41 protein-coding genes, 2 tRNA genes, 3 rRNA genes and 1 pseudogene (2 of these 47 only partly in view) are annotated in these 57671 nt (G+C 60.2%); 25 read left to right on the top strand and 22 right to left on the bottom strand.

The genetic code is table 11. The annotated features are described in order from the left end of the window. Positions 1-821: the 5' portion of a Zn-dependent hydrolase gene (locus BLU01_RS22765; RefSeq protein ID WP_092279707.1), read on the bottom strand. The gene continues 409 nt to the left of window position 1, outside the view; only the first 821 of its 1230 coding nucleotides appear in the window; its start codon is at positions 819-821; the stop codon falls past the left edge of the window. A gap of 22 nt (positions 822-843) precedes the next feature. Beyond that, a complete protein-coding gene (locus BLU01_RS22760; RefSeq protein WP_092279705.1) occupies positions 844-2154 on the bottom strand; it encodes an MFS transporter in 1311 nt (436 codons plus the stop codon). 163 nt (positions 2155-2317) lie between these two features. On the opposite strand from BLU01_RS22760, the gene BLU01_RS22755 reads away from it, so the two are divergent. Further along, positions 2318-3253, top strand: coding sequence for a LysR family transcriptional regulator (locus BLU01_RS22755; protein WP_092279703.1), 936 nt, complete (start codon positions 2318-2320; stop codon positions 3251-3253). A 45-nt stretch (positions 3254-3298) separates the two neighbouring features. Here the strand turns inward: BLU01_RS22755 and mrdA are convergent, their stop codons facing one another. The 6 genes from mrdA to BLU01_RS22725 form a co-directional block, all read right to left on the bottom strand. Next, entirely contained in the window at positions 3299-5191 is a 1893-nt protein-coding gene (gene mrdA / locus BLU01_RS22750) for a penicillin-binding protein 2 (RefSeq protein ID WP_092279701.1), read from the bottom strand. A 220-nt stretch (positions 5192-5411) separates the two neighbouring features. Then, positions 5412-5527, bottom strand: a 5S ribosomal RNA gene (rrf, locus tag BLU01_RS22745). A 169-nt stretch (positions 5528-5696) separates the two neighbouring features. Then, positions 5697-8588, bottom strand: a 23S ribosomal RNA gene (locus BLU01_RS22740). A gap of 245 nt (positions 8589-8833) precedes the next feature. Beyond that, positions 8834-8909 (bottom strand) — tRNA-Ala (locus tag BLU01_RS22735). 34 nt (positions 8910-8943) lie between these two features. Beyond that, a tRNA-Ile gene (locus tag BLU01_RS22730) sits at positions 8944-9020 on the bottom strand. Positions 9021-9102: 82 nt separating this feature from the next. Then, positions 9103-10639: ribosomal RNA gene (locus BLU01_RS22725) — 16S ribosomal RNA — on the bottom strand. The 16S, 23S and 5S rRNA genes sit together here with 2 tRNA genes alongside, the layout of an rRNA operon. 611 nt (positions 10640-11250) lie before the next feature. On the opposite strand from BLU01_RS22725, the gene rhtA reads away from it, so the two are divergent. The 4 genes from rhtA to BLU01_RS22700 all read left to right on the top strand — a co-directional run bounded on the left by rhtA (position 11251) and on the right by BLU01_RS22700 (position 14055). Then, positions 11251-12138 carry a threonine/homoserine exporter RhtA gene (gene rhtA / locus BLU01_RS22715; protein ID WP_092279699.1) on the top strand — a complete coding sequence of 296 codons (888 nt, stop codon included), beginning with the start codon at positions 11251-11253 and terminating at the stop codon, positions 12136-12138. Between the two features lie 173 nt (positions 12139-12311). Further along, the gene (locus BLU01_RS22710; protein ID WP_092279697.1) at positions 12312-12593 is read left to right on the top strand and encodes a hypothetical protein; all 282 of its coding nucleotides are present in this window, start codon (positions 12312-12314) and stop codon (positions 12591-12593) included. A 72-nt stretch (positions 12594-12665) separates the two neighbouring features. Next, positions 12666-13394, top strand: coding sequence for an SDR family oxidoreductase (locus BLU01_RS22705; protein WP_092279695.1), 729 nt, complete (start codon positions 12666-12668; stop codon positions 13392-13394). A gap of 70 nt (positions 13395-13464) precedes the next feature. After that, on the top strand, positions 13465-14055 hold the full coding sequence (locus BLU01_RS22700; RefSeq protein ID WP_092279693.1) for a 2-hydroxychromene-2-carboxylate isomerase: 591 nt from the start codon (positions 13465-13467) through the stop codon (positions 14053-14055). 52 nt (positions 14056-14107) lie between these two features. Here BLU01_RS22700 and BLU01_RS22695 read toward each other — a convergent pair whose 3' ends face one another. The 4 genes from BLU01_RS22695 to BLU01_RS22680 all read right to left on the bottom strand — a co-directional run bounded on the left by BLU01_RS22695 (position 14108) and on the right by BLU01_RS22680 (position 18289). Beyond that, complete coding sequence (locus BLU01_RS22695) at positions 14108-15916, bottom strand: aminopeptidase P family protein (RefSeq protein ID WP_092279691.1); 1809 nt, start codon at positions 15914-15916, stop codon at positions 14108-14110. Positions 15917-15981: 65 nt separating this feature from the next. Then, complete coding sequence (locus BLU01_RS22690; RefSeq protein WP_092279689.1) at positions 15982-17139, bottom strand: cysteine desulfurase family protein; 1158 nt, start codon at positions 17137-17139, stop codon at positions 15982-15984. Between the two features lie 163 nt (positions 17140-17302). Beyond that, positions 17303-17917, bottom strand: coding sequence for a LysE family translocator (locus tag BLU01_RS22685; protein ID WP_092279687.1), 615 nt, complete (start codon positions 17915-17917; stop codon positions 17303-17305). A 102-nt stretch (positions 17918-18019) separates the two neighbouring features. Further along, positions 18020-18289: a hypothetical protein gene (locus tag BLU01_RS22680; protein ID WP_092279685.1), complete on the bottom strand. Its 270-nt coding sequence runs from the start codon at positions 18287-18289 to the stop codon at positions 18020-18022. Between the two features lie 389 nt (positions 18290-18678). Between BLU01_RS22680 and msuE the strand changes: the two genes are divergently transcribed. From msuE to BLU01_RS22660, 4 genes are all read left to right on the top strand, one after another. Then, entirely contained in the window at positions 18679-19242 is a 564-nt protein-coding gene (gene msuE, locus BLU01_RS22675) for an FMN reductase (RefSeq protein WP_092279683.1), read from the top strand. A 10-nt stretch (positions 19243-19252) separates the two neighbouring features. Then, on the top strand, positions 19253-20398 hold the full coding sequence (gene ssuD / locus BLU01_RS22670; RefSeq protein ID WP_092279681.1) for an FMNH2-dependent alkanesulfonate monooxygenase: 1146 nt from the start codon (positions 19253-19255) through the stop codon (positions 20396-20398). 140 nt (positions 20399-20538) lie between these two features. Continuing rightward, positions 20539-21726 carry an acyl-CoA dehydrogenase family protein gene (locus BLU01_RS22665; protein WP_092279679.1) on the top strand — a complete coding sequence of 396 codons (1188 nt, stop codon included), beginning with the start codon at positions 20539-20541 and terminating at the stop codon, positions 21724-21726. A 22-nt stretch (positions 21727-21748) separates the two neighbouring features. Continuing rightward, a complete protein-coding gene (locus BLU01_RS22660; RefSeq protein ID WP_092279677.1) occupies positions 21749-22852 on the top strand; it encodes a sigma-54 interaction domain-containing protein in 1104 nt (367 codons plus the stop codon). A gap of 25 nt (positions 22853-22877) precedes the next feature. Here BLU01_RS22660 and BLU01_RS22655 read toward each other — a convergent pair whose 3' ends face one another. Beyond that, on the bottom strand, positions 22878-23237 hold the full coding sequence (locus tag BLU01_RS22655; protein WP_092279675.1) for an antibiotic biosynthesis monooxygenase: 360 nt from the start codon (positions 23235-23237) through the stop codon (positions 22878-22880). 147 nt (positions 23238-23384) lie between these two features. Here BLU01_RS22655 and soxR point away from each other — a divergent pair, with 147 nt between their 5' ends. The 10 genes and pseudogenes from soxR (at position 23385) to BLU01_RS22605 (ending at position 30771) form a co-directional block, all read left to right on the top strand. After that, entirely contained in the window at positions 23385-23843 is a 459-nt protein-coding gene (soxR, locus tag BLU01_RS22650; RefSeq protein ID WP_092281712.1) for a redox-sensitive transcriptional activator SoxR, read from the top strand. A 41-nt stretch (positions 23844-23884) separates the two neighbouring features. Then, a pseudogene (locus BLU01_RS22645) lies at positions 23885-24148 on the top strand (VOC family protein); the annotation flags it as partial. Between the two features lie 383 nt (positions 24149-24531). Beyond that, the gene (locus BLU01_RS22640; protein ID WP_092279673.1) at positions 24532-25728 is read left to right on the top strand and encodes a PepSY-associated TM helix domain-containing protein; all 1197 of its coding nucleotides are present in this window, start codon (positions 24532-24534) and stop codon (positions 25726-25728) included. A 41-nt stretch (positions 25729-25769) separates the two neighbouring features. Next, positions 25770-26267 (top strand): thiamine pyrophosphate-binding protein, encoded by a 498-nt coding sequence (locus tag BLU01_RS22635; RefSeq protein ID WP_092281710.1) that lies wholly within the window; start codon positions 25770-25772, stop codon positions 26265-26267. Beyond that, positions 26264-26605: a hypothetical protein gene (locus BLU01_RS22630; RefSeq protein ID WP_092279671.1), complete on the top strand. Its 342-nt coding sequence runs from the start codon at positions 26264-26266 to the stop codon at positions 26603-26605. The genes BLU01_RS22635 and BLU01_RS22630 overlap by 4 nt, the downstream gene beginning before the upstream one ends. A gap of 2 nt (positions 26606-26607) precedes the next feature. After that, on the top strand, positions 26608-27213 hold the full coding sequence (locus tag BLU01_RS22625) for a DUF6162 family protein (RefSeq protein WP_092279669.1): 606 nt from the start codon (positions 26608-26610) through the stop codon (positions 27211-27213). 35 nt (positions 27214-27248) lie between these two features. Next, entirely contained in the window at positions 27249-28175 is a 927-nt protein-coding gene (locus BLU01_RS22620) for a metal ABC transporter substrate-binding protein (RefSeq protein ID WP_092279667.1), read from the top strand. After that, entirely contained in the window at positions 28172-28969 is a 798-nt protein-coding gene (locus tag BLU01_RS22615; RefSeq protein ID WP_231987101.1) for a metal ABC transporter ATP-binding protein, read from the top strand. Before BLU01_RS22620 ends, BLU01_RS22615 begins: the two co-directional genes overlap by 4 nt. Further along, positions 28969-29868 carry a metal ABC transporter permease gene (locus BLU01_RS22610; RefSeq protein WP_092279663.1) on the top strand — a complete coding sequence of 300 codons (900 nt, stop codon included), beginning with the start codon at positions 28969-28971 and terminating at the stop codon, positions 29866-29868. Before BLU01_RS22615 ends, BLU01_RS22610 begins: the two co-directional genes overlap by 1 nt. After that, positions 29869-30771 (top strand): metal ABC transporter substrate-binding protein, encoded by a 903-nt coding sequence (locus BLU01_RS22605; RefSeq protein ID WP_092279661.1) that lies wholly within the window; start codon positions 29869-29871, stop codon positions 30769-30771. 199 nt (positions 30772-30970) lie between these two features. On the opposite strand, the gene BLU01_RS22600 is transcribed toward BLU01_RS22605, so the two are convergent. The 5 genes from BLU01_RS22600 to BLU01_RS22580 all read right to left on the bottom strand — a co-directional run bounded on the left by BLU01_RS22600 (position 30971) and on the right by BLU01_RS22580 (position 35450). Next, positions 30971-31198: an MbtH family protein gene (locus BLU01_RS22600; RefSeq protein ID WP_092279659.1), complete on the bottom strand. Its 228-nt coding sequence runs from the start codon at positions 31196-31198 to the stop codon at positions 30971-30973. A gap of 82 nt (positions 31199-31280) precedes the next feature. Beyond that, positions 31281-32693, bottom strand: coding sequence for an aspartate aminotransferase family protein (locus BLU01_RS22595; protein WP_092279657.1), 1413 nt, complete (start codon positions 32691-32693; stop codon positions 31281-31283). 143 nt (positions 32694-32836) lie between these two features. Continuing rightward, positions 32837-33322 carry a GNAT family N-acetyltransferase gene (locus BLU01_RS22590; RefSeq protein WP_092279655.1) on the bottom strand — a complete coding sequence of 162 codons (486 nt, stop codon included), beginning with the start codon at positions 33320-33322 and terminating at the stop codon, positions 32837-32839. A gap of 125 nt (positions 33323-33447) precedes the next feature. Continuing rightward, positions 33448-34773: an ATP-binding protein gene (locus tag BLU01_RS22585; RefSeq protein WP_092279654.1), complete on the bottom strand. Its 1326-nt coding sequence runs from the start codon at positions 34771-34773 to the stop codon at positions 33448-33450. After that, positions 34770-35450 (bottom strand): response regulator, encoded by a 681-nt coding sequence (locus BLU01_RS22580; protein WP_092279652.1) that lies wholly within the window; start codon positions 35448-35450, stop codon positions 34770-34772. The genes BLU01_RS22585 and BLU01_RS22580 overlap by 4 nt, the downstream gene beginning before the upstream one ends. 298 nt (positions 35451-35748) lie before the next feature. Between BLU01_RS22580 and BLU01_RS22575 the strand changes: the two genes are divergently transcribed. The 5 genes from BLU01_RS22575 to dsbG all read left to right on the top strand — a co-directional run bounded on the left by BLU01_RS22575 (position 35749) and on the right by dsbG (position 40996). Beyond that, a complete protein-coding gene (locus BLU01_RS22575; protein ID WP_092279650.1) occupies positions 35749-36450 on the top strand; it encodes a hypothetical protein in 702 nt (233 codons plus the stop codon). A gap of 99 nt (positions 36451-36549) precedes the next feature. Further along, positions 36550-37491 (top strand): SEL1-like repeat protein, encoded by a 942-nt coding sequence (locus BLU01_RS22570; RefSeq protein WP_092279648.1) that lies wholly within the window; start codon positions 36550-36552, stop codon positions 37489-37491. 138 nt (positions 37492-37629) lie between these two features. Continuing rightward, a complete protein-coding gene (dsbD, locus tag BLU01_RS22565; RefSeq protein WP_092279646.1) occupies positions 37630-39366 on the top strand; it encodes a protein-disulfide reductase DsbD in 1737 nt (578 codons plus the stop codon). Next, on the top strand, positions 39366-40250 hold the full coding sequence (locus BLU01_RS22560; protein WP_092279644.1) for a TlpA disulfide reductase family protein: 885 nt from the start codon (positions 39366-39368) through the stop codon (positions 40248-40250). The genes dsbD and BLU01_RS22560 overlap by 1 nt, the downstream gene beginning before the upstream one ends. Further along, entirely contained in the window at positions 40226-40996 is a 771-nt protein-coding gene (gene dsbG, locus BLU01_RS22555) for a thiol:disulfide interchange protein DsbG (RefSeq protein WP_092279642.1), read from the top strand. Before BLU01_RS22560 ends, dsbG begins: the two co-directional genes overlap by 25 nt. A 99-nt stretch (positions 40997-41095) precedes the next feature. On the opposite strand, the gene BLU01_RS22550 is transcribed toward dsbG, so the two are convergent. Together BLU01_RS22550 and BLU01_RS22545 are read right to left on the bottom strand one after the other, a co-directional pair. Continuing rightward, positions 41096-41908, bottom strand: coding sequence for an alpha/beta fold hydrolase (locus BLU01_RS22550; RefSeq protein WP_092279640.1), 813 nt, complete (start codon positions 41906-41908; stop codon positions 41096-41098). Between the two features lie 193 nt (positions 41909-42101). After that, positions 42102-55097 (bottom strand): non-ribosomal peptide synthetase, encoded by a 12996-nt coding sequence (locus BLU01_RS22545; RefSeq protein ID WP_092279638.1) that lies wholly within the window; start codon positions 55095-55097, stop codon positions 42102-42104. A gap of 370 nt (positions 55098-55467) precedes the next feature. Between BLU01_RS22545 and BLU01_RS22540 the strand changes: the two genes are divergently transcribed. Beyond that, on the top strand, positions 55468-56016 hold the full coding sequence (locus BLU01_RS22540) for an RNA polymerase factor sigma-70 (RefSeq protein WP_056856344.1): 549 nt from the start codon (positions 55468-55470) through the stop codon (positions 56014-56016). 133 nt (positions 56017-56149) lie between these two features. On the opposite strand, the gene BLU01_RS22535 is transcribed toward BLU01_RS22540, so the two are convergent. Beyond that, positions 56150-57163: a GNAT family N-acetyltransferase gene (locus tag BLU01_RS22535; protein WP_092279636.1), complete on the bottom strand. Its 1014-nt coding sequence runs from the start codon at positions 57161-57163 to the stop codon at positions 56150-56152. A 99-nt stretch (positions 57164-57262) separates the two neighbouring features. Next, positions 57263-57671, bottom strand: the 3' portion of a protein-coding gene (locus BLU01_RS22530) for a substrate-binding periplasmic protein (RefSeq protein WP_178076524.1). 386 nt of this gene lie beyond the right edge of the window; 409 of the gene's 795 nt are visible here — the last part of the coding sequence; its start codon lies off the right edge, out of view; it ends in the stop codon at positions 57263-57265.

Raw genomic sequence — 57671 nt, 5'->3', positions numbered from 1 at the left:
ATGGTGTTGCGCGAGGATTTGTTGATGCTCAATTCGCCGACCGTGGTCAGGCCTTGCGGGGCGAAATCGCTGGCCAATGCTTCGATCGCCTGAATCATCGGCGCGACGCCGTACAGTGCGTCTTTGCGCAACGGCATCGGCGTGGTGCCGGCGTGCGCAGCCATGCCTTCGACTCGTACGTCGAGCCAGCGAATTGCCTGGCCGCCGCTGACCACGCCGATGCTTTTCGCGTTGTCTTCGAGGATCGGGCCTTGCTCAATGTGCGCTTCAAAGTAGGCATCCACCGCGCCGCCCAACGCCCGCCCGGCGGCATATCCGGTGTGCTGCAAGGCTTCGGCGACGCTGATGCCGTCGACGTCACGCACCGCCAGTGCTGCGTCCAAAGACATGACGCCGGTGAACACCGCCGAACCGAACATTGCCGGGGTGAAGCGCGCGCCCTCTTCATTGGTCCACACCGCCACTTCCAACGGTTTACGGGTGCGGATCCCGAGGTCATTGAGGCAACGCAGCACTTCCAGTCCGGCGAGCACACCGTAGACGCCGTCGAAGCGACCGCCTTCAGGTTGGGTGTCGAGATGGCTGCCCATCATCACCGGCGCGGCGTCCGGATCGGTGCCGGCGCGTCGGGCAAACAGATTGCCGATGGCGTCGACGCTGAGGGTCAACCCGGCTTCGCGGCACCAGTGGCAGAAGAGTTCGCGACCGGCCTTGTCTTCCTCACTCAGGGCCAATCGGCAACTGCCGCCGCGCGCCGTCGCGCCGATTTCGGCCATGGCCATCAGGCTCGCCCACAGGCGATCAGCATTAATCTTCAACATCAGTAACTCCTCGAAAACTGGATCAGGCGTTGGCCAATTCGATGCGCTCAGCGCTGGCATGTCGACGCGCCAGGGACAACACGCAGATCAGCGAAGTGGCGGCGATCAGGCTGTAGAACACCGCCAGCGGCCACCACTGGCCGGCGAACTTGTGCGCGAGCATCGTGCCGACCAGCGGCGTCAGGCCACCGGCAACTGCGCCGCAAATCTGATAGGCCAGGGAAATCGCGGTGTAGCGCACGCGGGTCTCGAACATGCCGCTGACGTAACCTGCGATCACCGCGTAGAACGAGGCCATGCACACGACCGCCAACGCGATGCCGAGAATGATCAGCGCTGGCTGCGCCGAGCTGACCAGAACGAACATGGGGTACGGCGAGGCCATCGCCAGCACCGACATCAGGCACAGGAAGCGCGTCGCGCCGATCTTCTCGGCGACCCACGCGGCCAGCGGCTGAATGCAGAACTGAATGATCGCCACCACAAACAGGCACTCGAGAATCAGCGAGCGCGGCAACTCGAGTTGTTGGGTGGTGTAAGCGATCATGAAGGTGTTGGTGAAATACACCCCGGCGATGCCCAGCGTGTTGGCGCCGATGCACAACAGCAGCGGACGCCACGCGGTGCGTAGCACATCCATCACCGGTGCCTGCTCCTTGCGCGTACTTTTGCTGGCGAGCTCGCGACTGGCGAGGAACTCCGGGGACTCATTCACGCCCAGACGAATCGCCAGCCCGACCAGCAGCAACAGCGCGCTGGCGAGGAACGGCAGACGCCAGCCCCAACTCATCAAGTCTTCTTCAGGCAAACGCGTGACGGCGCTGAACGCGAGCAACGACAGGATCAAACCGGCCGGGCTGCCCAATTGCGCAAACGAGGCGAAAAAGTTGCGACGGCCCTTCGGCGCATGTTCGCCCGCCATCAACACCGCCCCGCCCCACTCGCCACCGACAGCGATGCCTTGGACGATGCGCAGGAGGATCAACAGCACCGGCGCGGCGACGCCGATTTGCCCGTAGGTTGGCAACAAACCGATGCACACCGTGACCACGCCCATCATCAGCAAGGTGATGATCAACGATTTCTTGCGGCCGATGCGGTCGCCGATATGGCCGAAGATAATCCCGCCCAGCGGTCGCGCGAAGAAGCCCACGGCGAAGGTGCCGAACGCGGCCATGGTGCTGAACAGTTTGTCGTCGGAGGGGAAAAACAACGCGCCGAATACCAACGCGGCGGCGGTGGCGTAGATGTAAAAGTCGTACCACTCGATCATGGTGCCGATGAAGGCTGCGGCGGCCGCACGGCGCGGTTGTGACGAAGCAAGAGGCTGCATGGGTCTGGGCTCCTTTGGTTATTTTTTTGGCAGGAGTGAAACAGCAATATCGAGGCGCTCTGGCGGCGCCTGTCTTGAGGTGATTTATCGTCTCGGGGCTATGATTAGTCAATTTTCTATTTATTATGCGGACTATTACGCCTGCTTATAATCGAGAGTCACCATGGCCGACCGCGACGTGCAACGCTTGCTCAATGACCGTCTGGACTGGAACCTGCTGCGCACCTTTCGGGTGATCGGCCAGGAACTCAGCATCAGCCGTGCCGCCGCCCGCCTGCACTTGACGCAACCGGCGGTGAGCCAAGCGTTGAAGCGCCTGGAAGAACAACTCGGCCGCCAATTGATCGCCCGCCGTGGGCCGCGTTTTGCCCTGACCGAAATCGGCGAGCAAATCTTCGAACTGGCCGGGGAAATCTATGGGCAGATGTCGCAAGTCAGCAGCGTGCTGGAGCAACCGGCCGACGAAGTGATCGGCAAAGTGCGCCTGCTGATCATCAGCCGGATATTCTCTGAGCGTTTCGATGACTTCCTCGCCGACTTTCATCGCCAGCACCCGCGGGTGGACCTGGAAGTGGATGTGATGCGCAGTTCCGACATTGTCAGCGCCCTGCAGGAGAAGACTGCGACGCTGGGCCTGAGCCTCAACCGGCGGCCGCAACCACGCTTGGAACAGCGATTGTTCCTGCGTCAGCGCTATGCATTTTTTTGCGGCAAGCATCATGGGTTGTTCGGCCGACAGGACGTCGCCGAGGGGGATTTGCAGCGAGAGAATTTCGTCAGTTTCACCAGCGACCAGATCGGCGGGATGCTCTCGCCGCTGACGATTTTTCGCGATCAGCAGGGCTTCAGCGGACGCATCGTTGCCTCGTCACCGAGCCTGGAAGAAGTCCGGCGCCTGGTGATTGCCGGGTTTGGCATTGGCTGTCTGCCCGAGCACGTGGTGGCGGCCGACGTTGACGCCGGATTGCTCTGGCGCCTGCCGCCCCACGAGGGGATTGCCGATGTCGACATTCATTTGCTGTGGAACCGCGAGCAGCGCATGAGTCGGGCGGAGACGCTGTTTATCGACAGCTTGCAGGCGTGTTTGACGGGCGGCTAGTCACTAACTGATTAGCCGCCCCGTCATTCAAGTTGCGGTGATCGCTCAGACGTGCGGATCACCCGGCGGTTTGGCCGGCGTGGCGTATTGCGGCTTGAGATGGCCGTCCTGATCGAGCAGCCAGGCGTCCATGATCTGCCGCACCACAGGGCCGGCAACGCGGCCACCGGCCTCACCGTTTTCGATCATCACCGATATCACGATCTTCGGGTGTTCGGCCGGGGCGAAACCAACGAACAAGGCATTGTCGCGGTTACGCTCCAGCGTTTTGGCGCGGTTGTACCGCTCGCCCTGCTTGATCGCCACAACTTGCGCCGTACCACTCTTGCCCGCGATGCGATATTGCGCGCCGGCCGCCGCAGCCCGGGCAATCCCGCGCGGGTCGTGCATGACCATTTGCATGCCGTGGTTGACCTGCTCCCAGTCGCGCGGGTCCTTGAGCAGAATGTTCGGCATCGGATGCTCGTCTACCGGCGCGATGCCGTCGACGGTCTTGGCCAGGTGCGGACGGTTCCACACACCTTTGTTGGCGATCAGCGCGGTGGCTTGTGCCAATTGCAGCGGCGTCACCTGCATGTAGCCCTGGCCGATGCCAAGAATCACTGTTTCACCGGGGAACCAAGGCTGGCGGCGGGTGGCGCGTTTCCACGATTGCGACGGCATCAGGCCGGCAGACTCTTCGAACATATCGAGCGAGACTTTTTCGCCGAGGCCAAACATGGCCATGTAATCGTGCAACCGATCAATGCCGAGTTTGTGCGCGAGGTCGTAGAAGTAGGTGTCGTTGGATCGCATGATCGCCGCGTCCATGTCCACCCAGCCGTCACCGCTGTGGTTCCAGTTGCGGTACTTGTGATCGAAGTCCGGCAGTTGGTAATAACCGGGATCGAAGACGCGAGTTTGCGACGTCACTACGCCAGCGTCGAGGCCGGCAATGGCGACTTCCGGTTTGATCGTCGAGCCCGGCGCATAGAGGCCGCGCAGCACGCGGTTGAACAGCGGCCGGTCGATGGAATCGTGCAGCGCCGCGTATTCTTTGAAACTGATGCCGGTGACGAAACTGTTCGGATCAAAACTCGGTTTGCTGACCATCGCCAGCACTTCGCCGGTCGCCGGATCGAGCGCAACCACCGAGCCACGGCGATCACCCAGGGCGTCCTCAGCGGCTTCCTGAAGTTTGACGTCGAGGCTCAGCACGATGTTTTTGCCAGGTATCGGGTCGGTGTGTTTGAGCACCCGAAGTACGCGGCCCTGCGCGTTGGTTTCGACTTCTTCGTAGCCGACGTGACCGTGCAACTGCGACTCGTAGAATTTCTCGATGCCGGTCTTGCCGATGGATTGGGTGCCGCGATATTCCACGCCGTCGAGCACCTTGGATTCTTTCTCGTTGATGCGCCCGACGTAGCCGATCGAATGCGCGAAGTGCGCGCCCATCGGGTAATGCCGCACGAATTGCGGCTCAACATCGATTCCCGGCAAGCGAAACTCGTTGACCGCTAGAACAGCGATCTGCTCTTCGCTGAGCTCGTAGAACAGGGTCACCGGCACAAACGGATGTCGCCCCTGCTTCATGGCTTTGTCGAACGATGCGCGATCTTCAGCCGGCAGGTGCAGGAGGCTGATCACTTCGTCCAACTCTTCATTCACATCGACAGCGCGTTCGCGGGTGATGGTGAGGTTGAAGCTTGGGCGGTTGTCGGCCAGAACGACGCCATTGCGGTCGTAGATCAGCCCACGTGTCGGGGTGATCGGCAACACGTGGACACGATTGTTTTCGGAGATGGTCGAGTGGTAATCGAATTCGACGACTTGCAGCACGTAGAGGCGCACTACCAGTGCGCAGGTGATGGCGACCACAAACAAGGCGCAGGCCATCAGTCGTTCGTTGACCAGGCGCGTCTCTTTTTCGTGATCCTTGATGGGTATTGGTTCGGGCATTTCTGCAGCAGCTCTTTGACGATGAAAGGTGAGCCGATCCGTAGGCTTGAAATCAGTCCGTTAAAAACGAGCTGCACCATACCAAAAACTGCGCGGTCGCTTTAGCGCGATTTCCTCGAACGGTTGTACTTTTTGGCTCGAGCACAGAGCCCGATTTGGTTTTCCTGCAGGCAAGACAAAACCCCTACCTGCATACGCAGATAGGGGTTTCGGAATTTAATCTTGACGATGACCTACTCTCACATGGGGAAACCCCACACTACCATCGGCGATGCATCGTTTCACTACTGAGTTCGGGATGGGATCAGGTGGTTCCAAGGCTCTATGGTCGTCAAGAAATTCGGGTACCAAATCGTGGCCAGAGGGCCGCGCTTCAGCAAATTGGGTATGTGACAGCTGTCGGTATTTGCGTGTGGCTTTGTGCACAGTCGAACTTTCGGTTCATTGCGTCTTCACACACCGCAATCTGATGCTCTTTCGAGTAGTCAAATTGCTTGGGTGTTATATGGTCAAGCCTCACGGGCAATTAGTATTGGTTAGCTCAACGCCTCACAGCGCTTACACACCCAACCTATCAACGTCGTAGTCTTCGACGGCCCTTCAGGGGACTCAAGGTCCCAGTGAGATCTCATCTTGAGGCTAGTTTCCCGCTTAGATGCTTTCAGCGGTTATCTATTCCGAACATAGCTACCCGGCAATGCCACTGGCGTGACAACCGGAACACCAGAGGTTCGTCCACTCCGGTCCTCTCGTACTAGGAGCAGCCCCTCTCAAATCTCAAACGTCCACGGCAGATAGGGACCGAACTGTCTCACGACGTTCTAAACCCAGCTCGCGTACCACTTTAAATGGCGAACAGCCATACCCTTGGGACCGGCTTCAGCCCCAGGATGTGATGAGCCGACATCGAGGTGCCAAACACCGCCGTCGATATGAACTCTTGGGCGGTATCAGCCTGTTATCCCCGGAGTACCTTTTATCCGTTGAGCGATGGCCCTTCCATACAGAACCACCGGATCACTAAGACCTACTTTCGTACCTGCTCGACGTGTCTGTCTCGCAGTCAAGCGCGCTTTTGCCTTTATACTCTACGACCGATTTCCGACCGGTCTGAGCGCACCTTCGTACTCCTCCGTTACTCTTTAGGAGGAGACCGCCCCAGTCAAACTACCCACCATACACTGTCCTCGATCCGGATAACGGACCTGAGTTAGAACCTCAAAGTTGCCAGGGTGGTATTTCAAGGTTGGCTCCACGCGAACTGGCGTCCACGCTTCAAAGCCTCCCACCTATCCTACACAAGCAAATTCAAAGTCCAGTGCAAAGCTATAGTAAAGGTTCACGGGGTCTTTCCGTCTAGCCGCGGATACACTGCATCTTCACAGCGATTTCAATTTCACTGAGTCTCGGGTGGAGACAGCGCCGCCATCGTTACGCCATTCGTGCAGGTCGGAACTTACCCGACAAGGAATTTCGCTACCTTAGGACCGTTATAGTTACGGCCGCCGTTTACCGGGGCTTCGATCAAGAGCTTCGCGTTAGCTAACCCCATCAATTAACCTTCCGGCACCGGGCAGGCGTCACACCCTATACGTCCACTTTCGTGTTTGCAGAGTGCTGTGTTTTTAATAAACAGTCGCAGCGGCCTGGTATCTTCGACCGGCATGAGCTTACGGAGCAAGTCCTTCACCCTCACCGGCGCACCTTCTCCCGAAGTTACGGTGCCATTTTGCCTAGTTCCTTCACCCGAGTTCTCTCAAGCGCCTTGGTATTCTCTACCCAACCACCTGTGTCGGTTTGGGGTACGGTTCCTGGTTACCTGAAGCTTAGAAGCTTTTCTTGGAAGCATGGCATCAACCACTTCGTGTTCTAAAAGAACACTCGTCATCAGCTCTCGGCCTTAGAATCCCGGATTTACCTAAGATTCCAGCCTACCACCTTAAACTTGGACAACCAACGCCAAGCTGGCCTAGCCTTCTCCGTCCCTCCATCGCAATAACCAGAAGTACAGGAATATTAACCTGTTTTCCATCGACTACGCTTTTCAGCCTCGCCTTAGGGACCGACTAACCCTGCGTCGATTAACGTTGCGCAGGAAACCTTGGTCTTTCGGCGTGGGTGTTTTTCACACCCATTGTCGTTACTCATGTCAGCATTCGCACTTCTGATACCTCCAGCAAGCTTCTCAACTCACCTTCACAGGCTTACAGAACGCTCCTCTACCGCATCACCTAAGTGATACCCGTAGCTTCGGTGTATGGTTTGAGCCCCGTTACATCTTCCGCGCAGGCCGACTCGACTAGTGAGCTATTACGCTTTCTTTAAAGGGTGGCTGCTTCTAAGCCAACCTCCTAGCTGTCTAAGCCTTCCCACATCGTTTCCCACTTAACCATAACTTTGGGACCTTAGCTGACGGTCTGGGTTGTTTCCCTTTTCACGACGGACGTTAGCACCCGCCGTGTGTCTCCCATGCTCGGCACTTGTAGGTATTCGGAGTTTGCATCGGTTTGGTAAGTCGGGATGACCCCCTAGCCGAAACAGTGCTCTACCCCCTACAGTGATACATGAGGCGCTACCTAAATAGCTTTCGAGGAGAACCAGCTATCTCCGAGCTTGATTAGCCTTTCACTCCGATCCACAGGTCATCCGCTAACTTTTCAACGGTAGTCGGTTCGGTCCTCCAGTTAGTGTTACCCAACCTTCAACCTGCCCATGGATAGATCGCCCGGTTTCGGGTCTATTCCCAGCGACTAGACGCCCTATTAAGACTCGCTTTCGCTACGCCTCCCCTATTCGGTTAAGCTCGCCACTGAAAATAAGTCGCTGACCCATTATACAAAAGGTACGCAGTCACCCAACAAAGTGGGCTCCCACTGCTTGTACGCATACGGTTTCAGGATCTATTTCACTCCCCTCTCCGGGGTTCTTTTCGCCTTTCCCTCACGGTACTAGTTCACTATCGGTCAGTCAGTAGTATTTAGCCTTGGAGGATGGTCCCCCCATATTCAGACAAAGTTTCTCGTGCTCCGTCCTACTCGATTTCATGACTAAGAGATTTTCGCGTACAGGGCTATCACCCACTATGGCCGCACTTTCCAGAGCGTTCCGCTAATCTCAAAGCCACTTAAGGGCTAGTCCCCGTTCGCTCGCCACTACTAAGGGAATCTCGGTTGATTTCTTTTCCTCAGGGTACTTAGATGTTTCAGTTCCCCTGGTTCGCTTCTTAAGCCTATGTATTCAGCTTAAGATACCTAACTTATGTTAGGTGGGTTCCCCCATTCAGACATCTCCGGATCAAAGTCTGTTTGCCGACTCCCCGAAGCTTTTCGCAGGCTACCACGTCTTTCATCGCCTCTGACTGCCAAGGCATCCACCGTATGCGCTTCTTCACTTGACCATATAACCCCAAGCAATCTGGTTATACTGTGAAGACGACATTCGCCGAAAATTCGTAGTACTCAAAGAGCCACTCACAAATTTTACCTTAGCCTGATCCGTTACCAGTGAAAGTAACGTTCAGTCTATCTTTCTATCACATACCCAAATTTTTAAAGAACGAACTAGTCAAAGACTAGAAATCAACATTCACCATCACAACGATGGAATGCTCATTTCTAAGCTTTATACAATCAGAAGCAGTAGTGGTGGAGCCAAACGGGATCGAACCGTTGACCTCCTGCGTGCAAGGCAGGCGCTCTCCCAGCTGAGCTATGGCCCCGTATTTCTACAGGCGTTTCCCACACAAGCAAAATTGGTGGGTCTGGGCAGATTCGAACTGCCGACCTCACCCTTATCAGGGGTGCGCTCTAACCAACTGAGCTACAGACCCAATTTCGGGCTGCTTCTTATCGTCTTCTTCAATGAATCAAGCAATTCGTGTGGGAACTTATGGAGCAGCTGATGTCGTCGATTAAGGAGGTGATCCAGCCGCAGGTTCCCCTACGGCTACCTTGTTACGACTTCACCCCAGTCATGAATCACACCGTGGTAACCGTCCTCCCGAAGGTTAGACTAGCTACTTCTGGTGCAACCCACTCCCATGGTGTGACGGGCGGTGTGTACAAGGCCCGGGAACGTATTCACCGCGACATTCTGATTCGCGATTACTAGCGATTCCGACTTCACGCAGTCGAGTTGCAGACTGCGATCCGGACTACGATCGGTTTTCTGGGATTAGCTCCACCTCGCGGCTTGGCAACCCTCTGTACCGACCATTGTAGCACGTGTGTAGCCCAGGCCGTAAGGGCCATGATGACTTGACGTCATCCCCACCTTCCTCCGGTTTGTCACCGGCAGTCTCCTTAGAGTGCCCACCATTACGTGCTGGTAACTAAGGACAAGGGTTGCGCTCGTTACGGGACTTAACCCAACATCTCACGACACGAGCTGACGACAGCCATGCAGCACCTGTCTCAATGCTCCCGAAGGCACCAATCCATCTCTGGAAAGTTCATTGGATGTCAAGGCCTGGTAAGGTTCTTCGCGTTGCTTCGAATTAAACCACATGCTCCACCGCTTGTGCGGGCCCCCGTCAATTCATTTGAGTTTTAACCTTGCGGCCGTACTCCCCAGGCGGTCAACTTAATGCGTTAGCTGCGCCACTAAGAGCTCAAGGCTCCCAACGGCTAGTTGACATCGTTTACGGCGTGGACTACCAGGGTATCTAATCCTGTTTGCTCCCCACGCTTTCGCACCTCAGTGTCAGTATCAGTCCAGGTGGTCGCCTTCGCCACTGGTGTTCCTTCCTATATCTACGCATTTCACCGCTACACAGGAAATTCCACCACCCTCTACCATACTCTAGCTTGTCAGTTTTGAATGCAGTTCCCAGGTTGAGCCCGGGGATTTCACATCCAACTTAACAAACCACCTACGCGCGCTTTACGCCCAGTAATTCCGATTAACGCTTGCACCCTCTGTATTACCGCGGCTGCTGGCACAGAGTTAGCCGGTGCTTATTCTGTCGGTAACGTCAAAACAGATACGTATTAGGTAACTGCCCTTCCTCCCAACTTAAAGTGCTTTACAATCCGAAGACCTTCTTCACACACGCGGCATGGCTGGATCAGGCTTTCGCCCATTGTCCAATATTCCCCACTGCTGCCTCCCGTAGGAGTCTGGACCGTGTCTCAGTTCCAGTGTGACTGATCATCCTCTCAGACCAGTTACGGATCGTCGCCTTGGTGAGCCATTACCTCACCAACTAGCTAATCCGACCTAGGCTCATCTGATAGCGCAAGGCCCGAAGGTCCCCTGCTTTCTCCCGTAGGACGTATGCGGTATTAGCGTCCGTTTCCGAGCGTTATCCCCCACTACCAGGCAGATTCCTAGGCATTACTCACCCGTCCGCCGCTCTCAAGAGAAGCAAGCTTCTCTCTACCGCTCGACTTGCATGTGTTAGGCCTGCCGCCAGCGTTCAATCTGAGCCATGATCAAACTCTTCAGTTCAAACATCTTTGGGTTTTTAAGAAACCCTAAACTTGGCTCAGCAATCGTTGGTTACATCTTTGATTTCTCGCGGAGTAACTTGTGATGCTGATAATCTTGTTGACTATCAGTCTGACTCCACAAGCACCCACACGAATTGCTTGATTCAGTTGTTAAAGAGCGGTTGGTTAAGATCTTTCGTCTCAACCGAGGCGCGCATTCTACAGCAGCGCCAGTTACTGTCAAGTGGTTATTTTCAGAAGTTTTCGAAGATTTCTTCAACAACTTCAACCACTTGCGCTTTCGATCTCTCGTTAGCGGGAGGCGAATTCTACAGCGTTACTCGCTGCTGTCAACCCCTCTTTTTCAACCCCCTTTCGCGCTTCGATGAACTGAAGCAACTCACTGCCGAAACCTGCGTAACTCATTGTTTACCAAGGAGTTTTCCGTTTCGACTGCGCCAGAAGTGGGGCGAATTATAGACTTCCAGATTCTCCCGTCAAGCGCTGATTTGCTGTTTCAATCAAATCGGCTAAAAACCTCCTTTATATAGACGCCGGCTCGTCGAGTGCGCAGTATATTGCCCACACGTAACATCATAATTCGCCTACTGCCTCGGACGACGCCTCGCAATGAACGACCAACCCCGCACGCTTGCCTCCACTCTGTTCTCGGTTGGCCTTCTATTAATAGCCATGGCATCGATCCAGTCCGGGGCATCCCTGGCCAAAAGCATGTTCCCCATCGTCGGCGCGCAAGGGACCACAACCCTGCGGCTGATCTTCGCCAGCGTGATCATGCTGCTGATCCTGCGCCCATGGCGAGCAACGCTGACCGCCAAGTCCCTACGCACTGTGATCATCTACGGCATGGCATTGGGCGGAATGAACTTTCTCTTCTATATGTCGCTGCGCACCGTTCCGCTGGGTATCGCCGTAGCGCTGGAATTCACCGGTCCATTGGCCGTCGCGATCTACGCCTCGCGTCGCGCCATCGACTTTCTGTGGATCGCGCTCGCCGCCGTCGGTTTGCTGCTATTGATACCCACCGGCGCGACATCCGCCGGAATTGACCTGGTGGGCGCCGGTTACGCACTCGGCGCCGGGGCGTGCTGGGCGCTATACATCCTGTTCGGGCAGAAGGCCGGCGCCGACAACGGCGTCACAACCGCTGCGCTGGGCGTCATGATCGCCGCACTGTTCGTCGCACCGATCGGCATCGTCCACGCCGGCGCCGCTTTGCTCACTCCTTCGCTGATCCCGGTTGCAATTGGGGTCGCCGTGCTGTCCACCGCCCTGCCCTACACCTTGGAGATGGTCGCCCTGACGCGAATGCCCGCGCGAACCTTCGGCACATTGATGAGCATCGAACCCGCGTTCGGTGCACTCTCGGGTTTGCTGTTCCTCCACGAATACCTGTCGTTCTCCCAGTGGATGGCCATTCTCTGCATCATTCTCGCTTCCGTTGGAGCGACATTGACTATGGGCAGCAACGCCAAACCCGCCATCGCAGCAGATTGATACCGGATTTGACGAAGCTCTGGTATTTACCGTTTATTTAGGCCATGTTTAGCCGCGCAACCCGATGCCGCACATGGAGTTTTTCAGACAGGGACAACAACGCGCGTCAGGTGAAAGTCACAGCGAACGCAGCCAGACCCGGGCGCCAGATCCGGGCCGCTATAAGGACAGTAATGAAACGAATTTTGATTTTGATCGCCGTACTCGCAATTGCAGGCTGCGCGGCGACTTCAAAGACCCAGGTCAAGCACGGCAAGAAAGGGCTGCATATCAACTGTTCCGGCCTCTCGTCCTCTTGGGACAAGTGCTACACCAGCGCCGCCAATTCGTGTGCGCCCAAAAACTACAAGGTCATCGCCAAGTCAGGGGATTCGGTGGAAGAGCCTGGTGACTATCCTTTCGGGCTCAACCCTGCCGGTTATACCAGTCGCAGCATGATCGTCATCTGCAAGTAAACGGTCGACTAGCGGCTGATCCTGGCCTAACGTTCGTTCTGCCAACGAGCGCTTACCAAAAGGGATCAGCCCATGAATAACAAGAAGGTCGTACTGGTTGTCGGCGCAGGTGATGCCACTGGCGGCGCGATTGCCAAGCGTTTTGCGCAGGAAGGTTTCGTCGCCTGTGTCACCCGGCGCAGCGCCGATAAACTCCAGCCACTGGTGGATGCGATCAACGCCAGCGGCGGCGAGGCGCATGGTTTCGCCAGCGATGCGCGCAAGGAAGAAGATGTGATCGCGCTGGTCGAGCAGATCGAAAGCGAGATCGGCCCTATCGAAGCATTCGTCTTCAACATCGGCGCCAACGTGCCGTGCAGCATTCTCGAAGAAACCGCCCGCAAATATTTCAAGATCTGGGAAATGGCCTGTTTCTCAGGATTTCTCAATGCGCGCGAAGTGGCCAAACGCATGGCCACACGCCAACGCGGCACCCTGCTGTTTACCGGCGCCACTGCTGGATTGCGCGGCGCGGCCGGGTTTGCCGCGTTCGCCGGGGCCAAGCACGGCATCCGCGCTTTGGCGCAAAGCATGGCGCGTGAACTGGGCCCGATGAACATCCACGTCGCGCATGTCGTGGTCGATGGTGCCATCGACACTGACTTCATTCGCAACAGTTTCCCGGAAAAATACGCAACCAAAGAAGACGACGGCATCCTCAACCCCGAGCACATCGCCGAAAACTATTGGTACCTGCACAGCCAGCCACGCGACGCCTGGACCTTCGAGCTCGACCTGCGCCCCTGGAATGAACGCTGGTAACCCCACGCCTCACGACGACAACTGACAACAACTGACAACAACCAAAACAGCCCAGCAGAGTGCATTGACGATGAGCAAAACCGTGGAGTTTTTCTTCGACCTCGGCAGCCCCGCCACCTACCTCGCCTACACCCAACTGCCGAAGATCTGCGCGCAGACCGACAGCCAACTGGTGTACAAACCGATGCTGCTCGGCGGCGTGTTCAAAGCCACCGGCAATGCTTCACCGGCGATGATCCCGGCAAAGGGTCGCTACATGTTCAAGGATCTGGATCGCTACGCTCAGCGATATGACGTGCCGCTGAAATTCAATCCGCACTTTCCGATCAATACGCTGATGCTGATGCGCGCGGTTACGGGTATGCAAGTGCGCCATCCCGAACGCTTTCAGGCCTTCATCGATTGCCTGTTCAGCGCGCTGTGGGTCGAGGGTCGCAACCTTGATGATCCGACTACGGTCGCAGCCGTGTTGACTGAAAACGGTTTTGAGCCGAATGCAGTGCTGGCCCTGACTGCCGATGAGCACATCAAAACTGTACTGAAAGAAAACACCGAACAGGCAGTGCAACGCGGCGTGTTCGGTGCGCCAAGCATGTTTATCGGTGATGAGCTGTTCTTCGGTCAGGACCGCTTGGACTTTGTCCGCGAAGCCCTGAGCTGAGGTCTTTCGGAAAAAAAACAGGCGCTGAAAGCAGCGCCTGAATTCCAATCCATCAGATTGCCGCAGTCCGCGTGTTCAACCATTCCAGCGCAGCGCCGTCGAGCAGCGGGCTCAGGCGTTCACGCACTTCAGCGTGATAGCCGTTGAACCACTGCTTCTCCTCCAGCGTCAGCAGCGACGGCTCCAGGCAACGGGTGTCGATCGGGCACAGGGTCAAGGTTTCGAATTTGAGGAATTCACCAAACTCGCTTTTCCCTGCCTCGCGGTTCAACACCAGATTCTCGATCCGCACGCCCCAGCGGCCCGGACGATAAGTCCCAGGCTCGATGGACGTAATCATCCCCGGCTGCATCGCGGTTTGCGGTGCTGCCGCCGCTTGATAGGCGATCACTTGCGGGCCTTCGTGAACATTGAGGAAATAACCCACGCCGTGCCCGGTGCCGTGCCCGTAATCAACGCTTTCGGCCCAGATCGGCGCGCGCGCGATCGAGTCGAGCAGCGGCGACAGGATGCCGCGAGGGAAATGCGCGCGGGACAAGGCAATCACGCCTTTGAGCACGCGGGTGCAATCGCGCTTCTGCTCCTCGGTCGGGGTGCCGACCGGGACCATGCGAGTAATGTCGGTGGTGCCGCCCAGGTATTGGCCGCCCGAGTCGATCAGCAACAAGCCGTCGCCATCGATCACCGCGTGCTCTTCTTCCGTCGCGTGGTAATGCGGCATCGCGCCATTGGCGTTGAACGCGGCAATGGTGTTGAAACTCAACGACACATAATCCGGGCGACGCATGCGCGCGGCGGTCAGGTGTTCGTCGATGGTCAGTTCGGTGATGCGCTCACGCCCCCACGCCGACTCCAGCCACGCGAAGAATTCGCACAGCGCCGCGCCGTCCTGTTCCATTGCCTGACGAATGTGTTCGGCATCGGCCAGGCTTTTCTGCGATTTGGCCAGTGTGGTCGGGTTCAAGCCTTCGAGCAGTTTGACGCCGCTGTCGAGGTTATCCAGCAAACCGGCGGTGACGCGCGCCGGGTCGACCTGCAGGCTCGAACCGCTCGGCACGGCGCGCAAGGCCTCGGCGACTTCGCTGTAATCGCGCAGGGTCACGCCGTCCTGTTCAAGGATCGCGCGCAGTTCGGCGCTGACTTTGCTCAGCGCGACGAACAACGTCGCCTGGTCCTGACTGATCAACGCGAAGGAAACGAACACCGGGTTAAACGAGACATCGCCGCCACGCAGGTTGAACAGCCAGGCGATGTCATCGAGCGTGGCGATGAAATGCCAATCGGCGCCGCGTTCTTTTAATACGTTGCGCAATTGCGCGAGTTTTTCGCCACGGCTGACGGTCGCTTGCGGCGGCAAGTGTTGATAGATCGGCTCATTGGGCAGGCTTGGACGGTCGCTCCAGACTTCGCTCAACAGGTCGATGTCCGTGCGCAGGCGTGCGCCGCGTTCTTCGAGTTTGCTGCCCAGCGTGCGTGCCGAAGCCACGGCCATTACTGCGCCATCGACGGCAACCACGCCACCTTCGGGCGTTTGCTCGGCCAGCCAGTCCAGCGGGCTTGGTTGACCCGGTTGCAGTTTGACCAACTCGATGCCGCTGCCCTTGAGCTCCTTGCTCGCTTGTTCCCAATAACGGCTGTCAGCCCAGACGCCGGCGAAATCCGCCGTAACAATCAAGGTGCCGACCGAACCGTGGAAGCCCGACAACCATTGCCGGCCCTGCCAGTAACCCGGCAAGTATTCGGACAGGTGCGGGTCGGCCGACGGCACCAGCAAGGCATGAATGCCTTCCCGGCTCATCAGCTCGCGGGTTTGCGCCAGGCGCTGGGGCACCAATCCGTTGGTCAAAGGCTGCGTACTCATCATTTCTCCTGCTAACCACTTGGTCATTATTGTTGAGTGCCGATCTGAGTCGGCGCTTTAACGGCTTATTGCCAGAACGCCGGGGCGCTGGCGCAGGCCGTTTTAATCAGTTGGACGGCTTGGTCGATATCCTGCTCGGTGGTGAAACGTCCGAGGCTCAAACGAATGGTGCGCCCGGCAGATCGCGCGTCATGCCCCAACGCCAGCAACACGTGGGACGGCGCGTTGCTCGCGGAATTGCACGCCGAGGTCGCGGAAAACGCAATCGAATGGCCCAGCGCCGTCACGTTGAATTCACCTTCGCTGAAGGTCAGGCTCAACGTATGCGGAATGCGCTGGGTGGTGCTGCCATTGAGGCGCACGCCGGGGAGACTGAACAGTTGTTCGAGCAAGCGCTCGCGCAAGTGGGCGATGGTGGCTTTCTCGTCGTCGAACAGACTGGCGGCCAATGCAAACGCTTCGCCCATGGCGACGATCTGGTGCGTGGCCAACGTCCCGGAACGCAGCCCGCCTTCATGCCCGCCGCCGTGGATCTGCGCCTGCAAGCGCTGTTGCGCGCGTGGGCCGACGTAAAGTGCGCCGATGCCTTTGGGGCCGTAGATCTTGTGCGCGGAAAACGACATCAGGTCGACCGGCCACTCGGCCAGATCAATCGCGACTTTGCCTGCGCCTTGCGCGGCGTCAACGTGAAACAGCGCGTCACGATCACGCACAACCTGGCCAATCGCCGGGATGTCGTTGACGGTGCCGAGTTCGTTATTGACCAGCATCAGCGACACCAGGAAGGTGTCGTCGCGCAGAGCCTCGCTGACCGCTTGCGGGGTAATCAGGCCTTCGGCGTTCGGGACCAGATAAGTCACCGCCACGCCGGCGTCCTGCAATTGTTTCGCGGTATCGAGGATCGCCTTGTGTTCAATCTGGCTGGTGATGATGTGCCCGCCCGACACCCCTCGCGCCTGGGCGACGCCCTTGAGCGCGAGGTTGTTCGATTCGGTGGCGCCGGAGGTCCAGACGATCTGATCAGCCTGGGCGCCGACCAATTCGGCCACTTGCCGGCGCGCCTGCTCGACCGATTGCCGCGCCTGTTGGCCGAAGGCATGGGAGCTGGAAGCCGGGTTGCCGAAGTTGCCGTTGAAACCCAGGCACTCGACCATGACTTTGATGACTCGCTCGTCCACCGGCGTAGTGGCGGCGTAGTCGAAATACAACGGACGTTTATTCATAAAAAGGCTCGCAGAGCGTGTTCCGGAATCAGGTAAGCGGTGTGCAGACGCCAGCAATACCTGAGCGGATGCTGTTAAAGAAATACGACTTCTCTTCAAAGTGCGTAGGAACGCTCCCGAAGTCGAGCTTAACAGGCATCGGCCAACCGGTTGAAGCAATGCATCAGCTAAAGCCTTCGAGCAGCAACGGATACAGCGAAACCACCAGCAACGCCGCCATGCCCCAATTGAACAGGCGCAACCAGCGAGGATCGCGCAAGACGTTGCGCAACAGCCTGCCGCAGGCGACCCAGACACTGACGCTCGGCAAGTTGATCAAGGCAAAAACCGCGGCAATCACCAGCACATTGGTGAAATAACCCTGCATCGGCGTGTAGGTGCTGATGGCACCGATGGCCATGATCCACGCCTTGGGATTGACCCACTGGAACGCTGCCGCGCCGAGATAACTGATCGGCTTGCCCTCGCCGCGCTCGCCTTCCGCGACTGGCCCGGAATGGGCAATTTTCCACGCCAGGTACAGCAAGTACGCGGCGCCGACGTAGCGCAATACCGCGTAGAGCAATGGATAGTTCTGAAACACCGTGCCCAGGCCGAAACCCACTGCAACCACCATGACAAACAGGCCGCAGGTAATCCCGAGCATGTGCGGAATGGTCCGGTTGAAGCCGAAATTCACGCCCGATGCCAGCAACAACGTGTTGTTCGGGCCAGGAGTGATCGAGGTTACGAGGGCGTACAGGGCGAAGCCCAGCAGCAAGTCGAGCGAGAGGGTCATCGGCGGCATTTCCGTCAGGGTCAGTCAGGCATTGACCCTAGCGCACGGCTTGCGCGAAACCCACGGACAGTTAGGTGAAAGTTCGAGCAGTACAGTTGCGGCTTAGCTTGGACGACCGTGCAGGTGTACGGCTCGTTCGGCGCTCATTTCACCTTGGCTATCAAAACCGAAAGTCTTCTGCGGCTGACCGAGCAATTCGGCTTTTTTCGCGTGGTACTCATCGAATGACAAACCGCGACGGTTCAGCGCTTCCATTGCCAATTCCCTGGTTTCTTCTGCGGTGTAGGGGCGCAGCTCGGGGGAAACATGGCTGGCGCATCCAGCGAGAACGGTAATGGCGAGCAACAGGGAAACGGTGAGTAAGCGGTTCATGGCGAGCGTCCTGGCAATCTGATGTTTGGCGATGGGTGAAGGCTACGCCCGGCCCGCGATTGGCAGAAATCAACGCTCTCGATAGTGGGTATCAGCCAGCGGAAACAAAAGATCACATATTCGCTAAAGATCTATAAATATCCGTTAATGATCTTTTGAGGAATAACAGCAAGCCTTTATAACAACCCCACCGCCGCACGCACTGTTGCCCAGGCAACTGTTTGCCAGGCAACAGTCATTCAACAAACAGCCCTGCCAATCACACAGTTTGCCTCGAGCATGGCGCTCGAAGCCCTGCAAATACGGGCTGCGAAGGATTGGTACAGGTCTTGCTCCAGCCCAGTGACTAGTCACTGCTCGCTGAGCAACTGTTTAAAAAGGAACTGATCATGTCGCGTCCACTGAAAGTCGTTGCCCTCTCCGGCGGAACCTGGCGCCCATCGCGCACCTTGGTGCTGACCCAGGCGCTGTTGGCCGAACTGGCCGAGCAGTTGCCAATCGAGAGCAAGTTGATCGAGCTGGGCGACATTGCCCGCCCGCTCGGCGCCGCCCTGTCGCGCCAGGAACTCAGCGCAGAGGTAGAAGCCGAGCTGCAAGCCATCGAAAGCGCCGACCTGCTGATCGTCGCCGCGCCGGTTTATCGCGGCTCTTATCCGGGCCTGCTCAAGCATCTGTTCGATCTGATCGACCTGAATGCGCTGATCAATACGCCAGTGCTGCTGGCCGCAACCGGTGGCAGCGAACGGCATGCATTGGTGCTCGATCATCAGTTACGGCCGCTGTTCAGTTTCTTCCAGGCGCTGACCTTGCCGGTTGGCGTGTACGCCACCGAGGCCGATTTCGCCAATTACCAGATCACCAGTGAGCCTTTGAAGGCGCGCATTCGTCTGGCTGCCGAACGCGCCGCACCGCTGTTCGGCGTGCACCCTAAAAATCTGCTGAAAATCGCTTAAGGATCTCTTCATGGATGTTTTCTGGTTTCTGCCGACCCACGGCGACGGCCATTACCTGGGCACTACCCAAGGCGCGCGCCCGGTGACGCTCAACTATCTGAAACAAGTGGCGCAGGCCGCCGACAGCCTCGGTTACCACGGCGTGCTGATTCCCACCGGGCGCTCCTGCGAAGACTCGTGGGTGATCGCTTCGGCGCTGGTGCCGCTGACTGAGCGCTTGCGCTATCTGGTGGCGATTCGGCCGGGGATCATTTCGCCGACGGTTTCGGCGCGCATGGCCGCGACCCTGGATCGCCTGTCGAATGGCCGCTTGCTGATCAACGTGGTCACCGGCGGCGATCCCGATGAAAACCGAGGCGACGGGATCTTCCTCGATCACAGCGAACGCTACGAAGTCACCGACGAATTTCTGAAGATCTGGCGCCGCGTTCTGCAAGGCGAATCGGTAGATTTCGAAGGCAAACACTTGCAGGTACAAAACGCCAAGGCGTTGTATCCGCCAGTGCAAAAACCGTATCCGCCGTTGTACTTCGGCGGTTCTTCGGAAGCTGCCCACGAACTCGCCGCCGAACAAGTTGACGTTTACCTGACCTGGGGCGAACCACCGGCCGCCGTTGCCGAAAAACTCGCCGATGTGCGTGAGCGTGCGGCGCGCAATGGGCGCACGGTGAAGTTCGGGATTCGCTTGCATGTGATTGTTCGCGAAACCGCGGAAGAAGCCTGGAAAGCTGCGGACAAACTGATCGAGCACATCAGCGACGAAACCATTGCGGCGGCGCAGAAGTCGTTTTCGCGGTTTGACTCCGAAGGCCAGCGGCGCATGGCGGCGTTGCATGACGGGCGCCGCGATAATCTGGAAATCTCGCCGAACCTGTGGGCCGGCGTCGGCCTGGTGCGTGGCGGTGCCGGAACCGCATTGGTCGGCGATCCGCAGCAAGTCGCGGCGCGGATCAAGGAGTACGCGGATTTGGGGATCGAGAGTTTTATCTTCTCCGGGTATCCGCACCTTGAAGAAGCCTATCGCTTTGCCGAACTGGTGTTCCCGTTGCTGCCGGAACCCTACGCAAGCCTGGCCGGACGCGGCGTGACCAACCTCACCGGGCCGTTCGGCGAAATGATCGCCAATGACGTACTGCCGAGCAAAGCCACGGCCTGACACTGCCTGACACTGCTCCTGTAGGAGCGAGGCTTGCCCGCGAAGAACGATCACGCGGTGCATCAGAACCACCGCGGCGCCTGCTTCGCGGGCAAGCCTCGCTCCTACAGAAAGCGTCGTCCATATAAGGAATTCCACGCGTGACGGCCAAACCACAAAGCGCCCTGTTATCTCCCCTGCACACCGCTCGCCAATTGGCCGCGGAGTTTGCCCTGACGGCCGTCGAGCGCGACGAACGCGGTGGCACGCCCAAGGCTGAACGTGATGCGTTGCGCCACAGCGGCCTGCTCGCGCTGAGCATTCCCACCCAGTACGACGGCCTCGGCGCCAGTTGGAGTGAAACCCTGAGCGTGGTGCGCGAATTCGCCAAGGTCGACAGTTCAATCGCCCACGTCTTCGGTTTTCATCACCTGATGCTCGCCACCGTGCGCCTGTTCGCCAAACCCGAACAGTGGCAGCCGTGGTTCGAACAGACCGCGCGCAAGAACTGGTTCTGGGGCAACGCCCTGAACCCGTTGGATACGCGCACCGTGGTGAAAAACCTTGGCGGCTGGCGCGAGTTTTCCGGGAAGAAAAGCTTCTGCTCCGGCGCCAGCGATTCGCAGATGCTGATCGCCTCGGCGGTCGATGAAAGCGCTGGCGGCAAGCTGTTGATCGCCGCGATCCCCAGCGGTCGCAGCGGCATCACGCTGCACAACGACTGGAACAACATGGGCCAGCGCCAGACCGACAGCGGCAGCGCCACCTTCGAACGTGTGCGAGTCGAAGAGTCGGAATTGCTCCTCGATCCCGGGCCGTTGAGCACACCGTTCGCCTGCCTGCGGCCGTTGATTGCGCAACTGACCTTCACCCACATGTTCCTCGGCATTGCCGAAGGCGCCTTCGAAGAAGCGCGCCAATACACCCTCACCGAAACCCGGCCCTGGCATAAATCCAGCGCTCGCGATGTGCGCGAGGATCCGTATGTGCTCGGCCATTACGGCGAGTTCTGGGTCGCCCTCGAAGGCGTGCGGTTGCTGGTCGAACGCGCCGCCGACTTGCTCGACAAGGCGTGGGCCAGGGGGGCGAATTTGAGCGCCGAAGAACGCGGGCATCTGGCCACGGCGATTGCCACGGCCAAGGTCGCCGCTACGCGCAACGGTCTGGAATTGTGCAGCCGTTTGTTCGAAGTCACCGGCGCGCGCTCGACCCACGCCTCGCTGCGGCTGGACCGGCACTGGCGCAACCTGCGCACGCAAACCCTGCACGACCCGGTGGATTACAAACTCCATGAACTGGGTGATTGGGCGCTGAACCAGTCCCTGCCGATTCCGACTTTCTATTCCTGACCTTCTCTTCATGGAGCCTGCCATGCAACTGCTGACCCTACCGCCCTCGCCCGCCCTTGCCACGTCGATCCGCGCCACCGCGCAAGTGTTCGAAGACCCGAAATCCCAGGCCTTGCTCGCGCATTTGCAACAAGTTGCGCCGAGTGAAGCCAGCGTGTTGATCATCGGTGAAACCGGCACCGGCAAAGAACTCGTCGCGCGGCATATCCACAACCTCAGCGCCCGGCGCAACCGGCCGTTTGTTGCGGTGAACTGCGGCGCGTTCTCCGAATCGCTGGTCGAAGCGGAATTGTTCGGCCACGAAAAAGGCGCGTTCACCGGCGCCCTGAGTGCCAAGGCCGGTTGGTTCGAAGAGGCGGATGGCGGCACCTTGTTCCTTGATGAAATAGGTGATTTGCCGATGGCGATCCAGGTCAAATTGCTGCGCGTCTTACAGGAGCGCGAAGTGGTGCGGCTGGGCTCGCGCAAGAGCATTCCGATCGACGTGCGCGTCTTGGCCGCGACCAACGTGCAACTGGAAAAAGCCATTAATGCCGGGCATTTTCGCGAAGACCTGTATTACCGCCTCGACGTCGTCAGCCTCGAACTCAGCCCCTTGCGCGATCGCCCCGGCGACATCCTGCCGCTGACCCGGCATTTCATCGAAGCCTACAGCCAGCGCCTGGGCTACGGCAGCATCACCATCAGCAAAGAGGCCGAGCTGAAACTGCGCAGTTACAGTTGGCCGGGCAATATCCGCGAACTGGAAAACGTCATCCACCACACCTTGCTGATTTGCCGCAACGGCGTGATCGAACGCGACGATTTGCGCTTGTCGAACATGCGCATCGAGCGTCAGGACGATCACCACGGCAATGTCGATGATTCGCCGGAAGCGCTGCTCGACCGCGCCTTCCAGAAACTCTTCGAGGAACAGGCCGGCGCGCTCCACGAAAAAGTCGAAGACGCCTTGCTGCGCGCCGCCTACCGCTTCAGCCATTACAACCAGGTGCACACCGCCGCGCTGCTCGGTTTGAGCCGCAACGTCACACGCACGCGTTTGATCAAGATCGGCGAACTGGCGGTGAACAAGCGCCGGCCCACCGAGAATGTGCAGGGCGAGCGCTTGATGCAGTTGTCGATCTGACGGCTGTTTTACAGCACCTGCTTTTTCACAGCACCAGATTGCAGTGCAGCGCGTTGTCGTGGCTGCGCTCCAGGCTGTGCAATACCTGGAATGAACCGAACGTTACGGTTTTTGCCTGGTGCGCGCGAATCAGTTGCCAGAAATCCTGCTCGCCGCTTTCGAAGCGCTGAAACGCCGCTTCCCCGGCCTCCCGCGATTGCCATTGCAGGTAATTGAGCACCCGCCGGCCATCGTCGCTGGCCTGAATGCTCGCACTCAAGAAGCCGCTGAAATCCTGCGCCAGACGCTCGGTCTGCGCCGACAGCGCCGAGACCAGCGCAGGTTGTTGATGAGGCTCGATCTCGAATTCGATCAATTGGGTGAAACTGCGATTTTTCTCTGACATGTGCCTGACTGACGCCTGCATAACTGACGTGCGCATAAAAAGTCCCCACTCACCGGTAAACCGGACCTTGCGATCCGAAGGCCTGCAGGGTAAAACCTCAAGTTAACTAGAGGTCAAGAGGCTTTTTCGCAAATGAGCACTTCGCCAATCAACACTTCGCAGAATCTGCAAAAAGAACTCACCGTTGGCCAGGTTGCCGCGCGCAGCGGCGTGGCCGTGACCGCGCTGCATTTTTATGAAACCAAGGGTTTGATCAAGAGCTATCGCAATCAGGGCAACCAGCGCCGTTATCCGCGCGAAGTGCTGCGCCGGGTTGCGTTGATTAAAGTTGCCCAGCGTTTGGGCATTCCGCTGGCGGAGATTGGCGAGGCGCTGAAAGCGTTGCCGGACAACCGCGCACCGACGGCGGCTGACTGGAAAGTGTTGTCGGCGCAATGGAGTCGCGAACTGGATGAGCGAATTGCGCAATTGACCTTGTTGCGCGACCGGCTGAACGGCTGCATCGGCTGCGGCTGTCTGTCGATGGAAGCGTGCCCGTTGCGCAACTTCGCCGATGTGCTCGGGGAGCAAGGCCCAGGGGCGCATTTGATCTCTGGCGCTCACTAATCCCCTGTAGGAGCGAGGCTTGCCCGCGAAGGCGCCCGAAGTGCGATCAAGGCCCGTTGAGCAATCCGGACAACTCGCCGTCCGTGGGCCTGCATTTATATGTCAACGATGTCGACAAATCCTTTCAACAGGCGATTGCCGCCGGTGGCACCGTGGTGTCCGAGGTCAAGGATCAGTTTTACGGCGACCGCTCGGGCACGTTGAAAGACCCGTATGGGCAACTGTGGATTCTCGCCACGCATAAGGAGGATTTGACTCAGGAACAGATTGAGCAGCGGGCCAGGGAGATGTTTCAGCAGGGTTGAGATGTTCGAGATGTTCGAGATGTTTAGTGCCTGATCGGGCCTCTTCGCGGGCAAGCCTCGCTCCTACGGGAACGGTTGCGCACACAAAATGTGTGTTCAACACCAACCCCTGTGGCAGCGAGCTTGCTCGCGATAGCGTCCTCACCTTCACCGCAAACGCCCCCACCTATCGCCTCCGCAAGCCAGCCCCCCCCAACAAAACCCTCCGAAAACGGAAACGCGAAACATTTGCTTTCATATCCGCATCAGGATTTCCGTTGCTCATGCGTCTTATATAGATGCAGTCTGCCCGCGTAGGCAAAAGCCACGGCCGGACTTTTCCGGGTTCACCACGCTGCGAAGCCCGCAGTAGAGACCCCTTCATCGAACCAAGACCTCCAAAAATGTCGAAGAAATCCCGCTCCAAAATCTGGTTTCTGGTGCACAGCTGGCTGGCACTGCCGATCTGGTTTTTTGTGTTGATCGTTTGTGTGACCGGCACTCTCGCCGTCGTCAGCCAGGAAATCGTCTGGCTGGCCAGCCCGCAAATGCGCGCCAGCCAACCTTCGGACGATGCGCCGCTGCTCAGTTATGACCAAGTCCTTGCCGCCATCAAGCAAGCCGAACCGCAGCTTCTGGTCGAATCGATCAACCGTCCCGATGAATCGCACTTCGCCCTCGATGTCGACGTCGCCTATCCCGACGGGCGCACGGTGACGGTTTACGTCAACCCGTACACCGGGGTCATCCAGGGCGCCGCGCCGGAATTCAATTTCAGGGCGTTCACCCGCGCCTTGCATGGTTGGTGGCTGGTGCCATTTACCAACGGTTTCAGTTGGGGCTGGTACCTGGTGTCGTTCCTCGGCTTGCCGCTGCTGGTTTCGCTGATTACCGGGCTGGTGGTCTACAAGAAATTCTGGAAGGGTTTTTTCAGGCCGACCCTGCGCTTTCGTCACGGCGCGCGGATTTTCTGGGGCGACTTTCACCGCCTCAGCGGGATCTGGTCGATCTGGTTTATCGCGGTCATGTCGATCACCGGCACCTGGTTCCTGATTCAAGCGTTGCTGTTCGATAACCAGATTTCCATTTCCAGCGCCCCGGTGATTCCGGCGATGTCCCGCGAAGCCGTGCCGATCTCGGCAGATGGCACGCCGCCACCGCGCATCGACCTGGACCGCGCCATTGCCATCGCCCAGGAAAAAATCCCCGGACTGGAAGCCAGCTCGGTCAGCCTGCCAAGCAATGGCTACAGCCACCTCGACATCTCCGGACGTGGCTGGTATCCGCTGATGTTCCAGAGCGCGACGATCAACCCGTTCAACGGTGAAATCGCTGCTTCGCGACTGTTGTCGGACCGCAACGCGCTGGAGTTCGTCACCGAATCCATGCGGCCACTGCACACCGGCGATTTCGGTGGTTTGTGGGTCAAGCTGATCTGGTTCTTCTTCGGCCTGTTGCTGAGCATGATGGTCCTCAGTGGCTTGCTGATCTGGACCAAACGCACCGCTTTGGCCACCGCCAACGCGCTCAAGCGCAGCCATAAAAAAACCCGCATTGCCACTGCGCAAGTCAATCGTGAAACCTCGGAGGCCAGCCTGTGAGCAAAGTCATCGCCGCCCCGCAACGCTCGCGCCTGAGCGTGATGTGGCACAAATGGCGTTTCCACCTGAACATTCTGTTGCTGCTGATCCCGCTGGGTTTCATGCCGAAATATTTCGCCGATGCGGCGCTGTTTCGCGGCGACGCCGGCCTCGGCGAGCACGAAATCGGCGAGATCAAAGTCGGTCCGTGGAGCATGCGCCTCGCCGAATTGCGCGATGAGGCGCCGCGCCCGGATGGTCCGGCCGGCTACTTGAAAAGCTTTAATGCGGCGCTGTGCAGCAGTTGTGTCGAACAGGTCAAGGCAACTTACCTGCGTATCGGCAAGCCACGCAGCCTGCGCGCCGCCGGGGTGATTTTCTTCGGCACGCCGTACCGCATGGGCGCTTCGTTGCCGGTGCCGGTCAAAACCAAAGCTGATGCCGAGCTGTGGATCACCATGGAGGGCTGGGACGGTTCGATGCACCAGGCCTCGATCCCACTGAGCCAGGCATCCCCGGCCACCATCGCCTGGCTGAACAAACAAGGAGGCAAACCATGATCAACGTAATCCGCCCACTGCGCACCGCGCTGCTGGTGCTGTGTGCCGGCTTGAGCGCCGGGTTCAGCGCCAGCGCCCTGGCCCACAACCCGATGTGTGAATGCAAGGCGATTGATGCCGAGCAGATCAAATGCACCGGCGGTTTCTCCGACGGCAGCGGCGCACCGGGGGTAACGCTGGACGTGATCGGCTACGACGAAACCATTCTGGTACCGGGCAAGCTCGGCACCGATTCGACGCTGACCTTCAAGAAACCCGGCGCCGAATTCTACGTGTTGTTCGATGCCGGCCCGGGTCACGTGGTCGAGATTGACCAAGCCGACATCGAGGCCCCGTAAGCATGAGCAGCCCCATCCCCCCAAGCAACGCCACCAGCGTTACTCCGACCACTCAAGTCGTGCGCCCCGCCGGCGCCGGGCATGAAACGCTGTATGTGCTGCTGTTGTGCCTGATGATCCTGGCGGTCGCCGGTTCGGTGGTCGCATGGCGCCATGAGTCGCAGGAAGTCAGCAACGTCAGCAGCCATCAACTCGACGCGCGCCGCGATTTAAGCGCGTCCGAGCAAGGCATTTACGCCGATCTGCGGGTGACCCTCGACGAGATTCACCTGTTGCGTCAGGAACAAGCCGCGCTGCCGACCCCCGAAGTGCTGGCCGAGGAAGGTTTCGCGCCGTTTGCCCAGGACGCCAGTTCGGTCAGTCGCGGCAGCCATGCCTGGCAGTTGCTGGAGGCCAAAGCCTATTTCGGCCAGAGCCAGTCGCCCGATGTCGCCGGCTCATTCCTGATGCGCTTGACCGCTGACGATGATGCGCCGGACGTGTGGCTGCATCGCGGCAAATCCCTCGCTGCCCCGAGCGACCTGACTGACGCCGCGCTGGAAAGCGCTGGCTGGCAGCAGATCGTCGCGCAATTCGATGCCGGCGTAACCCGCCAGCACCGGCACTGAACCCTCGCCTTCACCCGAGAGAAGACCGCTTTCCCATGCCTATTTCATCTCTACGTTCATTTTTGCGCCTGACCCTGGTTGGTTTGCTCGCCTGTCTGTTGGCACCGCTGGCCAGCGCCGACGAAGCAAAACGCCTGCGCATCGGCATCACGCTGCACCCTTATTACAGCTACGTGGCGAACATCGTCGGCGACAAGGCTGAAGTGGTGCCGCTGATTCCGGCCGGTTTCAACCCACACGCGTATGAGCCGCGTGCCGAAGACATCAAGCGCATCAGCGGGCTCGACGTGGTGGTGCTCAACGGCGTCGGTCACGATGACTTTGCCGACCGCATGATCGCCGCCAGCGAAACGCCGAACGTCGCAGTGATCGAAGCCAACGAAAACGTACCGCTGCTGGCCGCCACTGGCGTCGCCGCGCGCGGTGCCGGCAAAGTCGTCAACCCGCACACGTTCCTGTCGATCAGCGCCTCGATTGCCCAGGTCAACAACATCGCCCGCGAACTCGGCAAGCTCGACCCGGACAACGCCAAGACCTACACGCAAAACGCCCGCGCCTACGGCAAACGCCTGCGCCAGATGCGCGCCGATGCCCTGGCCAAATTGACTGAAGCGCCGAACGCCGAACTGCGGGTTGCCACGGTCCACGCCGCTTATGACTACCTGCTGCGCGAATTTGGCCTGGAAGTGACCGCCGTGGTCGAACCGGCCCACGGCATCGAGCCGAGCCCGAGCCAGTTGAAAAAAACCATCGACCAACTGCGTGATCTGGACGTCAAAGTGATCTTCTCGGAGATGGATTTCCCCTCCTCGTACGTCGACACCATTCAGCGCGAATCCGGAGTCAAGCTGTACCCGCTGTCGCACATCTCTTACGGCGAATACACCGCCGACAAATACGAAAAAGAGATGACCGGCAACCTCAACACCGTAGTCCGGGCGATTCAGGAGTCGGGCGCATGACGGCAAAAGAAAACATCAGTTCACAACCCCCGACCCTGACTGACACCAAGCCCCCTGCGGCAGCGAGCTTGCTGCCACAGGTGTTGGGACCGACTCTGGATTTCAGCGAAGTCAGCCTGACGCTGGGTCGCACGACGATCCTCGACAACGTGACCTTTCAGGTGCAGCCCGGCAGCGTGCACGCCCTGGTCGGGCCGAATGGCGGCGGCAAAAGTTCGCTGATCAAGACCTTGCTCGGGCAGATGCCGCATCAGGGGCGCTTGAGCCTGCAATGGCCCGGCGCGCCCGGCATCATCGGCTACGTGCCGCAAGCGCTGGAGTTCGATCGCGGCTTGCCGATGACCGTCGACGATTTCATGGCGGCGATGTGTCAGCGCCGCCCGGCGTTCCTCGGTTTGAGCAAACATTACGCAGCGGCCATCGGCGAAGCGCTGGAACGGGTCGGCATGCAGGACAAACGCAAACGGCGCATGGGCGCGCTGTCCGGCGGTGAACGTCAGCGTGTATTGCTCGCGCAAGGGTTGATCCCCGCCCCGCAATTGCTGGTGCTCGACGAACCGATGTCGGCCCTCGACGAAGCCGGCATTCGCGTGTTCGAACGGCTCTTGGGCGACTGGCGCCAGAGCGGCATCACCGTGCTGTGGATCGAGCATGACCTGGAAGCGGTCAAGCGTCTGGCGGACCGGGTAACCGGGCTCAATCGCCACGTGTTGTTCGACGCCACGCCGGAGCAGGCACTGACGCCGGATCGTTTGCTCACCCTGTTTTCAACCCATCCACGGAGCGCTGTCTGATGAGTTATGAAGCCTTTCGTTTGATGGTTCAGGGTTGGGCGTCGTCCGGTTATCTGCCGGAAGCCCTGGCCTACGGCTTTGTCGTCAACGCGCTGCTCGCCGGTCTGCTGATCGGTCCGGTGCTTGGTGGCCTGGGCACGCTGGTGGTGGTCAAGCGCTTCGCGTTTTTCTCCGAAGCGGTCGGTCACGCGGCGCTGACCGGTGTGGCCGTGGGCATTTTGCTCGGCGAACCGTACACCGGGCCTTACGGCAGCCTGTTCGGCTACTGCTTGCTGTTCGGCATCCTGCTCAATTACCTGCGCAACCGCACGGGGCTGGCGCCGGACACCTTGATCGGCGTGTTCCTCTCGGTGTCGCTGGCACTCGGCGCCAGCCTGCTGCTGATTCTCGCGGGCAAGATCAACGTGCACATTCTGGAAAACGTGCTGTTCGGTTCGGTGCTGACGGTGAATGGCAATGACCTGCTGGTGCTGGCCATCGTCGGTTCGCTGGTGATGGCGCTGGCCTTGCCGCTGTACAACCGCATCATGCTCGCCAGTTTCAATCCGCAACTGGCGGCGGTGCGCGGCGTCGCGGTGAAGACCCTGGATTACCTGTTTGTGATTCTGGTGACACTGATCACCGTCGCGGCGGTGAAAGTCATCGGCGCGATTCTGGTCGGTGCCTTGCTGGTGATTCCGGCCGCCGCTGCGCGATTGCTCAGCCAGTCACTGAAGGGGTTTTTCTGGTGTTCGGTGGCGATTGCCACGGTCAGTACCCTGTGCGGCATTCTTGCGCCAATCGTCTTCGACCTGCCGATCCCGTCCGGTGCCGCGATCATTCTGGTTGCCGGTATCGCTTTCGCCCTGTCCGCCATTGCGCGCGGCGTCGTTCCTAGCCTGAAAGGGAATCTCGGATAAATGTCTTTCAATTTGCGTCAACTGACCCTCGCCGTCGCTCTGTGCGGGCTGGTCAACACCTCCTTTGCAGCGGACGCCGCCAAGCCATTGCGCGTGCTGGCGTCGTTGCCGATCACTTACGGCTTGGGCGAAGTGTTGCTCAAGGGCACCGATGTCAGCCTCGAACGTGCGGCGCCGGGCAACTTGCCGGGCAGCCGCCAGACCGCTTACTTCACCGGACGTGGCGCGCCGGCGCTGGCAAAACTGGCGACCGACGCCGATGCGGTGATCGGCCTGCGCTCCTTGTGGTCGGATGATCCGCTGTACCCGATTGCCCGCCGCAGCAATATCCGCATCGTCGAAGTCGACGCCGCGCGCCCGGTCGACGGCGCCCTGCCCGGCATCGCCGTGCAACCGGGCAACAAGGTCGATGGCCTGAACAGTCAACCGTGGTTTTCCAGCAACAACATGGGGCGCATGGCGGACGTGATGGCCGCCGACCTGGTGCGTTTGGCGCCCACCGCCAAGCCGAAAATCGAAGCGAATCTGGCGGCGTTGAAACAGCGCCTGCTCAAGCTCAGCGCCGACAGCGAAGCGCGCCTGGCGAGTGCCGACAACCTGACGGTGATGAGCCTCAGCGACCATTTCGGTTACCTGATCGGCGGCCTCAATCTGGAACTGGTCGGCGTCGATGCGCGGCCGGATGCCGAGTGGACGCCGGAAGATCTGCGGCAACTCGGTGCAACGCTCAAGGACAACGACGTCGCGGTGGTGCTGCATCATCGTCAGCCGTCGGACGCGGTGAAAGCGGTCATTACCGAATCGGGTAGCCGATTGGTGGTGCTGAGCACCGATGCGGCGGACCCGGTAGCCGAGTTGGAAGGGAATGTGGATTCGGTGATTAAAGGGTTGAGTGGGGCGTAACGTCAGATAGTCCGCGTTATCGTTCTTCGCGGGCAAGCCTCGCTCCCACAGGGGAACCGCAATCTCCCACAGGGCTACCGCAATCTCCTGCAGGAGCGAGGCTTGCCCGCGAAGACTGCCTGACAGACGACACAAATCCCAGACTCGAAAAAGCCCGCTGACCTTACCGGTTCAACGGGCTTTTTTTTACGCGGTGACTTTAGTGAGTCAAAGCCGCTTGCTCGTCCATCTTCTGGCGCAAGCTCAGCGGGCGCATGTCGGTCCAGGTTTCTTCGATGTAAGCCAGGCACTCCTTTTTCAGACCACTCTTGCCCACGGTGCGCCAGCCTTGTGGCACGGCTTTGTAGTCGGGCCAGATCGAGTACTGCTCTTCATGGTTGACCACGACCTGAAAAAGGATGTCCTCGCGGTCGAATACTGACGTCATGGTGTGTCTCCATCGCTGTAGGGGTGGGCTGCGCGGCATGCGCAGCCGGTATGTAGAAAGAACGTTCAGGCCATCGGAAAATTTACAGGCCGGCGGTCGCTGCGACCAAGGCACGGCCGAATATCTCGGCGACGCGGTCGATTTCAGCAGCGGTAATCACCAGCGGCGGCAGGAACCGCACCACCGCGCCATGCCGGCCGCCGAGTTCGAGGATCAAGCCACGCTTCAGGCATTCACGCTGCACCAGCGGCGCCAGACGGCCGAACGCTGGCGGATGACCCTGCACATCGGGCGCGCCGGTCGGGTCGACCAACTCGACGCCGAGCATCAAACCGCGACCACGAATGTCGCCCAATTGCGGGAAGTCGCGCTGCAGGATGCGCAGGTGTTCGCTCAAGCGTTCACCCATGGCGGCGGCGTGTTCGCAGACGTTGTTGTCCTTGAGGTAACGCATCACCGCCGAACCGGCAGCCATGGCCATCTGATTGCCACGGAACGTGCCGGCGTGTGCGCCCGGCAGCCAAGTGTCGAGCCAGTCGCGATAAACCACCACCGCCAGCGGCAAACTGCCGCCGATGGCTTTGGACAGCACCACGACATCAGGAATGATCCCGGCGTGCTCGAAGGCAAACATCTTGCCGGTGCGGGCGAAGCCGCTCTGGATTTCATCGACGATCAGCGCTACGCCAGCCTGCTCGGTGATACGGCGCAAGCCGCGCAACCAGTCGAGGTCCGCCGGAATCACGCCGCCCTCGCCCTGCACCACTTCGACGATCACCGCCGCCGGCAATTGCACGCCGGCCTCGGGATCGTTGAGCAGGTTTTCCAGGTAATTGAGGTTGACCTGCACCCCTTGCGCGCCACCGAGGCCGAACGGGCAACGGTAATCGTAGGGATAGGGCATGAACTGCACGCCGCTGCTGAGCAACGCGCCCAACGGCTTTTTCGGCCCCAGGCTGCCCATCAGGCTCAATGCGCCCTGGCTCATGCCGTGATAACCGCCCTGGAACGACAACACCGTGCTGCGTCCGGTGGCGGTGCGCACCAGTTTCAACGCGGCTTCGACGGCGTCGGTGCCGGTCGGTCCGCAGAACTGGATTTTCGCCTCGGCGGCCAAGGCTGGCGGCAGCAGGCCGAACAGGTCCTGAACGAATTGATCCTTGACCGGGGTGGTCAGGTCGAGGGTGTGCAGCGGCAGTTCATCGCTGAGCACTTGCTGGATCGCCTCGATCACCACCGCATGGTTGTGCCCCAACGCCAGCGTGCCGGCGCCCGCCAGGCAATCGATGAAACGGCGGCCCTCGACGTCTTCGACATAAATGCCCTTGGCGCGTTTGAGTGCCAGCGGAATCCGTCGAGGGTAGCTGCGAGCGTTCGATTCCTGCTGGTTTTGCCGAGCCAGCAATGGCGATTCGTTGAACTGGTAAAGCGTCTCGGCAGGCGTCGGGGCAACCCGGGCCGGCTGATCTTCGATAAGGCTGGTAGCGACTGACATCTCTCGACCCCTCAATACGCTGTGAATAGTGACCAAAACTGCACACCGGGCAGGCGCGCGTTCCGGTGACGGGGCGCACTTGCAGGTTTTCCTGTTCTGGAAACGCATCAGAGGCTTGAGGATTTAGACCCGCGATCAGCTTTCTAAGACGGCGGCGCCAATGTCTTGAGCATTGGGATGGCGTGCAGCCCCGCCACATTGAAGGTTTGCGCGCTGACGCAATAACCCAGGCGCCGAAAAAACGCTTCACTGGTGGCGGTGCTGTTGAGGCGTGCCGCAGGCAAGCCCTGAAGGCGCAGCCAGGCTTCGAGGTCGTGCATCAGCGCCTGTCCGGCCCCGCGACGAAAGCTTTCCGGCTGCACATAACAAAAGGCAATCTTGCCACTGCTGGCCGCCATGCCAACGCCGATTGGTTTGTCTTGAAGTACCGCGACGCTCAGGCGCAACCGTTGGTCGGCCAGCCAGTTCTGGATGTGTTCGGCGCTTTTGTTGTGGGTCCAGTTGGCGACGATTTGCGCATCGTTGCGGTGATCGGGCGCGCAACCCACGCGAATCGAACGCTCGACGATGCGGCTGATGATGCCGACGTCGGCCGGTGTTGCCTTGCAGATGTGCAGAGATGCATCCATGGCGCTGTTCCCTCAATCCATTGAGTCGAAGCTGCCGGAAAGATAGCCCCGACAGCGCGTGGATGGCCAATGGAGAGAAGTTACATTTGATGTGCAACCCGGATTCGCGGGGTGTGCGGTGTTTGTCAGATCGCTTGCAACGGCATGGTCAGTTCGACGCGCAAGCCATCCGGGCGACTGTCGAAGTGCAACGTGCAGGCACAGCGCTGAACAATCGCCTGCACAATCGCCAGGCCCAAGCCGCAACCGGTGCTCTGGCCGTCGCGCCAGAAACGTTGGGTCAGGTGCTGCAGATTTTCTTCAGCAATCCCTGCCCCATGGTCGCGGACCACAAACCGCACATGGCTGCCGGTGGTTTCCAGGCTCAGCTCCACGGCGCCGTCGCCCGGCGTATGGCGCAAAGCGTTGTCGAGCAGATTGCGCAGCGCGGCAATCGACAGCACCGCCGGCATTTGCACCGGCGCGGCGGAAAGCGTGCTCGGCAACTGAAACTTGATACGGTGGCGATCGCCGCTGCCGGCATCCTGAATCGCCAGTTTCGCCACTTGCTCGGCGCTGCATTGCACGCCGTCATCAAACGACAAACTGCCCTCGACCCGCGCCAGCAACAGCAATTGCTCCAGCGTGCGGTGCAAACGGTCGGCGCCCTCTTCGGCCCGCGCCAACGATTGATCGCGCGCCGCGCCGTCAGTCATGCGCGCCACTTGCAGGTGAGTTTTGATCGCGGTCAGCGGGCTGCGCAGTTCATGGGCGGCGTCACCGGTCAGGCGTCGCTCGCGCTCGATGGTCTTGCCGATGCGCTGGAACAACTGATTCTGCGTGTCGAGCAACGGTTGCAATTCGCTGGGCAATGGCTGGATCTGCAACGGTTCAAGAGAATCGGCGCTGCGGCGCATCAGGGCGTCGCGCATGCGATTGAGCGGCGCCAAGCCTTGGCCGATGCCCAGCCACAACAGGCACAGGCAACCGAGCAATGCGACGCCGACCGGCACCGACGCGGCCAGCAGGATTGACATGTTCAGGGCTTCTCGCTCGATTTGCCGATCCGCCGTGGTGATGCGCAAATCGCCGCGCGCCAGAGTGAAACTGCGCCACGGCGCGCCGTCGATGATCTGATCGTGGAAACCCATCTTCTCGGCTTCGAGGGTTTGTTGCGGATCGGTGTGGCTGCGCGCGAGGATTTCCCCACGCAGGGAACTGACCTGACAGGCCATGCCACCTGGGACGTTCAATTGTTCAGCGCTGAAATGCGTGCCTTCGCCCTTGGTCGGCAACTTCGGCAATTGCTCCATCAGCCCGGCGACCATGCGTGCCGAGGCGACCAGGCGCTGGTCTAGGGAAAACATCATCTGGTTACGCAGGTCGCTGAGCATCCAGGCTGCTGCCAGCGCCCAGATCAGCGCAAAAGCGGCGCCGAGGGTCAGGCTCAGACGCAAACGCAGGCTCATCACTTCGGTTGATCTCCGCCATCCGCAGGCCCGAGGCGATAACCCAGACCGCGCACCGTTTCGACGATGCCGTTGCCGAGCTTGCGTCGCAGGTGATGGATATGCACGTTGAGCGCGTTGCTTTCCAGTTCGTCATTGAAGCCGTAGACGCTGTCCTTCAACTGCTCGGTCGAGAGCACCCGGCCACGGTTGTGCAACAGCGCTTGCAGCAGCGCCTGCTCGCGGCGCGACAGGTCAATCGACTTGCCGCCGAGCAGGGTTTCTCGGCTGCTCGGGTCGTAAGTCAGGGCGCCATGTTCGATCAGGTTGACGCTGCGCCCGGCCACGCGCCGCAGCAACGTGTGCAGACGCGCGGCGAGTTCGCGCAGGTCGAACGGTTTGAGCAGGTAGTCATCGGCGCCGGCCTGCAAACCGTCAACGCGGTCGGTGACCGAGTCGCGCGCAGTGAGGATCAGCACCGGCAACTCGAGGCCATTGTGGCGCAGTTGCTGCAGCAGTTTGAGGCCGTCTTCGTCCGGCAGGCCCAGGTCGAGCACCATCACATCGAACTCCGCGACCTTGAGCATCGCCCGCGCCGACGACGCGGTAGCGACGTGCTCGACGGTCAAGCCTTGCGCGGTGAGACCGGCAACGATGCCGCTGGCGATCAGCTCATCGTCTTCGCAAACCAGTACGTGCATGGGAGCTCCCTGAGCCGAAAAAAAGGCGAGTCAAACAGAGAAGGATTAAGCCGCAATTATGTCAGGGCCACAACTGATCGGTGTCCGGCGGCTGCGATCCATCGGACTTGAACTGCAAAAACGCGCAACGCAAACAAATTTACTTCACCAGCACTTGTCAACCAACAGCAGCGAACCCAGAAACAAAGTTCAATACATCGCAACTATAAATTCGTAAAACAACCCAATAGTCTCGCCATTCAACCGCACATCAAATTAATAAAACTGTACACGCCCTGTAACTTTCCAAGGATCAAACATGCAAACTTTAAATAACGTCGTCGCCGTTGACTGGCGCTCGGGAGCAGATCGCTGCTATTTCTTTTTCAAAGACACCAACACCTACTCGCGTTTTAATCTTGCCGATAACGAAGTACCTGAAGGTTATCCAACTGCTATCCGCTCGAGCAACTGGAACACCGTCCATTCAAAACTGAAAGATTTGCGATTCGGATTTACCACCACCGGCATCAACCCCGCTCACCCATTGGATTTTGATTCGGATATTTTGTGGCTTTTCTATTATGACGGCGGCATTCCGATGGTCTGCAGGTATGACCAGGACGATGACGTCGCCACCAACTCCTATCCTGTCAGTCAATCCATCTGGCATACGCTGCTGCCCTACTTCGACCGCATCGTTGCTGGCACTTGGTGGGAAAAGTCGCCTAATCCGCGCTTTTTCCGTTTCCTGATGAACGACGGCCACAGTTTATCGCTCAACCTTGTGACCGATAAGTTGACGCATGAACCTATCAACGATAGTACCTGGCCAGGACTGGCACCTTATAAAGACCGGATTATGACCGCCGTACAAAATGATCGAACATTTGCTTACAGCCATTACTATATTTTCCTGACCAACAATGAATACCTGCGCTACAACATTCCGACCAACAGACTGTTAGCCGGGCCGATTATTGTCGACGAGGTATCCTGGCCCGGTTTATTGCGCAACTGAGCAATCCGCTGGCAATGCGATAAATATGTACCGCACCTGACGTTTCATCAGCCCATACCCTGAATGGGAGCTTACTCAACTCACACGAAGGGATTGATCATGCAACCGCACACAGATGACTTGACCGCTTTTTTCAATATGCTCAAAAGCCTGACCGCGCTAATCGCCGAATTGAACGTGCTACAGGAAAATGCCCGCAACAAAGGCCTCGAACTCTACAACCTCGGCAGCTTCCGGGCGTCGGAGCCTTACTTGAACATTGCCGCCGCAGGCGGCGACCGGGCGGCGCAATATGCTTTGGCTGAAGTGCTGCGGCGCCAGCAGGGTTCCATCACCGAAGACGCGAAAAAATGGTATCGGCTGGCCGCCGCGCAAGAGGATGTCTACGCCCTGCTGCGTCTGGGCGACAGTGCGTCGCTGGACAAAGCCCGGCAACTGCTGCCGCCGCGCATCGCACAGGGTGACGGCGAGGCCATGCTGCAGATGTACGAGCTGACCAAGGACATCACCTGGCTGAAGAAATCGGCAGGCAAGAAATTCCCGGAAGCCTTGTACATTCTGGCGCTGGAGTACGACCGGGATAACAGCCTGGTCCCGACCGGCCAGACACCATCAGAGGCGATAGACCGGCTGCTGCAAATGGGCGCTGCGGCCAACTTCCCGCTCGCCATGAACTGGTACACCAACCGCCCGCAAGTGACGCAATTCCCGTCGCTGCGACGCGAATGGCTGGAAAAGACCGCTGCGCTGAATGACCTCTACGGTGTCCTCAAATACGGCTATGCCCTCGGCCACGATAGCGACGGGCGTGACCCCGAATACGGCTACGCGAAGAGTTATCCGTTCAGCTATGGCCTTATCTGGCTGGTGGTCAACTCGGCGACCGAATACCAACTCCACAACAGCGCCTCAGTTTTTCTCGCCGACCTCGGCAAGGAAATGAGTCAAAAAGAAATCGACCTGGCGCTGGGTTTTGCGCAGACCTGGAAGGACACACACCCGCCGCTGTCGGAGAACCGCCTGACCTATCACGGCATCTGAACCGGCGATGACTCATCGCTGACTTGCGCGTTATGCGTGTTTGCCGGGCTGTTCATTCAGTCCGGCAACTTTCTATTAATCACCGGTTAATCGTCGGCCAGCATCGTGCCTCTCACTTGTAACGGCACCGGATGGCTCATGCGTCGATTTTTGCTGCTCTTTATGCTCCTGCTCTCGGGTTTCGCCCACGCAGGCTCAAATCCGTTCGAGAGCAAACCCGAGTTCCTGCCGGTCGAAAAGGCCTTTGTTTTTACTTCCGAGCGCCTCGATTCGGGGGAAATGCAGCTGTATTGGCAGATCGCCGACGGTTATTACCTGTATCAGAAACGTCTGAAATTCGATGGCCTGGCACCCGAGCACCTGCCGGTGTTGCCGCAAGGCGAGTCGCACAGTGATGAATTTTTCGGCGAACAGCCGGTTTATCGCCAAGGCCTGGAATTGAAAATTCCTGCCGGGGCGACGGGTCAGATCAAAGTGGGTTTCCAGGGCTGCGCCGATGCCGGCCTGTGTTATCCGCCGCAAACCCAGGTCATTGATCTCGGTGGCGCGGCGGCGACGATTGCCGCCACGCAGGCACCGGATCAAGCGCTGGCCAGCAACCTGCAACAACGCGCGTTGAGCTGGAGTTTGCTGGTGTTCTTCGGCCTCGGTCTGTTGCTGGCGTTCACGCCGTGCACGTTGCCGATGTTGCCGATTCTCGCTGGACTGATCGTCGGCAGCGGCGCCTCGCCCAAACGCGGTTTCGCGTTGGCCAGCAGTTACGTGATTTGCATGGCGTTGGTGTACGCGGCGCTGGGCGTGTTGGCGGCATTGTTGGGTGGCAATCTTCAGGCGCTCCTGCAAAACCCTTGGTTGCTCGGCAGTTTCGCAGCGGTATTCGTGCTGCTGGCGTTGCCGATGTTTGGCTTCTTCGAATTGCAATTACCCGTGGCGTTGCGCGATCGGCTGGAACACGCCTCGCGCCAGCAAAGCGGTGGCAGCCTGATCGGCGCCGGCGTGCTCGGCGCGTTGTCGGGGCTGCTGGTCGGGCCGTGCATGACCGCGCCACTTGCCGGCGCGCTGCTGTATATCGCGCAGAGCGGCAATGCCGTGCACGGCGGGCTGATCCTGTTTGCCATGGGCATTGGCATGGGCATTCCGCTGCTGTTGCTGGTGACTGTCGGCAACCGTTTCCTGCCCAAACCCGGCGCGTGGATGAATCTGCTCAAAGGCGTGTTCGGTTTTCTGTTCCTCGCCACCGCGCTGTTCATGTTGCGCCCGGTGCTGGATCAATCGCTGTGGCTCGGTCTGTGTGGCGCATTGTTGTTGATCGCCGCATACAGCGCCTGGAAACAGTCGGAGGGTTTCGGCCGGGTCGCTCAACTGTTCGGCGCCAGCGCGCTGTTGCTCGGTCTGTGGGGCAGTTTGGCGGTGATCGGTGCGGCGGGCGGCAGCGATGACCTGTTCAAACCGTTGCAGGTGTATACCGCGTCCGCTTCCGGCAACGCCGCCAACCCGGTCGGCCACGACGCCTTCACCACGGTCAACAACCCTGCCGCCCTGCAAAACGAGCTCGATGCGGCGCAGGCTCAGGGTCAATGGGTGCTGCTGGATTACTACGCCGATTGGTGCGTAGCGTGCAAGGTCATGGAAAAACAGGTGTTCGGCAAACCGCAGGTATTGGACGCGTTGAAAGATGTGCGCTTGCTACGGCTGGACGTCACCGCCGACAATGCCGCCAGCCGCGAACTGCTCGGCCGCTATAAAGTGCCGGGGCCACCGAGCCTGCTGTGGATCGGCGCCGATGGTGTCGAACGCCGCAGCCAGCGCATCACCGGCGAAGTCGATGCGCAGACTTTCCTGCAACGCTGGACCACCACCCGAGATGCTCATTAATGCTGACTTTTACCCTCGGCACCTTTGCCATTGCGCTTAACCACCTGCTGCTGATCAGTGCCCTGGCGCTGGCGACTTTCGTCGGTTGGCGGGTGGCCAAGCGCGGCGGCGAGAACCCCGAGTCGGCGCTGTTCAGCCTGTTCCTGCTGGGCATGTTGGCGGCGCGGGTGAGTTTCGTGATCGCCTATTGGGCGCATTACCGCAACGATCCTTGGCAGATCATCGATCTGCGCGATGGCGGTTTCCTCGCCTGGCCGGGGGTGATCGTGCTGTTGCTGGCGGCGCTGTATCGCGGCTGGCGACGGCCAGGTTTGCGTCGGCCACTGGGTTTTGGCGCTGGCAGCGGCCTGCTGTTCTGGTTGCTGGCAACCTTCTCCCTGACCATTTACGAGCAAGGCACGCGCCTGCCGGACGTCACGTTGGTCAATGCTGCTGGCGAGAACGTCAAACTCAGCGACTATCAAGGAGGCCCGTTGGTGATCAATCTCTGGGCGACTTGGTGTCCGCCGTGTCGCCGGGAAATGCCGGTGCTGGAAAACGCCCAGCATCAGCGCCCGGACCTGACCTTCCTGTTCGTCAACCAGGCCGAAAGCATGCAAAGCGTCAGCACTTACCTGGAAACCCAGGGCTTGAGCCTGTCCAACGTGTTGTTTGATCGCGGCGGACGCTTGGGTCAGGCCGTCGGTTCGATGGCATTGCCGACTACGCTGTTCTATAGCAATGACGGCCGTCTGCTGACCAGCCATCTGGGCGAGTTGTCGGAAGCCAGCCTGGCCCGCGCGCTGGAAAATTTCGACACGCCCACCGCCGCCACTCCTGCCACCTCGGCCACATCGACCACCTCTGCAAGGAAACTGCCATGCCCCGCCTCCGCCATCTGCTGACCCTGACTCTGGGTGCTGCGCTGCTGCACCTGCCGGCGGTGCAGGCCGCCGAAGAACTGCCCGAGGCGATCAAGAAGATTGAAGCCAAAGGTGCAAAAATCGTCGGCCAGTTCGATGCACCGGACGGTTTGCGCGGTTACGCCGCGCAGTATCAGAACCGCGGCATGGCGCTGTACCTGACGCCCGATGGCAAACACGTGCTGCTCGGCAACCTGTACGACGCCGACGGCAATGACCTGAGCAGCGCGCCGTTGCAGAAGCTGGTCTACGCGCCAATGTCCAAGGAAGTCTGGGGCAAGATGGAAGCGAGCAACTGGATCGCCGACGGCAAAAAGGATGCGCCGCGCATCGTTTACTTGTTCAGCGACCCGAACTGCCCTTACTGCAACATGTTCTGGGAACAGGCGCGGCCGTGGGTCGATTCCGGCAAGGTGCAGTTGCGGCACATTATGGTCGGGATCATCCGCGAAGACAGCCCGGCGAAATCCGCCGCGCTGCTCGCCGCCAAAGACCCAAGCCAGGCGTTGGCCGATCACGAAAAGGCTGGCAAGCAAAGCAAGCTCAAGGCCTTGAAAGACGTGCCACCGGCGATCCAGGCAAAACTCGCGGCGAACATGCAATTGATGGACGACCTTGAGTTGCAAGCAACCCCGGCGATTTTCTACATGGACGACAAGGGCGAATTGCAGCAACAGCAAGGCGCGCCGTCGCCGGACAAATTGCAGAAAATCCTCGGACCCAAGTAAGCCCCCACCGACGCCTTCGCGGGCAAGCCTCGCTCCTACAGAGGGAATGCGATCCCCTGTAGGAGCGAGGCTTGCCCGCGAAGGGGCCCGAATGAACTACTAATTCCTTTCAGCCAAAAACCTCAACAACGCCTCAGTGACAAACTCCGGATTCTCCAGATTGGAAATATGCCCCGCCTCCGGCACCAGCACACACTCGCAGCCAATCAACCCGGCCATCTCGCGCGCTTCCGAGGGTGGCCGTGGTTTGTCCTGATCGCCACACATCACCAAGGTCGTTGCTGCATCCAGCTCGGGCAGGCGCGCGAGCAAATCGTCCCGCCCAAAAGTAATCCGCCCCATCGGCACGATGCTCTCGCGCAGGCGTACGGCCGGCAGCGCCGCCAACGAAGCACGGAAATCCTGATACAACGCCGACTGCGGATCGATGCCTGGCCGGAAGAAGATCGGCACCACGATGTCCAGCAGTTGCGGCGCGATCACGCCAGTGTCTTCGATCTGTTTGAACAGCGAGAAATAGTATTGGCGGGTTGGCTCCGGCTCGACGCCGACGTAAGTGTCCATCAGCACCAGACCGTTGAGCCGCTGCGGTGCCGACAGCGCCAGGCGCACGCCCCACATGCCGCCGACCGACAGGCCGACCAGCGTCACGCGATCAATGTCCAAGTGATCGAGCAGCGCCAGTGCCTGGCGGGCGATGTCATCCAGTGAAGTGGTGCCGTCCGGTAATGGCCCGGACTGGCCGTGGCCCCACAGGTCCAGGGCGATGACCCGGTATTGCTGCGACAGTGCGGCAATCTGCGGCGCCCACATGTTTTGGTCCCACAGATAACTGCCGGCCAGCAACACGGCCGGGCCGGTGCCTTGATCGGTGTAATGAAGGGATTGTCCGTCCAGGGTTGCGAAAGGCATGGGTGATTCCTCTGCAAAAAAAATGGCACGGGAAGACTGGGCTGCTGGTGCTCGACAGTCAACTTTGCGCGGTCAGAATTGACGCCTTCGCGGGCAAGCCTCGCTCCTACAGGTTTGCGGTGATCGTGCGATCAACACTGTTCCTGTAGGAGCAAGGCTTGCCCGCGAAGAGGCCCTGACAGACGCTAAAGAATCAAAGCCCTTCCAACTCCGCCATCAGATCGTTCAACCGATCGACTTTCTCTTCGGTGATATCACTCGCCGCCAAGCCTTCGATGTACTCAGCCAGTTCCGCCACCGAACTGCACTCGAACATCGCCCGCAGCGGCACATTGCGTTGCAGGGCTTTTTGCACGCGCGAGGCGATTTGCGTCGCCAGCAGCGAATGGCCGCCGAGTTCGAAGAAATTGTCGCGCACACCGACCTGATCGACCTTGAGCACTTCGGCCCAGATATCCGCCAGGGTCTGCTCCAGCTCATTGCGCGGCGCCAGATAATCCTGACTCTGCAACTGGCCGATCTCCAGCGCCGGCAAGGCTTTGCGATCGAGTTTGCCGTTGGCGTTCAGCGGCAATTTGTCGAGCCACAACCAATGCAGCGGCACCATGTATTCCGGCAGTTCGGCGCGCAGGCGTTGCTTGATGCGTTCCAGGCGTTCGCCCGGATTGAGCGCCGAATCCGCCGCCCCCGTGCTTGCCACCAAGAACCCGACCAAGTGCTTGCCGTTGACGCCTTCCTGCACCCCGACCGCCGCATCGCGCACTTCCGGTTGCTCGTGCAGACGCGCTTCGATTTCGCCCAACTCGATGCGATAACCGCGAATCTTCACTTGATGGTCGATACGCCCGACGTATTCCAGCACGCCGTCACTGCGCCGACGGGCCAGGTCGCCAGTGCGATACAAGCGATCACCCGGCGCACCGAACGGGTTCGGCACAAACACCTGCGCGGTGCGCAGCGGATCGCTGACATAGCCGCGCCCAACCCCGGTGCCGGCGACACACAACTCGCCCACTGCACCCAACGGCACCAGTTCCAGCGCGCCATCGAGCAGGTACAAACGGTTGTTGTCGGTCGGCGTACCAATCGGCAAATAGCTGCCGCGCGTCGACGCCATGTCAACACGGAAGAACGCCACGTCGTCCGAACATTCCGCCGGGCCGTAAGCATTCACCAGACCAATCTGCGGGTAACGCAGCAGCCATTGGTGCGCCAGTTCCGGCGGCATTGCTTCGCCGGTCGGCAGCATCCAGCGCAGGCCATCGAGGCTCATGCGCTCCTGGCCGAGCATGCCCTGAATCAGCGACGGCACGCTTTCCAGCACGGTGATGCCCTGGCTCTGTACGTGCGCCAGCAAACCTTGCGGATCATGGGCGATGGTGTTCGGCACGATGTCCACGCGCGCGCCGAACAGCGGCGCGGCGAGGAACTGCCAGACCGAAATATCGAAGCTTTGCGAAGCGGTTTGCGCAATCACGTCTGCTGCGCTCAGGTTCAGGTACGGCACCTTGCTCAACTGGTTATTGAGCATGCCGCGCTGTTCGACCATCACGCCTTTCGGCAAACCGGTCGAGCCCGAGGTGTAGATCACGTACGCGAGGATATCCGGCGCGCTGTAGATGCCCGGGTTTTGCACCGAAGCATCGCTCGCCTGCACGTCTTCCCAGACCAGTAATTTCGGCCGTTCGGAACAGGCGAATTCATCCAGCAACGCCAGCGCCTGTTCGTGGCAAACCTGCGTGCAGACCAGCAACGGCGTGCGGCTGAGGTCGATGATCCGGCTCAGTCGCTGGCTCGGCAGGCCCGGATCCAGCGGCAGATAACCCGCGCCAGCCTTGAAGCTGCCGATAATCATGCCGAGCAGATCGAGGTTACGTTCGGCCAGCAACGCCACCGGTTGATCGAGGCCGACCCCAGCGGCGATCAACGCATGCCCGAGGCGGTTGCTGCGCTGGTTGAGCTCGACGTAACTGTGCAAGCGGTCGAGGCAACTTGCGGCGATGCGCTGCGGATGCTGCGCGACCTGCGCCTCGAACAACTCGACGTAGCTCTGCTCCAGCGGATATTCATGCGCGCTTTGATTGCAGCCGTGGATCAGGAACTCCTGTTCCTCGTCGCCCAGCAGCGGCAAGTCGGCCATGTCGCCATGGAAACCTGCGACCAGCGCCAGCAGCAGACGCTTGAACTCGCCGAGCATGCGTTCGATGGTGCTTTCGTCGAAATAACGCTGGTCATACGACAGGTGCAAACCGAGGTCGTCGCCCGGATAGCAAACCGCCGTCAGCGGGAAGTTGGTGTGCGTGCGGCCCGAATCCGAGGTGGCGTTAAGGCTTTGCGCGCGGTCCAGCACCGAGACTTCCACCGGGGCGTTTTCGAACACGAAAAGACTGTCGAACAGCGGCTGGCCCTTCGGCAATTCACTGTTTTCCTGAATGGTCACCAGCGGCAGGTATTCGTACTCGCGCAGTTGCATGTTGCTGTCGAGCAAACCGCTGAGCCACTGGCGAACGCTGCAACGCTGATCGTCTTCGGGCATTTTGACCCGCAGCGCGATGCTGTTGATGAACAGCCCGACGGTGCGTTGCATCTCCGGCATTTCCACCGGACGCCCGGCCACCGTGACGCCGAACAGCACGTCGCGATCACCGCTCAAACGGCGCAAAACCAGCGCCCACGCCGCTTGGGCGAAGGTGTTGATGGTCAGTTGATGGGCCTGCGCTAGTTCACGCAATTGCGCGCCGTCACGGGCATCCAGTCGGGTGTAGCGGTCGCCGACGATCATGCCGCCGCTGTCACCCGCGTGTTCTCGCAGGAACGGTCGGTCGCTGGGGATCGGCGTGGTGCGTTCGAAGCCTTGCAGGTTGCTTTTCCACCACTGCCGCGCCTCGCTGAGGCTTTGCCGTTGCAGCCAGCCAATGTAGTCGCGATAGCGCGGCGGCACGGCCAATTGCGCGTCGCGGCCCTCGCCCAGCGCCATGTAGATTTCGAAGAAATCGTTCATCAGCAGCGAACGGCACCAAGCATCGATAAGGATGTGGTGGTTGCTCATCATGAACCAGTAACGCGCTGCGCCGACCTTGATCAGACGCAAGTGGAACGGTGCCTGATTGAGCAAATCGAAGCCGGTTTCGCGCTCGTTTTTCAGCAACGCTTGCAGCTGCGGTTCTTGCTCGGCCTCGGCCATCGCGGTCCAGTCGAGGTACTCGATCGGCGTGCTGCCCGGTGTGTGAATCACTTGCAGCATGTCTTCGCCGACGTTCCAGCAGAACGACGCGCGCAACGCTTCGTGACGCGCAATCACCGCTTGCCAGGCCTCGGCAAAACGCTGCGGATCGAGCTCGCTGTTGATGCGATAGCGATCCTGCATGTAATACAGGCCGGTGCCCGGTTCCAGCAGCGTGTGCAGCAACATGCCTTCCTGCATCGGCGTCAGCGGGTAGACGTCCTCAATCAGCGCCGCAGGAATCGGCAGTGCATCGAGTTGCGCCTGGGTCAGCCGGGCCAACGGGAAGTCCGACGGCGTCAGGCCACCGGCATCGCCGTGCAAGCAATGTTCGATCAGGCTGCGCAGCTCGGCGACGTATGCGCTCGCCAGCTCATTAATGGTTTGCGGGTCGTGACGCTCAGCGCTGAAGGTCCAGCGCAGCAGCAGTTCACCGCCATACACCTGACTGTCGACACTCAGCTCGTTCGGCAGCGGCGCGTGCGCATCGTGGGCCGCGCCGACTGCTTCATCGAGCGGGCGGAACAACGCGTCGGCGCCGAAGCTCTGGTCGAACTGGCCGAGGTAGTTGAAGGTGATCGGCGCCACCGGCAACGCGCTCATGGTCTGCCGGCACAGGTCATCGGCGAGGTAACGCAACACGCCATAACCGAGGCCTTTGTGCGGCACGCTGCGCAGTTGTTCCTTGATCGCCTTGATCGACGCGCCCTGCCCGTCCGCCGGGGTCAACCGCAGCGGATAAGCGCTGGTGAACCAACCGACGGTGCGGGTCAGGTCGATCTCGTCGAACAGGGTTTCGCGGCCATGACCTTCGAGTTGAATCAGCGCCGATTGCTCGCCGCTCCAGCGGCACATCACCCGGGCCAATGCGGTCAGCAGCAAGTCGTTGACCTGCGTGCGATAAGCGCTTGGTGCCTGCTGCAGCAACTGCCGGGTGCGCTCGGCATCGAGGCGCACGCTGACGGTTTGCGCATGCCGGTGCTGCTGGCCGCCCTGCGGGTCATCACACGGCAATTGGCTGACCGGCCCGGCCAGTTGCGCCTGCCACCAATCGAGTTCTTCGCGCAGCGATTCGCTACCGGCATAGGCCTGCAAACGCGCGGTCCAGTCTTTGAAAGCACTGGTTTTCGCCGGCAGATTCAGCGCTTGCCCGGTATCGAGTTGACGGTAAACGGTCTGCAGATCGTCGAGCAAAACCCGCCAAGAAACGCCGTCGACCACCAAGTGGTGAATCGCGATAAACAAGCGTTGCTGCCCTTCAGGACCATCGACCAGCAGCGCGCGCAATAGCGGCCCTTGCTGCAGATCGAGGCTGCGTTGCGCGTCGGCGAACAGCGCCGCGCACTTGTCCATGGACGAAACGCGCACTTGCCAGAGGATCGGGCTGTCGTTGATCGCCTGGTGCTCGGCACGCCACTGACCATCGGCCGCGGTGAAGCGCAGGCGCAAGGCGTCATGCTGCTCGATCACCGCCAGCAGCGCTTGCTCGAGGCGATGCGCGTCCAGCGCGCTGGTCGGTTGCAGCAGCAACGCCTGGTTCCAGTGTTGGCGCTGGGGAATATCGGTGTCGAAGAACCAGTGCTGAATCGGCGTCAGACGCGCTTCGCCGGCGAGCAGACCCTGCTCGGCGCTGACCTGCTCGGTGCGCGTCGCGACGGCGGCAAGCGTCTGCACCGTTTGATGCTGGAACAAGTCGCGCGGGCTGAAGTGAATGCCTTGCTGACGCGCACGGCTGACCACTTGAATAGACAGGATCGAGTCGCCGCCGAGTTCGAAGAAGTTGTCGTTGAGCCCGACCTGCGCGACGTTCAGCACTTCGCACCAGATCCCGGCCAGCGTCAGTTCCAGTTCATTGCTCGGCGCCACGTAATGCTGACGATTGAGCTGCGGGTCCGGCGCTGGCAATGCGCGGCGGTCGAGCTTGCCGTTGGCGGTCAGCGGCATGCTCGCGAGCAGGATCAGGTGCGTCGGCACCATGTAATCCGGCAGCTGCGACTTGAGGTGCGCCTTCAACGCTTCACGCAAGATGGCTTGTTGCGCTTCATCCTGTTCGGCGATGTCCGTCACCAGATAACCGACCAACTGCTTGCCGCTCGGCGCGTCCAGCGCCAGCACCACTGCTTCGCGAATCGAGGCATGTTCGAGCAAACGCGTTTCGATCTCGCCGAGTTCGATGCGGAACCCACGGATCTTCACTTGATGGTCAATCCGCCCGAGGTATTCCACCAATCCGTCAGCGCGCTGGCGCACCAGGTCGCCGGTGCGGTAGATACGCCCGCCATTGGCCGCGAACGGGTCGGCGACAAAGCGCTCGGCGGTCATCCCGGCGCGCTGGTGATAACCCTGCGCGAGGCCTGCGCCGCCGACGTACAACTCGCCGGTCGCGCCTTGCGGCACCAGCGCCAGATCGGCGTCGAGAATGTACGCGACACGCGCGCCGATCACGCTACCGATCGGCACGCTGCCGAGGCCTTCCTCCAGCACTTGCGGGGCCAGGCTGGCGAGTGGCATGACCACGGTTTCGGTCGGGCCGTACGCGTTGAAAAACACGCTCGGCTGGAACGCTGCGCGAATCCGCGCCAGGTGTTCACCGGTTAACGCTTCGCCGCCGGTGATGCACATGCGCACCGGCAGCGTTTCGCCCTGAGTCGCCAGCCACTGCGCCAATTGGCTGCCGTAGCTTGGAGTGAAACCGAGGACGTTGATCTGGTGCTGACGAATCAACCCGCAGATTTCTTCCGCGTCCCACTGCCCTTGAGCGCGCAACACCACTTGTGCGCCGCTCAACAACGGCACCAGCAGGCGCTCGGTGGCGGCGTCAAAGTTGATCGAATAGAAGTGCAACTCGCAATCGTCCGGGCGCATGCCGAAACGCTCGATCACCGCTTGGCAGTGCATGGCAATTTCACCGTGCGAGACCACCACGCCTTTCGGTTTCCCGGTCGAACCCGAGGTGTAAATCAGGTACGCCTGATGTTGCGGCAGGCTGATAAATGGCAACTCGCTGGCCGGGTAATGGGCCAGTTCGGCGGCGTCTTCTTCGAGGCAGCAACGGGCCACGGTCGCCGGCAATTCACCCAGCGCGTTGAACATCGCCTGGTCGCTGAGCAGCAAACCGATGCCGCTGTCTTCGATCATGTAATGCAGGCGATCGAGCGGGTATTCCGGATCGAGCGGCACATAAGCGCCGCCAGCCTTGAGAATCGCCAGCAGGCCGATGACCATTTCCAGCGAGCGCTCCAGCGCGAGGCCGACGCGCACTTGCGGGCCGACACCACGCTCGCGGAGCATCCAGGCCAGGCGATTGGCGCGGCTGTCGAGTTCGGCGTAGCTCAGGGTTTCGCCGGCGAAGGTCAGCGCCGGTGCGTCTTTGCGCGCCAGTGCCTGCTCGCTGAACAGGTGATGAATGCACTGGTCGAGGCGATGTTGGCCCGGCTCGATGCCGAGGCTGTCGAGCAGGTTTTGCTGTTCGGCGGATTCGAGCAACGGCAGCTCGCTGAGACGCTGCTGCGGATCGGCCAGCAACGCTTCGAGCAGATTGCGCCAATGCCCGGCCATGCGCGCAATGCGCGGCTCATCGAACAAATCAGCGCTGTAAGTCAGGCAGCAACCGAGGCGATGATCGAGGTCGGTGACTTCCAGGTTGAGGTCGAATTTGGTCGCCCGCGCATCGTTGGCCAGGTACTCGACGGTCATGCCGGCGAGCGTGCGGCTCTGCTGGAATTCCCAGCGCTGCACGTTGCACATCACCTGGAACAACGGGTTGTACGCGGCACTGCGCGGCGGCTGCAACGCTTCGACCAGATGATCGAACGGCAAGTCCTGATGCGACTGGCCTTCGATCACGGTGTGGCGCACCTGCTCGAACAATTCGCCGACCGACATCTGCCCGTCGAGTTGGCAACGCAGCACTTGCGTATTAAGGAACGCGCCGATCAGCCCTTCGCTTTCCGGGCGAATGCGGTTGGCCACCGGCGCGCCGATGCGCAAATCGCTCTGGCCGCTGTAGCGGTAAAGCAGCACGGCGAGCGCAGCGGTCATGGTCATGAACAGGGTCAGACCGTTTTGTGCATTGAACGCCCGAACCCGCGCCGCAAGGTCGTCGCTCAGGTCAAAGCGGTACAGTTCGCCCTGGTGACTTTGCACCGGCGGACGCGGACGGTCGGCGGGCAATTCCAGCAGCGGATGTTCGCGGCCCAGTTGCGTGGTCCAGTAATCGAGCTGACGTTGGCGCTCGCCGGACTCCAGCCACTGACGCTGCCACACGCTGTAATCGAGGTATTGCACCGGCAACGGCTGCAACGGCGATTCGCGGTCATCGACGAACGCTTCGTAAAGCGCGCTGAGTTCGCGGGCGAAAATATCCATCGCCCAGCCTTCGGTGACGATGTGGTGCAAGGTCAGCACCAGGTAATGTTCCTGCTTGGCGGTCTTGACCAGACAGGCGCGCAGCAGCGGACCGGTTTCCAGGTCGAACGGCTTGTGCGCCTCAGCGTCGGCCAGTTGCTGGACCTGCGATTCGCGGCCATCGGCATCGAGTGCGGTGAAGTCCTTCCAGTCCATGCGCAGGCCAGTGTCGGCGTGCACCTGTTGCCGCGCCACGCCATTAATGCTCGGGAACGTGGTGCGCAGGGTTTCGTGGCGAATGATCAGCGCTTGCAGCGCCGCTTCAAAACGCCCGACATCCAGCACGCCGCGCAACCGCGCCATGCCGCCGACGTTATAAGCCGGGCTGTCCGGCTCCATTTGCCAGAGGAACCACATGCGTTGCTGCGAATACGACAGCGGCACCGCTTGGCTGCGATCGACCTTGTCGATCGGTGGCTGGCGGTTGGTGTTGCCGCTGACCTGAATCAGCCGCACTTGCTCGGCAAACGCGCCGAGTTCGCTGTTTTCGAACAAGGCGCGCAACGGCAATTCGACGTCGCAGGCCTGGCGTGTGCGGGAGATGATTTGCGTCGCCAGCAGCGAATGTCCGCCGAGGGCAAAGAAGTCGTCGCGCAGGCCGATTTGCTGCAGGCCCAGCACTTCGCGCCAGATAGCGGCGATTTGGCGTTCGAGTTCGCTCACCGGTTCGACGTGTTCGCGCACCTGCCATTGCGGCTCCGGCAAGGCGCGACGGTCGAGTTTGCCGCTCGGGCTCAGGGGCATTTCCTCGAGGCGCATCAGTTGCGCCGGAACCATGTATTCCGGCAACTCGGCGGCCAGTGCGGCTGTCAGGCGTACGGATTGCTGGTCTGCGGATTCGTCGCTGGCAGTTGTTGTGTAGTAACCGATCAACTGGCCGCCGGCAGCGGTTTCGCGCACCAGCACCACGGCTTGCGCCACACCTGATTGCGCGAGCAGCCGCGCTTCGATCTCTTGCGGCTCGACGCGGAAACCACGCAGTTTGACCTGCTGATCGAGGCGCCCGAGGTATTCGATCACGCCATCAGCGCTCCAGCGCGCGCGGTCGCCAGTGCGGTACAAGCGCGCGCCCTGCTCGCTCAGTGGGTCGACGACAAACCGTTCGGCGGTCAGCGCCGGACGCCGCAGATAACCGCGCGCCAGACCAATACCGCTGATGCACAATTCGCCCGGCACCCCGGCCGGCACCGGGTTGAGCTCGCTGTCGAGCACCCGGCAAATCACGTTGCCCAGCGGCCGGCCAATCGGCGAGCGCTCGCCATCGGCGCTGGTGCAATGCCAATGCGTGACGTTGATCGCGGTTTCGGTCGGGCCATAACGGTTGTGCAATTGCACCGCCGGCAGTTGCTCGAGCACGCGGTTACGCAGCTCCGCCGGCAATGCTTCGCCACCGGAGAAAACCCGGCGCAGGCTGGTGCATTCAGCGGTCAGCGGTTCTTCGATAAACAACGCCAACAGCGGCGGCACGAAGTGCAGCGTGGTCACGCCGTATTGCTGAACCAGTTGCGCGATGCGATGCGGATCGCGGTGTTCACCGGGGCCGGCAATCAGCAAACGCGCGCCGGTGATCAACGGCCAGAAGCATTCCCACACCGACACGTCGAAACTGATCGGTGCTTTTTGCATCAGCACGTCGGTTTCGTCGAGGCGATAGGTGTTCTGCATCCATTGCAAACGTTCAGCGAGGGCGGCGTGGGTGTTGCCGACGCCTTTTGGCTGGCCGGTCGAACCGGAGGTGTAAATCACGTAGGCGAGGTTGTCGCCGTGCAAGTGCAGGCCCGGCGCCTGACTCGGCCAGTTTTCCAGGTGCAGGGCGTCCATGGCGATGACGCTGACACCGTCGGTGGCCGGCAAGCGCTCGAGCAAGGCCGTCTGGGTCAGGAGCAATTCGACCCCGCTGTCGCTGAGCATGTAAGCGAGGCGCTCGGCCGGGTAATCCGGGTCCAGCGGCACATAGGCGCCGCCAGCCTTGATGATCGCCAGCAGGCCGATCAACAGTTGCGGCGAACGCTCGGCAGCGATGGCCACGCACACGTCCGGGCCGACGCCTTTGTCGCGCAGGTAATGCGCCAGGCGATTGGCTTGGGCGTGCAGTTCGGCGAAGTCGATTTGCCCGCCGTCCCAGATCAACGCGGTGCGCTGCGGGGTCAGCAGCACTTGCTCATTGAGCCGTTGCGGCAGCCATTGGCTGGCAGGTGTGCACGGCGCCGTGCTCCATTTCTGCTGTTGCTCGGCCTCGCTCGGATTGAGCAATTGCAGATCGCCGATAGCGCGTTGCGGCTGCTCGCAGACATTACGCAGCAAGTTGCTGAAATGCTCGGCCAGGCGCTCGATGGTCGCCGCGTCGAACAGCTCGTCGGCGTAGTCGAAGGACAGGCTCAACCGCCCGTTGCGGTCTTCTTCACTGTGCAATTGCAGGTCGAACTTGGCTTCGCGGCTGTGCCACGGCAGCTCTTCGGCGAGCAACCCCGGCAAGCGGCGCAAGGCGCTCAAGTCGCGTTGCTGGTGGTTGAACACGACCTGGAACAAACCGGATTCGCGCGCCTGCGGAAACGCTTCCAGCAGTTGCTCGAACGGCACGTCCTGATGAGCTTGCGCGCCCAATGTCGCTTGCCGGGTTTGCGCCAGCAGCTCACGGAACGGCAGCCGCGAATCGACCTCGGCGCGCAGCACTTGGGTGTTGATGAAGAAGCCGATCAAGCCTTGGGTTTCCAGGCGCGGCCGGTTGGCATTCGGCACGCCGACGCGGATATCGCGCTGGCCACTGTAGCGATGCAACAGGCTCTGAAATGCGCTCAACAGCAGCATGAACGGCGTCGCTTGGTGCGCGAGCGCAGTCTGGCGAATCGCTTCGCTGAGGCTCGCGCCCAGACGCACGGTGTGGCGTGCGGCGCTGTGCCGCTGTTGCGCCGAGCGCGGGTGATCGGTGGCCAGGCTCAGCAGCGGATGCTCATCGCCCAACTGTTCTGTCCAATAGGCGAGTTGGCGCTCGCCCTCACCTTGCGCCAGCCATTGACGCTGCCAACTGCCGTAATCGGCGTACTGGGTTGGCAGCGCCGCAAGGTTGGCGGTTTGCCCCTGCGAAGCGGCGGCGTACAGGCGCGAGAACTCGTCGATCAAGACGTTCAGCGACCAACCGTCAGCAATGATGTGGTGCAGCGTCACCAGCAGTTGATGGTCCTCGTCGTCGAGGCGCACCAGTGTCACCCAAAGCAATGGGCCTTTTTGCAGATCAAACTGAGTGCGCGCCTCGTCTTCACGGATTTGTTGCGCGCGCACTTCGCGCTTATCGACCGGCAAGTCGCTGATGTCGATCAGTTGCAGATTGAATTCAGCAGCGCCATCCACCTGTTGCAACGCCACGCCGTCGCGCTCGAAGAAGCGCGTGCGCAGCGATTCGTGACGCTCGATCAACTGCTGGAAACTGCTGCGCAACGCGTCTTCATCGAGTTCGCCGCGCAGACGCAACGCTCCGGGAATGTTGTAGGCGCTGCTGTGCGGATCGAGTTGCCAGGTGATCCACAAACGGTTTTGCGCCAGCGATTGCGGCAGCGCTTCGCTGCGCGACAACAGGTTGATCGCGCCTTGGGCCTGGCCGCCGTCCTCCTGCAATTGCGCGACCGCAGCGGCAAACTCGCCGAGGCTCGGCGCTTCGAATAACAGGCGCAGGTTCAGTTCCAGGCCCAACGTTTCACGCAAGCGCGCGACCACTTGCGTGGCAGCGATGGAATTGCCGCCGAGGAGGAAAAAGTGATCGTCGGCGTTGACCTGTTTGACTCCGAGCTGTTCGCACCAGAGGTTGCCGATCAGCGTTTGCAGCTCGGATGCGGATTGCGTCGCCGCCGCGCTTTCGGCGGTTGCCGACGGAAACAACGCGTAGCTGTCGAGGCTGCCGTCCGCCAGGCGATTACGGCACGCCGAGCGTTGCAGTTTGCCGCTGGACGTCTTCGGCAGCGCACCGGGATTGAGCAACACCACCACGCTCGGCGCTTGCTGATACGCCTCGGCCACGGCTTGGCGGATGGCTTTGATCAGCGCTTCGGGCGGCAGAATTTTCTGCACGCTGCGGCTGATTTCTGCGGCGATGCCGATGCCTTCTTCGCCATCGACATTGATCGCGAACGCGGCGACGCGCCCCTTGCGCACCACTTCGACTTCGCGCTCGACGGTCTGCTCGATGTCCTGCGGATAGAGGTTGTGGCCGCGCACGATGAGCATGTCTTTCAGGCGCCCGGTGACGAACAATTCACCGTCGCGCATGAACCCCAGATCGCCGGTGCGCAGCCAAGTGCGGCCCGCGTGTTCGACGAACGTTTTGCTGCTGGCCTCGGGGTTGCGCCAATAACCGTGTGCGATGCTCGGCCCGGCGGCCCAGACTTCGCCGACGGCGTTATCGGCCAGTTCGGTTAACGCCACCGGCTCGACGATCAGCACCGCGTGATCCGGCTGGCTGATGCCGCAACTCATGATCGCCGCGCCCTCGCCTGCTTCGGCGCGGTTTTGCGCCAAGGCTTGATCGTCGACTCGCAAATTGCCGATGCCGTGGCCGCGCGGGGTGCCGGCGACAAACAGTGTGGCCTCGGCCAAACCGTAGGACGCCATGAAGCTATTTTCGGTAAAACCGCACGCGGCGAATTTCTCGGCGAAGCGTTCCAGCGTGTCGAGGCGGATCGGCTCGGAGCCGGAATAGGCCACGCGCCAGCCGCTGAGATCGAGGCGCTCCAGCGCCGATTCACTGACCCGCTCGCTGCACAAACGATAGGCGAAATCCGGGCCGCCGCTGATGGTGCCACCGTACTCGCTGATCGCTTCCAGCCAGCGCAACGGCCGACCGAGGAAATACGCCGGCGACATCAACACGCACGGCACGCCGCTGAAAATCGGCTGCAACAGACCGCCGATCAAACCCATGTCGTGGTACAGCGGCAGCCAACTGACGATGACGTCGTTGGGGTTCAGATCGATGCCAAAACCATGGCGGATCAGCAGTTCGTTGGCCACCAGATTGCCGTGGCTGACTTGCACGCCTTTGGGCAACGCGGTCGAGCCGGAGGTGTATTGCAGGAAGGCAATGTGCTCGCCTTCAAGCTCGGGCAAAACCCAATCCTCGGCCAACGCGGCGTCGAGGGTATCAACGCACAACAGCGGCGGCGCGCCGTCGATTTGCGACAAGGCGTCTTGCTGACCGGCGCTGGTCAACAGCAGGCGCGGTTCGGCGTCGCTGATGATCGACAGCAAGCGTTCCTGGTGATGACGTTTGGCCGATTCCGGCGGATAGGCCGGCACCGCGATCACCCCGGCATACAGGCAACCGAAAAACGCCGCGACGTAATCCGGGCCGCTGGGAAACAGCAGCACCGCGCGATCGCCAAACGCCGCTTCGGCCTGCAATGCGCCGGCAATGGTGCGGGCGCGCTGATCGAGGTCGCGATAACTGAGGACTACCGTTTGATCCGCGGTTTCGGCGAGAAAACGCAAAGCCACTCGATCCGGCGTCAGGGCCGCGCGGCGCTGGAGGGCTTGGACCAGTGTGCTGGGGAGTTCGAACGCGTCGGTCATGAGGTTTCCTGCCTGAATTCGGCTTGCAAGTTGGAATCGGTTTTCGCTGGTCACGCGCAAAAAATGGCGTGCAGGACGCGGTCTTCGCCGACCGCGCAAGGCTTGGGAATGCTGTTATGGCGCGGCTCGAAAGCGCTGCCATTCACCAATGAGAACGATTGATGTCTTGAAATAATTAGTCGGCGGGCTGCAAACGCAACAGGGCTGGGCGCGACAGCGTGTCGCAGTTCGCACTCTGCACTTTTGTGGAGCATTAATTCTCTTTCTCAATTGACAATCATTATCATTCAACATAATTTGTCGCTCGATGTGTAGGACGGCTCAGCTCCCCTGGTCGCCCCACAACCCTATTTGCAGCAAGGTGATTTCCATGACGGAACAAGTATCCACAAGCAGGTGCGATTCACCGCTACTTCAGGCCTTCGTCGACAACCGACTGATTCTGGTCAAAATCGCAGCACGCATTACCGGCTGCCGGTCGCGGGCTGAGGACGTGGTGCAAGACGCGTTTTTCCGGCTGCAATCAGCGCCGCAGATCACGTCTTCGTTCAAGGCGCAGCTCAGCTACCTGTTCCAGATCGTGCGCAACCTGGCGATCGATCACTACCGCAAGCAGGCGCTTGAGCAGAAATATTCGGGGCCTGAAGAAGAGGGTTTGAACGTGGTCATCCAGGGCGCTTCGCCGGAAACCTCGCACATCAATTTCTCGACCCTGGAAAACATCGCCGACGCGCTGACCGAGCTGCCGAGCCGCACGCGTTACGCGTTTGAGATGTACCGTTTGCACGGCGTGCCGCAGAAGGACATCGCCAAGGAACTCGGGGTGTCGCCGACACTGGTGAACTTCATGATTCGCGACGCGCTGGTGCATTGCCGCAAAGTCTCGGGCAGCCGCGCGGATACCTTTGCCCGTCGTTAAAAGCATCGCGGGCAAGCCTTGCTCCCACAGGTTTTCGGTCAAACCGTCATGGTGCGACTAACCCATAACCGTGGGAGCAAGGCTTGCTCGCGATAGCGGACTCAAGACCGCAAAGAATCTTGAGCCCTGCGCCTCACGCCAACGTGCACCGATCAAAAAACCGCTCACGCCCCAACATCATCAGCGCCGCGCGTTTGTGCGGGAAGTCGAACTCTTTCTCGCAGTGAAAACACTGGTTGTGCATGTACCCGATCATCTTCGCGTTGTCGGCGCGCGGCTCGGCGACCACCCGTTGCGTGCGCGGATCGTCGAGAAACAGGTAATGCACCAGCGCCGATAACCAGCTCGCGACTTTGTGCGGGCCGCGATGCGCTTCTTCCCCCACCAACATATGAATGCCGCGGTCGTAATCGCCGGCGTCATAAAACGGCGCGATCCGATCTTCCTTGGCCCAATAGGCTTCGAAGTAGGCAAACGGCTGATCGTCAAAACAGCCGATCAGGGTCAGCGTGTGCGGGTCGGCGTCGAGCTTGCTCAGGTATTCGCGATGCTGTTCGAGGCTGCCCTCCTCCTGCCAGAAACTGGCGACGCGCGGGCTGTTCTGCCAGCGGTTGAAGCGGCTCAGGTCCTTATCGATTTCCAGCGTGCGCAACGATACCCAGGCACCGAGCCGCGGATCAAAACGCCGATAGACTTCGCCGCGCGGTTTAGGCGCGCGCAACGGATGGCGCTTGCCGGCGCTGATGACCATTTGCTGCGGATAGGTGCCGCTCAACGATTCGCCGAGCCACGGCTGCGGCAATTGCCAGAACAGCGCGCGCTCGCAGCGGTATTCGCCCGTCACTTCGGTGGCCACCAGCAAACCGCTGAACAGCGCGTCGGTCGGCACTTCATCGAGCCGCCAGGTCAAGCGCTGGCAGGCCGGATCGCGGGCGAACAGCCAATAGCAGGCCGCCCAGAACGCTTGGCTGGCAGGCAAACCAAAACGCTCATCGACCTCGATGTGCAATGCCGGCTCACGCGACAGGCGCAGGCGAATCAGCGGTTGCCCTTCGAGGCTGAGGCTCAGGCGGGTTTCGGTTTCATCGGCTTCAAGACTGCGTCCTGACGGCAAGGCCAGGGCAGTCAGGTCATTCAGATTGGACATGGTCGGGCTCACAGTAATCGTCGACAGTTCAACGAGGTGACGTGAGCCGAGCCGGGAAATTTAAGCGAACGGAGCAGATCCGCGACCTGCGGCGGGTTTTCAGGAGTCCGGCACCGGCACCACGGCGATCCGGTACGGCTGAAAAATCTTCAGCATCTGGCCGTTGTCGCGCAAGCCCCGGAGCAATTTGCCGAACGCCTCGCCGGTGATCGGCGCAGTCGGGCGGATGATCGCGTAATGGTGATAGACCTGATCGATGCGCTGGGACACCAGCAACTGATCGGCGACTTTCTCGTTGCGCAGCAAGTAGTCGCTTAAATAGGAGCGCGTGACCAGCGCCACATCGGCACGCCCGCGCAGCACCATCAACAGGTTGCTGTCGTGGGAATAAGTCAGCGTGGCGTTGTAGTTTTGCGCGAGGGTTTTCGGGTCGGCGTTGAAATTGGCGAATTCGTAATGGTAGCCACTGAACAGCGCCAAACGTTTGCCCTTGAGGTCGGCAAAATAA

This window comes from Pseudomonas prosekii, assembly GCF_900105155.1.
Classification (GTDB): domain Bacteria; phylum Pseudomonadota; class Gammaproteobacteria; order Pseudomonadales; family Pseudomonadaceae; genus Aquipseudomonas; species Aquipseudomonas prosekii.
The sequence above is the reverse complement of the archived record's forward strand: the minus strand, read 5'-3'. Positions and strand labels throughout refer to the sequence as shown.

Coding starts and splice junctions, on each gene's coding strand:
- BLU01_RS22705 (WP_092279695.1), top strand. CDS start 12,666: ATGAATAACAAGAAGGTCGTACTGGTTGTCGGCGCAGGTGATGCCACT.
- BLU01_RS22755 (WP_092279703.1), top strand. CDS start 2,318: ATGGCCGACCGCGACGTGCAACGCTTGCTCAATGACCGTCTGGACTGG.
- BLU01_RS22610 (WP_092279663.1), top strand. CDS start 28,969: ATGAGTTATGAAGCCTTTCGTTTGATGGTTCAGGGTTGGGCGTCGTCC.
- BLU01_RS22570 (WP_092279648.1), top strand. CDS start 36,550: ATGCAACCGCACACAGATGACTTGACCGCTTTTTTCAATATGCTCAAA.
- BLU01_RS22640 (WP_092279673.1), top strand. CDS start 24,532: ATGTCGAAGAAATCCCGCTCCAAAATCTGGTTTCTGGTGCACAGCTGG.
- BLU01_RS22630 (WP_092279671.1), top strand. CDS start 26,264: ATGATCAACGTAATCCGCCCACTGCGCACCGCGCTGCTGGTGCTGTGT.
- BLU01_RS22535 (WP_092279636.1), bottom strand. CDS start 57,163: ATGTCCAATCTGAATGACCTGACTGCCCTGGCCTTGCCGTCAGGACGC.
- BLU01_RS22605 (WP_092279661.1), top strand. CDS start 29,869: ATGTCTTTCAATTTGCGTCAACTGACCCTCGCCGTCGCTCTGTGCGGG.
- BLU01_RS22760 (WP_092279705.1), bottom strand. CDS start 2,154: ATGCAGCCTCTTGCTTCGTCACAACCGCGCCGTGCGGCCGCCGCAGCC.
- BLU01_RS22685 (WP_092279687.1), bottom strand. CDS start 17,917: ATGACCCTCTCGCTCGACTTGCTGCTGGGCTTCGCCCTGTACGCCCTC.
- BLU01_RS22545 (WP_092279638.1), bottom strand. CDS start 55,097: ATGACCGACGCGTTCGAACTCCCCAGCACACTGGTCCAAGCCCTCCAG.
- ssuD (WP_092279681.1), top strand. CDS start 19,253: ATGGATGTTTTCTGGTTTCTGCCGACCCACGGCGACGGCCATTACCTG.
- BLU01_RS22550 (WP_092279640.1), bottom strand. CDS start 41,908: ATGCCTTTCGCAACCCTGGACGGACAATCCCTTCATTACACCGATCAA.
- mrdA (WP_092279701.1), bottom strand. CDS start 5,191: ATGCCCGAACCAATACCCATCAAGGATCACGAAAAAGAGACGCGCCTG.
- BLU01_RS22690 (WP_092279689.1), bottom strand. CDS start 17,139: ATGAATAAACGTCCGTTGTATTTCGACTACGCCGCCACTACGCCGGTG.
- BLU01_RS22600 (WP_092279659.1), bottom strand. CDS start 31,198: ATGACGTCAGTATTCGACCGCGAGGACATCCTTTTTCAGGTCGTGGTC.
- dsbG (WP_092279642.1), top strand. CDS start 40,226: ATGCCCCGCCTCCGCCATCTGCTGACCCTGACTCTGGGTGCTGCGCTG.
- BLU01_RS22710 (WP_092279697.1), top strand. CDS start 12,312: ATGAAACGAATTTTGATTTTGATCGCCGTACTCGCAATTGCAGGCTGC.
- BLU01_RS22695 (WP_092279691.1), bottom strand. CDS start 15,916: ATGAGTACGCAGCCTTTGACCAACGGATTGGTGCCCCAGCGCCTGGCG.
- BLU01_RS22615 (WP_231987101.1), top strand. CDS start 28,172: ATGACGGCAAAAGAAAACATCAGTTCACAACCCCCGACCCTGACTGAC.
- BLU01_RS22655 (WP_092279675.1), bottom strand. CDS start 23,237: ATGTCAGAGAAAAATCGCAGTTTCACCCAATTGATCGAATTCGAGATC.
- BLU01_RS22540 (WP_056856344.1), top strand. CDS start 55,468: ATGACGGAACAAGTATCCACAAGCAGGTGCGATTCACCGCTACTTCAG.
- BLU01_RS22580 (WP_092279652.1), bottom strand. CDS start 35,450: ATGCACGTACTGGTTTGCGAAGACGATGAGCTGATCGCCAGCGGCATC.
- BLU01_RS22595 (WP_092279657.1), bottom strand. CDS start 32,693: ATGTCAGTCGCTACCAGCCTTATCGAAGATCAGCCGGCCCGGGTTGCC.
- BLU01_RS22660 (WP_092279677.1), top strand. CDS start 21,749: ATGCAACTGCTGACCCTACCGCCCTCGCCCGCCCTTGCCACGTCGATC.
- BLU01_RS22625 (WP_092279669.1), top strand. CDS start 26,608: ATGAGCAGCCCCATCCCCCCAAGCAACGCCACCAGCGTTACTCCGACC.
- msuE (WP_092279683.1), top strand. CDS start 18,679: ATGTCGCGTCCACTGAAAGTCGTTGCCCTCTCCGGCGGAACCTGGCGC.
- BLU01_RS22575 (WP_092279650.1), top strand. CDS start 35,749: ATGCAAACTTTAAATAACGTCGTCGCCGTTGACTGGCGCTCGGGAGCA.
- BLU01_RS22590 (WP_092279655.1), bottom strand. CDS start 33,322: ATGGATGCATCTCTGCACATCTGCAAGGCAACACCGGCCGACGTCGGC.
- BLU01_RS22620 (WP_092279667.1), top strand. CDS start 27,249: ATGCCTATTTCATCTCTACGTTCATTTTTGCGCCTGACCCTGGTTGGT.
- BLU01_RS22560 (WP_092279644.1), top strand. CDS start 39,366: ATGCTGACTTTTACCCTCGGCACCTTTGCCATTGCGCTTAACCACCTG.
- BLU01_RS22680 (WP_092279685.1), bottom strand. CDS start 18,289: ATGAACCGCTTACTCACCGTTTCCCTGTTGCTCGCCATTACCGTTCTC.
- BLU01_RS22700 (WP_092279693.1), top strand. CDS start 13,465: ATGAGCAAAACCGTGGAGTTTTTCTTCGACCTCGGCAGCCCCGCCACC.
- rhtA (WP_092279699.1), top strand. CDS start 11,251: ATGAACGACCAACCCCGCACGCTTGCCTCCACTCTGTTCTCGGTTGGC.
- BLU01_RS22635 (WP_092281710.1), top strand. CDS start 25,770: ATGTGGCACAAATGGCGTTTCCACCTGAACATTCTGTTGCTGCTGATC.
- dsbD (WP_092279646.1), top strand. CDS start 37,630: ATGCGTCGATTTTTGCTGCTCTTTATGCTCCTGCTCTCGGGTTTCGCC.